Here is a 57,671-nt window from a genome sequence, read left to right on the forward strand (position 1 = left end):
CTCCCAAACATCTTTATTCAGGCTAAAAAAGCTTAATTTCTTCTTTAAATTGCTTTATAATCCTATCTTGAAGGCTACCTCCTGCTCTAAAACTCTTAAATTTTAGCCTATTTTCATTCTCACTAACAAAAATTTTTGGATTTCTACTTTTTTAGCTTACCATTAAAAGGAAATTTACATTTTTTCTTTTTAAAATTGATGCAATGATGGAGTTTTTTAGGGTAAATCAGGTTGGACTATTTAAGGGGAGCAATTTTACAAAGTATAGGGCCACATAAGAAGTAGTTTGAAAGCCTATTATTTATTAATGATTAAGCTACTGTTAAGCCAATTAATAAGGCAAAAGAAAATTTGTTAAGGTCTCCTCTCCCATGCTTTTGGTCAACTCCTCATGCAATCGCTTGCTCTATAAATACATCTTCTTGAGTAAAGAGACATCTTTCCAAGGGCTGGATAGATAAACTTAGTCTCTTTAACGTAATTTTAAAGCTAAAGGTAAAAATTTAGAAAAAATTTTACTCCAGCTGGATGCTCTGAAAGCAAGAAAGCTTAAAAAAGATTTAAGGAGAGGGTCTTCTACCTTAGCGATCCCTTATGAGAATTAGCCTGAGACTACAATAGCTTTAGGGGCTGTAGGCTGCGCTTGTACATGTTCAGAAAGTGCTTGATCTGCCTGCTGTGTTTCTTGAGATCTTACTAGATCATTGAACTGGCGACCTAATGAGCGACAAGCTACAAACCAAAAGATAATCACTACCAATAAAATAGAAGCTACATAGGGAGCACTCATGACTAAATTTCCAAAAAACATTAAAAGGCCCTGATGAATTAAGGATCCTCCTGATTTTCCAAGGCGAGAGCCCACCCCGTCAATAGCTGCTTTTCCTTTCAACTTACATTCATGGCTAAGTGGAATAAAAGCCATTTCTTTTGTCGTGTCAAAAAAAGAGTATTTAGCAGCTTTACTTAGACAATTTTGGGCCGATCCAAAAAATACAGCAATAGCTAAAGGAGTAGTCCCTGTTAACATGATTACCGTATCGGAAAGATGATTTTGAAAAAACATAAAACAGAAAAAGCCAGCTGAAGTCACTAACATAGTTAACGGCGTCACTAAAGCTGTACAGGTCCATCCAAAACGGCTGATAAACTTAGCCATAAATAACGCGGCAAAGGTTGAGACTACGCCCTGAATAGAAGTTAAATTATTTATATAAGTATTGTAATCTTTTGGGCTGGAATAAAGATACCTAAGCTGGTCTTTCCATACTACCTCAACGAGGTTGATCACTAGGTTATAAGAGACGACTAGAATAGCAATGCAAATCAGATATTTGGAATTAGATAAATAAGAAAAGCTTTCGCGAAGGGTTAAGCGTCCTTTTTTCTTAATTTCACGTTTATTCATATGAAAATCATCGAAGCTAGGATCTACCAGCACATAACGGTTTATCCACCTAAAAGTGCACATGGTAATAATGCCTGAAATGATCACTATGGTGGTTAGCATCATGACTGACTTTTCCCAAGCATTACCTATAAATTCCATATGCTGAGAACAATAGATGCCTAACTGACCAGCAGCTATTGCAGCGAAATTAGAAGCTATACCAAATGTTCCATAAAAGCGCCGGGCTTCATGAATACGCGTCACCTCGTTGGCAAATCCCCAAAATAATACACTCATTATAGCAGTGCTCCAAAGTTCTGCTCCCACATAAAAGGTAGTTAAAAGCCAATGCCGATACATTGCTATCATTCCTTTAAAACCCGTAGGAAGAACGCTTTGAAGATAATCTGCGCTGTGTTTAAATTCTATAACTTCTCGCAAAGGATAAAGAAGAAAAGCAAATAGTGCATAAAAGATTAAGAAAGCCGAGATCATGATATAAAATACACGTTCTTGACTGAAAATGTTGGAGATTTTAGTAAAAACAAGAGTAACCACCACTGCCATGGGTAAAAGAGCCCATACCTTAATAAATGGCAGGATCTCTGCCCCAGCGGCAGTAATCACCACCGCATCTTTCATGTTACGCAAGATTGTATAATTAAAACATATTAAGAACAGCATGAGAAGCATCGGCAGCATCTTTTTAAGCTCATGCCGGTGAATAGGCCAAACCAAAGAACGAAGGGCGCCAAACTCGGGGTTAACTAATTGAGTCATTACAACCTTTTGTAAATAAAAAATTTTAGCAAACTGATGATATACCTTTCAATAAGTAAAATTAAAATTAGAAAAACGTTAAAAATTCATTTCTTTCTTAAAAAAAGAAAAAGATAGCAACTTAACATCATCAATCAAGTCGCTATCTGAATTTAGAGAACAACAAAATAGCATATCGTCTATTTTTTTAGCAGCTACATTCTAGCCGGCTTTCTGTTCCTGCAACTTTCCCCTATTTGCCAAGGATAGGGCTTCCGATAAAGTCTCTTTTCTTTCCGGCTTTTTTAAAGTCATTTCATTAAATGCTCCTCCTAGGATACGGGTGGCCCCCATCCATACAGCTATAACCGCAAACAGAACAAGAGCAACATAAGGCGCACTTGCAGTGAAAGTAGAGAAAAGCAAAAGCAAGGTTTGATGTACAACAGAACCACTCGACTTCCCAAGCCTGGAGCAGACTCCATCGATAGCTGCCTTTCCTTTTAATTTCCACTCGGCTGATAGAGGAATAAAAGCCATTTCTTTGGTAGCATCATATACAGAATATTTAGCAGCACGGCTAAGAATATTTTGTACAGAACCAGCAAAGACTACTAGCATAAGAGGAGTCATTCCAGTTAGCGCCATGACAACCTCTGCCAAATGTCCTTTCATAAAGAAGAAAAGGAAAAACCCTAAGCTTGTAAAGAAGAGGATCATGGGAGTAAGCATAGCTGTAAAGGTCCATCCCAATACACGCATGCTATTACCTGAAACGAACAGGGCACAAAAAGTAGCAATGACTCCAATAATCGTAGAGATTTGATTGGTATAAAGGCTGTAGTCACTCGGGTTAGGATATAACTCTCGAACTTCGTGTTTCCAAATAACTTCGGTAAGATTAATTACTAAATTATAAGAAAGAACAATGATAGCAATGCAGGTAAGATATTTTGATTTGGAAAGATAGGCAAAAGTCTGCCTTAATGATAGCTTTTTATCCTTAAGGTTTTTATCTTCTGTAGCCGCAGCAGCATCATAGTAGAGAGGATCACTCAGTATACAGCTATTTAGCCATCGAAATAAAAAGATAGCTCCCAATCCTGCTAAAAGGACAAGAGAGACTAACATCAACAACGATTGATCCCATGCATCTTTCCCATAAGGAATATTAGGATTATAAGTATGACGGCTGATAAAGACAGACACTTGTCCTGCCACCACCCCTGAAAAATTAGCTCCAATGCCAAAGAGGCCATAGAACCTTTTGGCTTCACTCACACGTGTCACTTGGTTAGCAAACCCCCAAAAAAGCACGGATAAAATGGCACTACTCCAAAGTTCAGACATTACATAAAAGATTGTGAAAGTCCAATTACGAAACATAGCAATCAATCCTTTACAACCCAAAGGAAGAATTTGTTGCATTCTATCAGCTAAAGCATGAGGATGCAAAGAGTCACGAGCGGGATGAAGGATAAGAATAAATATAACAAAGTAGCTTAAAAAGCCACCAATCATTATATAAAACACATTTTCGCGAGAGAAACAACTAGAAAGACGGGTAAATAGGATAGTCATCAATACAGCACTAGGAAACATGACCCACACTTTAATAAAGGGGATCACTTCTGCCCCTGAAGACTTAGCGGTTACAACAACAGTATCTTTTAAGGTTCTTAAAATATTATAGTCAAAAGTAATTAAAAAGAAAATTAACAACATCGGAACGAGCTTTCTTAGCTCGTAATTATGAACGGGCCATAAATAGCTCCGCCATCTACTAAACTCTGGTTCATCTACCGCCTTGGACCCTGACATGCAAAACCTTTATTATATTGAAGATATAGCTAATTTTTACGAGCGGAGGGGATGCTAAAAGAAAAATGTGACTCAAAAAAGGATTTTCGAGGATCGGGAGAGCAAAGATCGGAGGGAGAATACTTATCATATTCCTCAAGTTATATTATCTAATGGCTTTCCCTGTTTTAGGGATTATTATATAAAGCTTACAAAAGTAAATTTTATATACATAGCATAGGCTATTCTTTTTTATTATTCAAGAGGATTTTCCCTCTAGCCATGGAAAGCAAAAACGTAAGGCTTTAATAATTAGTAACTAAAATCAAGATAGCTTTTTTGCAAGCCTGTATGCATTAGAGAGGGCTTCTATGCCGGGCAGGGTACCTGATTCAAGGAATTTTAAAGAGGCTCCTCCTCCTGTAGAGATATAAGTGATTTTTTCCATCAACCCGGCCTTTTGAAGAGCTGTAATAGAGTCTCCTCCTCCTACTACAGTAGTTGCCGCTGAATGAGCCACCTTTTCTGCTATAGCTAGCGTACCATTGGCAAACTCAATAGCTTCAATGATACCTAAAGGGCCATTCCAGAAAATAGTAGCGGCTTTTTGAATAAATTCAGAAAATTGTTGAATGGTTCGGGGGCCAATATCAAATCCTTGATAACCTTCAGGAATTCCTGTTTCGCTCAAGATGATTGACACATTAGCTGGACTTTCCAATCGCTGAGCAACAATATGATCGACTGGTAAAACTACTTGCACTCCCTTTATCTGGCTTTCATTTAAGATATCTTTTGCCATAGACAGAAATTCTGGCTCATATAAAGAATCTCCGATAGCATACCCTTGGGCTTTCATAAAAGTGAAAGCCATCGCTCCTCCAATTAAAAGAACATCTACTTTCTTTAACAGCGTTTTTAAAAGCCCTATTTTGGTAGATATTTTGGCTCCGCCTATAATTGCACAAAAAGGTTTTTTAGAATTCCTTATAAATTTTTCTAAAAATAGAATTTCTTTTTCCATAAGAAAGCCCATAGCTGCTTCTTGCGGAAAAAGCTTAGGAAGGTAATAAGTAGAAGTATGCTTACGATGAGCTGTGCCAAAAGCATCATCTACGTAGGCATCCCCTAACTTTGACAGCTGCTGGGCAAAAGAAAAATTATGCTCAGGATCTTCTTCGGCCTGATGAAAGCGAAGATTTTCTAGGAGCATTATCTGGCAAGCCCCCAATCTTTGTACTTGCTCTTCAACGTTTTTACCTACACAGTCAAGGGCCATATGTACCGGGCGCTCGATTAGCATAGACAAATGTTTAGCACACGGCAATAAAGAGAAATTAGGAATTTTTTGGCCCTTGGGCCGTCCTAGATGACTCATTAAGATAATAGTGCCGCCTTGCTTAAGAATATATTCAATCGATGGCAAAGAAGCTTGGATGCGTGTATCATCCTTAATCTGGCCTAAGGGGTCTAGAGGAACATTAAAATCCACTCGCATTAAAATCTTCTTGCCAGCCACGTGAAGATTTCTAAGAGAAAGCTTTGTTAACATGCAATTTTCCTAATATAAATGCCATCGCGTTAAATTTTTCTAAAGAATTTAACAGGATGCTCATAATACAATTAAGGAAAAAAGTGTCAATATTTAAAGCTTAAAAGGAAAATTTAATGGATTTGGAAAAGTTAGGAGCAGAGTACGCAAAAAAGGTTTTAAAACGCGAGGATCTGCAGGCTGATCCTGTAAAACAATTTCAAGCTTGGCTGGAGGAAGCTTATGCTTTACAAATTTTAGAACCTAATGCCATGGCCCTTGCTACCTGCTCAAAAGCTGGTCTTCCTTCTATACGTACAGTCTTACTTAAAAATTTGGATGAAAGAGGTTTAACTTTCTTCACTAACTATGAAAGTCGTAAAGCTCAAGAAATCAATGCAAATCCCCAAGTATCCGTTATCTTTTTGTGGAAAGAATTGGAAAGGCAAGTAGTTATTCAAGGATTAGCAGAAAAAACTTCGCGAGAAGTCTCGACAAGTTATTTCGATAAACGTCCGCGTCAAAGCCAATTAGGCGCTGTAGCCTCCCATCAAGGAAGAATTCTTTCGTCTCGTAAGATTTTGGAAGAAGAATATGAACGTTTAAGCGTAATATATGAAGGCCTTAAAATACCCTGTCCTGAAAAATGGGGCGGTTTTATTATCAAGCCTTATTACTATGAGTTTTGGCAAGGTAGAACTAATCGATTGCATGATCGTTTTAGCTATCACCTTGCAGAACAAATATGGCATATTCAACGTTTATCCCCTTAAAATATTTTGTAATTAATAATTTCCTTTTTTGCCTCCCCTACCACATCCGCAAATCCTCCGCCCTACTTAAAATCAAAATAAGCGGAAATTTGTAAGCTAGAATTTACGGCGATTTTCTTGTAAGCCTGGTTTTTCATCTGCTTGGATACTCAAAAATTCTTTAGCTACTACGTTTGCTTTTTTAATGCCTGGGGATAGCTCTTTTAGAAGAAAGCACAAAAGCTATATGGCTTAACGCTAGTCATGAATAAAGCCGAAAAAAATGGGCATAGGCTAATATCCATGCATTTAAAAAAGCTGATGTAGCTTAAATTTTTAATTATCCTCTCTATGAAATTAAAATTTTTTGAAAAAGTAAAGATTTATATTAACAAAAATTCAAAAATTAAGATATAGACCTATTTTCTTGCTAGCCTCTAGCAAAATTTAAAAAATTCTATCAAAGAAAAACAAAAATTTATACTGAGGATCTTGCTGATGATAAATGCTCCTTCTTTTTTATCGCTCTTCTTTACCTACGCTCAGAAAAAGTTACTGACGTTTTTCTGTATTTTATTAGGGTTTTCTTTAGGCTTTCCTCTTGAAGCTACCTATATTCTGCGTTATACTACAACCGATAATGGGGGAATCACTTTCACAGGAAATACATTGGGTCTTTCTAAGTATCCACAAGAAAACAATCCTGGCATAGATGATTCTATTGGCGCCTTTATCACTACAGATCCTACCAAGCAAGTAGGAACCCCCCCTCATGGTCCTTATCCCCTAGGAATTAATCCACCCGCCGGCACAACTTTGAATTATCTTGAAAACAGCTCTTCAGCGGTCCTGGATCTACTTCCAGGTAGTACTGTTCTCTATGCAGAATTGGTCTGGGGAGGAAGTTATGGTTTTCCTTCCTCTGGGGCCCCTCCTTTACCTCCATCACCTAATGTGGCTATCACCCTAACTACTCCCCAACAAATCAGTTACACGATTACAGCCGATCCAGCCACTAGCCAAGAAGCTATCACACCTGGTTACACGCAATCAGGAAATTATGTAAGAAGTGCCGATGTAACCTCCATTGTTCAAGATGCAGGCCCAGGCACATATATAGCAGGTGGAATATATGGAACCATAGTTGCTACAGATGACACTCATAATAGTGCAGGGTGGACGTTGGCTGTCGTCTATGCCAATCCTTTAATGCTGACCCATAACATGACCCTTTTTGTAGGCTGTGAGCAAGCCTCGAGAACCATTAATCCTGTAGAGGTGTCGGGGTTTTGTGCTCCACCTTCCGGGGTACTCTCTGGAAGGCTTTTTATTAGCGCAATTGAAGGGGAGGCTAATAAAACAGGTGATTGCCTGCTCTTTGGTAAAAGTTTACCACTTACCATCGCAGCCAATTCTCTTTCAGGTGTTAATAACCCCATCAACAATTTTTTCGCCTCTCAAATCAACACTCTACTTCCTCTGGAGCTAGATCCTATTCATAATAAATATGTAGCCGTAGGCTCTTCTCAATTGGATGAAAGAGGTAGCTATGGAAACTTGAACGCTGATCCCTTTAATAACCTTAATAAATCGGGTGGTAGACAGGGATATGATATAACAAGCATAGATGTTTCTCATGCTATTACCTATAATCAAACAAAGGCCTATGCTTTAGGTACGACTACATCGGATGATTATACAGTCAACGCCCTGGGCTTACAGATTCAAGTAGGAGCACCCATTATAAACTCGAAAAAGACTGTTAACGCCGTGCAGTCCATAACTTCTTCTCTTGGCGAGAAAGTCACTTTTTCTATCCGACTTGAAAATACAGGAACAAGTGATGCCTTGTCTGTAAATTTTAAGGATGCGTTGCCCGCCGGCCTTAACTATGTTGCGGGTAGTTTAAAATTGAATAGCATACCCATTAGTCCTGATCCTGACCTTACTCAAGGATTTTTTATTGGAGATATGCTTGTCGGCCAATTAAACACGATCGAATTTGAAGCCCACATTGCTAGCTATCCTTCTAACGGCAATACCTATTACAATAAATCTTTAGTTGATTATCAATTTGCAACCTGTGCGGGTAATAATTTTGGCCTGTCTGCTCAATCGAATGAAGTCTCTATCTATCTACCAGAACCCCCGGTGCCTGCTGCTACCGCCTCCTTAAGCAAGTGTAAATACTTAAATCGAACTGAATATCCGCTAGAGATAAGATGGATGTCGCCTTCGCCCTATGTAGTTTTATATCGTGTTTATCAAAAGGGAGCTCTTATTGCCCAAATTCCAGCTAACGCTCCTTTAGTGTATAAAAAATGTTGCAAATCTAAAAAATCGGCTGAAGGCTATACCCTTGTTGCAGTATATGAAGGCAATAAAGAAAGCATTCCAACCAAAATAAGGATCACTCATGAATAAAATTTATATAGGAATCGTATGCCTTTTTCTTATCAGCATAGGAGAGCTACATGCCTGGATAGAAGAGCAGCCAATGACTTTAGAAATGCGCTCAGGCGCGTTTATTCATGCTAATAAACGCTTTAAAAAACTTTATGGGAAAATAGGCACAAGCTATCAAATAGAAGCTTCTCTTTCTCTCCCTCCTTTTAAATATCTAAGGGGCTGGAGCAATTTTGACTATTTCTCTAAGCATAGTAGAACCCACAGAGATAGATGTTGTGGAAAAAGTAAAGTAGAAATCCCGCAGGTTAGCTTTGGAATAAAATATATCTATCCGTTTGGGGAGTTTCTCGACGGATATGTTGGAATAGGGCCTAGTTTTTCAAGGATTAATGTGACTAATAAATCCTGTTGCCTACATGAGAAGGTTTCAAAATTTGCCGTGGGAGGCATCTTGAAATCAGGTATTTATTATTCAATGAGCGAACGCCTGTTTATGGATGTATTTATTGACTATCTCTACCAACCGGTACATTTTAAAAAATATCGCAATGTAGGAGGGCTAAAAGTAGGCGCAGGATTCGGCTATAAGTTTTAATTTATACCGGTTAAAGAAACTATAGCTGTATATTTTAAAATTAAATTAAATTTATAAAAGCTGGTTCTCTCTCCTTAAAGACAGATTTTTATTAAGTATGTAATCCCCCTAAAGAGCTGCTCAAATCCATATTATACGCTTTTAAACTATCCTTAGGCAATCCCATGTCGTATGAAACCCCTCTCGTTAATTAGATAAGCAGCCTTTAGAGGATTGTGTATGCAGGCTTAGTTTTTAAAGCATATCCTTGAATCTATCTAGATAGATAAAAAGGCATCTGCATAAAAAATCCTTTCCACATTGAAGATTAAAGTATTTAACGCGAATTATCCGATAAGGAAATAAAAGAGGAAAAACCTCTACCGGTTACCTTTATAGATTCAAGCTACATTTAATTATTAATGATAAAGGATAAATTTTTGCTTATATGTTAACGTCAGGAAATGTGGATGACCCAAGTCCCTATCTCTGATCTGTCTAAAAGGATTTTTGGCAAAATGTTTGCCGATGAAGGATATATCTCTCATCAAATGTTTATCAAGCTTTACGGCAAGGGCTTAGAAATTATTACTAGGGTTAGAAAGAATATGAAAAACAAGCTAATATCCCAGGTAGGTAAGATTTTATTAAGAAAGTGAGAGGATTGAAAGTGTTAACAATAAATTGAAAAACTCTTATCAAATCGAATATCCTCAACATCGCAGCGCTTGAAATTTTTTTGCCAATCTAATCAGCGGAATAGTGGCCTATGCTTACGAGCTCTGTAAGCCTTCATGCAATTTACTCGCACGCAAAAACAAAAGTTAATGAGTTGGCTTACAGTTTGGGTATAATTGAAGCAGCCCTAGAGGGTGTTCTTAGCCGATAACTTACCTTATTTAAGTAATCTTTTAAAAATTCTATCTCTTATTTTTTGCACTTTTGTTCTAGAAAATGGTTTATAGCCAGCCATTTCCTAGAAGAAAAGCCTTACCACGTAAAAAAACTTAACTCACAAACATTTTTTATCTTTAATCCACCTTCCTCACTATTCTTTATAACGACCTAAGTATGAAGAAATTATAAAACTTAAATTTAAGAGTTAAATTTTATAAGCATTTAGCAATCAGCAACTTAAATTTCAGGTGAGGAATGTGGGCTTTAAATTATTATTTTTAAGCAAACGAATGAAGAGGTAAATACTTTTGATTTTTGACAAAATAACCCACATTCCGCAGGTTATAACGATTTCAAGATATTATTTTTTTTTAGTAATATGAATAGAATTTAAATTAAAGAATTAATTTTTTTAACGACTTAGCAATCAAGGGATTAAATTCAAAGAGAGGAACGTCGGCCTCCAGCTTTTTTTAGAAAAAACTATTCATGTTCCTCTATAAGCAAAGAAAGCGAAAACATGAAAGATGAAAAAGTATTGTAGCAAGGACTTTAATCCCTTAGGATTGTTTCTACACTATGCAAGAAAATTGAGATAAGGGAATATGATAAATTAATTAATCCATCATAATCCCCAAGCTATTATGACTACAGGAGGATTAATTAACTATTTGATGAGTAGGATTTTATGTTTTAACTCAACCCTCATTCAGAAATTATAGGCCAATGGAAATTAACCTGCGGAATGTGGGAAATAAGATAAGTACTTGGTGGATGGAAAGGTTTCATTACCCCTTCACTTCAACCTTAGGAAATCTTTAATTTTTTTTCAAACAATGAAGAATGATTGAAATAAATAAATTCTCTTTGATAATTTTAAAAATAATAGAAAAGAGTTACATGTATTTTAACCACTTTTGAGTCCTGGCATTCTTCTGGTGATGCTGGAAAAAACTCTTTTTTATCAAGTTCATTAAAAAAGATAACTCTTTAAAATTATTGAAGAAAGGAGGAAAGAATGAAAACTAAAGGCACATGCACTACCTGCGGCAAAACCTATAGTCCCAGCAAGGGAGGTGCTCATTTACTTGGTTGCACTTTAAAATCTTTGCAGCCTTCTCAATCGAACCCAGAGGGATATTTACTTCGCATCTCATGGGCGGAAGAGCCCGGTCTTTATTGGATGTTTGTCGCTATTCCTCAAAGCACTTCCTTAGGATCTCTAGATGCGTTTTTAAGGACTACATGGTTAGAATGCTGTGGACACCTCAGCCAGTTTACTATTGGCAGACGACATTACATGTCTCATACTGAATCTGGCAGACTTAGCCCCTCTATGAATCATCCAGTCAGCAAAATTCTATCTCCAGGCTTAGAGTTTACATACATTTATGATATGGGATCTTCTACTGAACTCGATATACAAGTCACGGAAAAACTTGCCGCCTGCCCTCAAAAAGGAATTTCAATTCTTATGCGAAATGATCCCCCTGCTTTTCTATGCGAAGCATGTAATCAAGCGGCTGATATTATTTGCTCTTTATGCGGTTCAAAGGTGTGTTCCAAATGCAGTACAAGCCACCCCTGTGCTATCGATGAAAAAGATACTTACATGCTTATGCCTCTGGTTAATTCCCCACGGGCAGGCGTATGTGGTTATACAGGAGAATAAAAGGCCACTAGAGGTTAAATTTATCGGGTAATTTCATAGCTAATGACTTTTTATCAGAGAGATAAAATATTTATGAATAGCCGTACTCTGGGTCAGTTCAGGATGAAAAGTCGCTCCCAGATGCATTCCTTGCTTTACCAGCACAGCTTCTCCTTGATAAGTCGATAAAACCTCTACCTCCTTACCATACCGATGAATGCGTGGGGCTCTAATAAAGGCTGCAGCCACATCCTCAGCTTGAGAAGAACTCAAGTTAGCTTTTAGATTAGCAATGAAGGACTCATACTGACGGCCAAAGGCATTACGCTCTACAGAAACATTTACAATACCTAAGGGTTGCATAGGGTCGGCAATTATTTCTTGGGACATCAAGATAAGCCCTGCGCATGTACCAAAAAGAGGCCTTAGCTGGGCAAACTGCTTTAAAGGATAAGACATTTGAATGAAATCCATTTGACGTTTTATAGTGGTGGATTCTCCTCCTGGAATGATCAATCCATGGCATCTACCCAAATCTTCAGGCTTGCGCACTGCGATAGCTTTCACATTTAAAGAATGCACCATCTCTATATGCTTAGAAAAAGCGCCTTGTAGCGCCAAAACACCAATAGTGGTCATTTACCATCCTCTTTGTGCCAGCAAATCTTCTTTTCTTATCTGTTGAATATCAAGTCCTTTCATAGCACTTAGCAGACCCATAGAAATTTTTGCTAGCATCTCGGGGTCATTGTAGAAAGTAGCTGCGCCTACAATTGCTTTTGCTCTTTGGGAAGGATCTTCTGATTTAAAAATACCCGAACCTACGAATACGCTCTCAGCCCCCAGCTGCATCATTAGAGCCGCATCAGCTGGATTAGCTATCCCACCGGCAGCAAAATTAGGGACTGGCAGTTTACCTTTTTCAGCCACTTGTTTAACGAGATGGTAAGGAGCTCCCAAGCGTTTAGCTTCAGCCATCAGCTCGCTATTATCCATGGTGGTCAACACGCGCATCTCCCGGTTAAGGGTGCGCAAATGTCGGACAGCCTCCACAATATTTCCTGTGCCGGCTTCACCTTTAGTACGTATCATAGCAGCGCCTTCTCCTATGCGGCGGAGAGCTTCTCCTAAATGACGGCAACCGCAGACAAAAGGAATCCGAAACGCATGTTTATCAATATGATTTTCTTCATCAGCAGGCGTTAATACCTCACTCTCATCGATGAAATCCACAAATAGAGCTTCAAGAATTTGAGCTTCTACAAAATGCCCAATACGGCACTTAGCCATGACGGGAATAGAAACCGCTTCTTGAATTTTATGGATAAGCTCAGGTCCTGACATTCTAGCTACACCGCCTTGCGCCCGGATATCTGCTGGGATACGCTCTAAGGCCATCACAGCAACTGCCCCAGCATCCTCTGCAATTTTTGCTTGCTCTGGCGTGGTAACGTCCATAATAACGCCCCCTTTTAACATCTCTGCCAGCCCTACCTTGACTGCAAAAGAACCAGTTTCTGGATGAGCATTGCCATTTTTCAACATACAAGTGAACTCCATAGTAAAATTTCGAGTGACTTTTGAGAAGCTTTAAGCCAAATTTTATCTGTTTGCCTGCATTTAAGCAAATAAGGAAATAGACTTTTCAACAAATCTTTAGTGTTTTTCAGAAAAAAGAACCCTTAAAGCTGGTAAAATTTAAATGCCCACCCTTTCTTCATCCTTTTAATTTTATAGTTCGCTAAAAGGATTGGCGGCCTGACCAAAAGTATTTCCTTTCTTACGGCGTTTAATTTCAGAGCGGATAGAAAACAGCAAATCTTGATCAAAATCTTTATTAGCTGCCCACAAAAGAAATTGAAGTGGCACTTCGGTAATAGGCCTTCCTTTATGTTTACCTAAGGGCATAATCTTCATTGCAACAGGACGAGAGAGAAGGTCGAAAACCTGCTCAACCGTTTTATAGGGTTTTACCAAATATTTAAATACATCCATATTTACAATCACATCGTTCATGGCACGATGGGCCCCTTCTTCTTGAATATTAAAATGTTTACGCAGCTGTTCAAGAGAGTTAATGGGACTTTCACCATAGTGACGCGCTAAACGCAGAGTGTCAATATAGCGATTGTGTTGAAGATGACAAGGAATGTTAGCCCGAGCTGCAGAAGCAGCAATCACTTCCATATCAAACTTAACTCCATGCCCTACTAGAATATCATTGCTAACAAATCTGAGGAATTCCGGCAGGTACTCATCAATTTTAGGCTTTCCTTGTACCATCTGCGGTACAATATGATGAATAGCAATAGAGGTTTCAGGAATTTCACATTCAGGGTCAATTAAAGATTCACACTGCGCTAAGACTTGCTCTACCGTAAATCGTACAGCCGCTACTTCAATAATACGATCTCTTTGAGGATCTAATCCAGTAGTTTCACAGTCTAAGCAAACAAACGTTTGCGTATGTAATGGCTTCATGCTAGTTCATCCTCTATTGCTTCTGTCAGCATTTTTTTTAATTCTTTGCGGCCCACATTTTTAGTTGCTGAATAAAAAAGATGATGGATATTATCAACGCCAAAAGCTTTTAAAATTTTATCAGCATTAGCTTTTTTTTCATTGGTTGAAATTTTATCTACTTTAGTAAAAACAAGGATCATAGCTTTTTGATAATGAATTACCCATTCCAAAAAGCGCCGATCATCCTCATTAGGCATGCGACGAATATCAAAAAGAAAAAGAATTAATTTAAGTGATTCTCTTTCCTTAAGATAACGCTCTACCATCGGCCCCCATAATTTCCTTGTAGAAAGAGGAACTTGAGCATATCCATAGCCGGGCAAATCTACAAATACCAATTTTTCATCAATTACAAAGAAATTTAGCGCTTGAGTTTTACCCGGTACAGAGGAAGTTTTTACTAAACCCTTGCTACCAAATAAATGGTTAAGCAAGCTAGATTTACCTACGTTAGAGCGCCCAGCCACCGCTACTTCAGGAAGTAAATTTCCTCCATCATCTTTAAGGATGGGATAATCTTTAGATCCCATAGCTGTTTTTATAAAACGTGCCTTAGCAAATGCATAAGCATTCATGAATCTATCCTTATGATACGCGTGCTTTCGCTCTCATGCAATAATGTAATTTTGAGACAGGAAGGAGGTAACAAAGGGGCTATTTTCTCTGACCACTCAATACAGCATATTCCCCCCGCAAAAAGCATATCCTCAAATCCCATGCTTAAAAATTCATCAGCATCGCGCAGGCGATAAAGATCGAAATGATAAACAGTTCGATGGCCTTTATAGATATTTAGATAAACAAACGTGGGGCTATTAACTTGCTGAGGAGTTATGCCAGCGGCTCCTGCTGCCAATCCTTTGACAAAAGTGGTTTTGCCAGCTCCTAATTCTCCAAATAAACAAACAATACTGCCATTAGGCAGCTGGCTACCTAAGTCATACCCTTGATTCATCGTTTGTTCTACGGTATGACAAGTATGAAGATTCATTCCTATTCAAGCCACTGAGCTACAGAAGAAGAAAATTCTTCAAATTCAGCCAAGGCTTCAACAAAACTTGCAATTTTATCTTCAACAAGCTGACTCTGAATAAATTCTAGAAAATGCTCTTCTAATTGAAAGCGATTTTGATTTTGCACTTCCATCAAAGATAAACGTTTGAGATAATTTTGTTTAAAATCTTTGATCACAGCTTCTTTTGTATTAAACAATTTACCACTTAAGACTGATGAATAAACTACTTTGGTAATGGGTTCTTTAGGCTTAAATTTAGCAGCATAGCTTTTAATTACTTCAGGATCATCGGAAATAAAGAAACGTTTTACCCGCAAGCCGTTAACTCTTTCTGTATTTTCTGGACATTTAGAGACCCAATCATAAATAGCATCTTGTGGATTAGGATGAGTATTATCTCCAAATACTTTTCCCGTAAAAGGACAGATGTAAATCTTTTTAGTTTGCTCATTTACACTCAAATTACTAAAACCTATTTTGATTTCAGTTTCGTGCCACAATTGATGTTGTTGTTCAACATACTTGACGGCATCCTCTGCACTTTGGTAGATTATTTTGTCTTTTGGAAATAGGACAGGGCGTAGGTTAAATTTTTTTTCTACGTAAAAGAGATATGTAGTAACTAGCTCAGCAGATTGATTCTCTTTTAAAAACTGTTCTAGTTCGCTTTTTATCTCTTCTGTTATAACAGTTTGAGCCATCTGGAACCTCTGTAAAGGGAATAATTAAGTATAAATATTTTAATTTATTGCTGGGCTAAGGATAGCTATTAGAGTATTATTAATCAACTCATTTTGAAAAACCCCGGGAGGACTAGATGGTGCAAATAAAGGAAGTAAAAATTGATGGATATAAAAAAGTAATTGAGGCTACTGATCCTGGCTCTCACTTACATTGTATGATTGCTATCCATGACACTTCTCTTGGTCCTTCATTAGGAGGTACGCGTATTCATCCTTACACTTCTTCGCAAGAGGCTTTAAAAGATGTTTTATTACTTGCTAAAGCCATGACAAGGAAATCTGCTGTAGCTGAATTGGGTACTGGCGGGGGTAAAAGTGTCATCCTGGCAGATCCCTATCAGCAAAAAACAGAAAAACTTCTCTTGGCTTTTGCGGAAGTCGTGCATTCTCTTCAAGGAGATTATATAGCTGCAGAAGATGTAGGCTCAGATACAAAAGACATGGCCATTATCCGCCAAAAAACCCCTTATGTTGCCGCCTTACCTACTCATACTAGCAGCGGCGATCCCAGCCCCTTCACTGCCTGGGGAGTCTATCGTGGTATCCAAGCTGTAGCTCAAAAACTCTGGGGAACTCCTTCTGTAGCTAATAAAAAAATTCTTGTTCAAGGATTAGGACAAGTCGGTAGCAAGCTTGCCAATATTTTATTTTGGGAAGGTGCTCAGTTGATTCTTTGCGAAACCAATGAAGCCCGCCTTGAAGAGTATGCGGCTCCTATGGGAGCAAAGACCGTAGGACTCTATGACTATATTCATACTGAATGTGATATTTTCGCACCTTGTGCTATGGGAGGAATAATTACTGAAGAAATCGTCCCTCATCTACAATGTAAAGCTATCGCCGGCGCAGCAAACAATCAATTAGCCTCGCCGCTAGTAGGGGAAATGCTTTTGAAGAAAAGAATTTTATATGCCCCTGATTATGTGATTAATGCAGGAGGCTTAATTAATGCTACAGCAGAATTTAATGCGGGAGGCTACAATGCTACTGCAGCACGCGATAAGGTTAATCATATTTACTACCTTCTACTTAAACTTTTTGATAAAGCTGAAAAAGAAGATAAGCCTACAGCACTTGTTGCGGACGAAATTGCCCACTACAACCTAACAAATCTAATCGGTCAAAGAAAAAAACCTATCGACTTTAAACATTAACAATAATAATAAGTAATTTCATGTCAAAACAAATGCTCCTCGACTCTCTAAACGAAGAATTTAAAAAAGCGACTATTTCAGCTTTCCCACATTTAGCTAACACCCCAGATTTTCCTCTAGAAATTACTCAAAGTACCCAAGATAGATTTGGGCACTACCAATTCAACTCCGCTATGAAGCTCTGTAAAATCCTTCAAAAAAGCCCACACGAAGTGGCTCAAGCTATTGTGCAAAGTTTAGCTCTTTTGCCTAAAGAAAAAATTCCAGTTATCCAGCATGTTGAGATTGCGGGACCTGGCTTTATCAATATATTTATTCATCCTCTTTACCTATCTGAAAGTATTCAAGAAATCCTTGAAGATCCTATGTTAGGGGTTCCCCTACCCGTTCAGCAGCGCATTGTTATTGATTTTTCGAGTCCTAATACTGCTAAGGAGATGCATGTAGGGCATCTGCGTTCCACCATTATCGGCGATTGTATCGCTCGTGTTTTGGAATTTTTAGGACATGAAGTTATACGGCTTAATCATATTGGAGATTGGGGCACTGCTTTTGGTATGCTGATAGCTTACATTAAAGAGACCGCTCCTCATGTATTACAAGGCAATAACCCTACCGATTTATCTCAACTAGTCAGCTGGTATAAGGCTTCTAAGCAAAAATTTGATAGCGATTTAGAGTTTAAACAAAGAGCTCAAAAAGAGGTTGTAGCCCTACAAAGTGGAGATGCTCTTTCCAGAAAAGCTTGGGAGATGATTTGCTTTATTTCTGAGAAAGCTTATCAAGAGATTTATGATCTTCTCGAAGTAAAAATTCAAACGCGCGGGGAATCTTTTTATAACCCTCTTTTACCACAAATAGTCAAAGAGTTAGAAGATCAGGGGCTAGTTGAAATTTCTCAAGGCGCAAAATGCATTTTTTTGGAGGAATTTCGCAATCGTGAAGGCAATGCTATGCCTCTTATGATTCAAAAATCTGATGGAGGCTATAATTACGATACTACCGATATGGCAGCAATCAAACAAAGGATTTTCGAGGAAAAGGCAGACCGGATTATTATTGTGACTGATGCAGGCCAAAGTCTACACTTTCAAATGATTTTTAAAGTAGCTGAAAAAGCTGGATTTTTAAAGAAGAGAAAAGTGCAGCTTGATCATGTTCCATTTGGGCTAGTTTTAGGAAATGATGGAAAAAAATTTCGTACCCGTTCTGGAGACACAGAAAAATTGATTGATCTGCTCCAGGCAGGCATTAAATATGCTAAAGAGATTTTAATTAAGCGCGATCCCACCTTAGAAACACAAGAGGCTGATCATATGGCCCGCATTCTAGGAATCGGCGCCATTAAATATGCCGATTTAGCTTGCCATCGCACCAGCGATTATACATTTAGTTACGAACGTATGTTAAAATTTGAGGGCAATACTGCCGCCTACTTAATGTATTCTTATGTCAGAATAGCTAGCATCAAACGTAAAGTTAAATTTGAGCTAGAATTAATTAAAAACGTTACGACCATTCTTTTGGAGCATCCTTCAGAAATAGCTTTAGCCTTGCATTTGAAACGGTTTGGAGAAACGCTTCATGCAGTTTCGCGCGATCTTTTACCCCACCGCTTAACAGATTACCTTTATACCCTTGCAGAAAGGTTTAATGCCTTTTTCCGTGATTGCCGTGTGGAAGGAGCACCTGAACAAAATTCACGATTGCTTTTATGTGAAACGACTGCACGTATTTTGAAAAAAGGCTTAAATTTATTAGGTGTTCAAACAGTAGAAAAGATGTGATCTTCTTGAAAGCGTGATTTCTCACCACCTTTCAGAATAATAGAATTTTTGGTAAGGAGGCCCTGAGCATCTAAGGATAATTCTATGGCGTTCTTTCAGATTGGTAATTTGCAATCTTGTATGGTCAATAAAGACCATATGCAGGCTTAAGGAAACAGAAAAACACCCAGCGGATGGTTGGCTTTTGCGTAGGTTTCTTAAGTTGATTTAAGAAGTTCTCACCATTTTCTCGCAAATTTTTCTCGAATTTTATATTCGAGGGCAGAATAGACCAGAAGGCCTAGAATCATTACCATTAAAAGCGCTTCAATTCTTTCTGGCTTTTTTAGAAAGTAAAGAAGAGAGTAGGAAATCGGGGCTTTTCAAGAATCTAAATCCTCTTTCCACACTTTGCTCAAGCTTTATATTTTTTTAGCACTTCCTGAGCAGGAAAAGCGGTTACATCCATGTCATTAGTCGCTAAGATGAAAAACCCTTTGCTCCTCTCTAAATCTGCCTTGTTAAGCAAAGAGTAAGCTACTGTGCCTTTTAAAGAATAGCTAAGTATAGAAGATTCTTGCCCAGCTTTTGGCCGCCCAGATCTAGCATGCTTTTGAGTGGCTATAACTTGAGGTTCTATAATCTGTATATATTTAAGTTTTTTTGCAAACTTATCTAATTGGCGCTTAGAATCGTTTGGGCATAAAAATTCTTGCTGCATCAGCTTAATAAAGACTTTGGCTTCTTTTTCACTACCCTTAAGATAATGCTTGGCTAAAGTGGGGCATTCTCTTTGATAGGCCGCTTGGCTAAAAATAACTATCCATCTTTGTTCAACGCCTGCATAGCAAGAAGTGCTCTCAAAAGCTCGATAGCCTTCTGTCATTTCTACCATCTTTTCGTAAGGCACTTCAAATATGAACTCTTTAGCCTCTTTGATTTACACGGGCACACGCGTGGTAAATAAGCTTTGTTCTTCTTTAAAAACTTGCAAGGTAGTTGGCGTATAAAGAGCACTGTCTCCTACTATATACGGTATTACATCCTGCTAGATATCCAGAAAGAGAAATCAAAAACCAATACCATATAAGATAAGCACAACGCTTGCTTAGGCGGGGATCTGGAAAATCTGCAAAATTAGATCTTACGCTTTCTCTAAATCTCTCTAAATCAATCTCTTCTTGCAAATCAGCAAAGTTTTTATCAGCAGTTTTCCTTTTGGGCATTGTTACCTCCTTCTTTTAGAAAGAAGATAATTTTAGATTTATGTAGCATTTGTCAAATTTTTCTCATCAAAACATACTGAGTTAACTATGTCAAACCTTATACAAAAATGGAACTTCCGTTACAGGAGAAGCTTTTTTAGATTTCCTCATTGGAATACTATAGGACAAAAAATCCAAGAATAAAACAAGCTGAGAAGCATATCTCAAGATATTAGGAGAGAAGTTGATGAATTAATAAGAGAGACTTTTGCTGCTTTTATAAAAGAGATATAGCTCCTTTTCTAACTTTCAAAATAAAAATTGATTAAAAAATTAAGAAAGACTACCATCCCATAAAAAACTCAGGCTAGCCCTTAAAAAAGCAGGCTAAGTTTACTCTTGAAGAGATAATTTACCCTATAACTTTAAGGAGCTTATATGATGGCACCAACCTCTACATCTAGCATCCAGGCAAAATTTCATCCCACAATCTTAGCAAATATAGAAGACCCTGTATCAGGAGAGTTGCTGGCTCGAGCGGTTACTTTGTTCCCTTGTGGCCATACCTTTAACGAAGATACCGTCATCCAATGCTTAGCGCGCAATAAACTTTGTCCCCTAGATAGAAGGCTTATTGAAAGGCATGCACCTAACTACATAGTGAGGCAACTAGCCGAAACGGCTGAGTCCTATCCTTTAAAATCTCTCAAAGAAAGTTATATTGACCTCTTGCTCCACCTTCTAGAAAAACCTCAAATTCAAGAAGTTTTAACTTTAAAGGAAATTTTAGAGAATCAAGTAGAAGAATTGATGGGTCAGAATAATGAAGAGCTGACTAACAAAGAAAAGATAAGTTATAAATGGATGGAAAAATTATTAGGAGAAAATGAAAAGGTTAGGCAATTTGTCGTCGAAAAGCTGCGGCAAATCCACCAAAGTTCTGCACCCCTTCTCTCAGTCGCTCCTCAACCTTCTATTTCCGCCACCTCTCTTTACAAAGCGATCGTCCATGTTCATTTTCCTGATGAGTACAGGGATTTTATAGAACAAGCTCATATGTTGGATAAAATTTATAAAATTGAATCTAACCTTTCTGCTGAAGAAAAAGTGGCTCACATCTTTCAGCAAATCTTTAACTTAGCCACCTCTCTTTCCCCTTTAGAATTTGAAGAAGATTCAAAAGAAAGCAAAAATTTTACTCTCAATAATTATTCTTCCTATCTACTAAATATTAATCGCCTCCTACTTTGGCAAAAGCTACCAGGTGGAAAAAAATATTTAAGCCAACCCCAGGTTAAGGCTTTACCTTTAAAGAAAAAAAGCGATCTGCTAGCGAAATGGCTGGATAAGCATAGTGCAGATTTGTCTTGCCTAGAGTTAAATCTCTTAAAATTAACTGCTTTACCTCCAGAAATCAAGCAACTTTCTATGTTAAGCTTTCTCGACTTAAGAGACAATCAGTTAACAGCCTTGCCTGCAGCCATCGGACAACTTTCTCAACTGCGTCAGCTTTGGCTGGGTAGCAACCAGCTAACCGCTCTTCCTGCAACTATCGGGCAACTTTCTCAGCTAAAAGTACTTTGGTTAGACAACAACCAGTTAACCGCTCTTCCCGTAACAATTGGGCAACTGCCTCAGCTAAAAGTACTTTGGTTAGACAACAACCAGTTAACCGCTCTTCCTGCAACAATTGGGGGGCTTTCTAATCTAGCACAGCTTAGTTTAAACAATAACCGGCTAACAGCCCTTCCTGCAGCTATCAGAAAGCTTTCTCAGCTAAAAGTGCTTTGGTTAGACAACAACCAGCTAACCGCTCTTCCTACAACAATTGGACAGCTTTCTAATCTAGCACAGCTTAGTTTAAACAATAACCAATTAACAGCCCTTCCTGCAACAATCTGGCAGCTTTCTAATCTGCAAGATTTTTACTTAAGCAATAACCCACAACTAAGCTTCCTCTATTCATACTGCTTTCTAATCTTAAAAATCTTAAGGAAATTACTTTAGATGCATCTCTGTACAGGACAAAAAGTGAAAAATCCCGTCTAAAAATTTATACAGCTGTCTTTTACGAGCAGAAAACAGATAAAAGAAAGAGACAAGTTAAGAGAAGTTTTAAGTCAATCTTTACATTGGAATCTAGCAAGGCTTATAAACTTTTGCCCAATCATTTTAGCTCTTTATTTCTTGATCGGCACTTTTCTGTTTTATCCTCTTCCTAAATCTATCTAACGCTTGATTTAGGTTCTGCATAACATGAAAACGATCAGCCATAGCTTGGGCCCTAGGTAGCATCTCTTCTACTACGAGTCGAATAGAAGTACCCTGTAGAAGTTTTACCCCTTTTGGCTATTTTTTTAGAAACTAGGATGGGAGTAAATGCGACGGGTGTGGCATACTGCTAATAAAGGGGAATCAATGAAAGGAATGCCTGTACACTCTCCTAAACAAGCTTGTGAATAAAAAAAAGAGGAAACAAGCATGTTTTCATTAAAGTAATGAACTTATTATAGGAAAGGATGCTAGGAAAATATTTTCTCATTGAAGGAATGACTTGTCGCGTATAATAGCCTTTAAAAGTTCTATAACCAGTTTTATGAAACATAATGATAATTGTCATCGCTTTGCTTAATGATAATTTTGACCATCGATTTCTTTTATTGCTCTTTTCAATTAAAGGTTTTGGGCGGCTTTCAACCAATATTTTGCGCCATTCAGGCTCAAATTGTTTATAAAAATCCTCTACATCACAAAAAATAGAGATTAATAGATCGATATCTTTTTCAAGCATTTTAACCTTCCAGGTTTAAAGTTTTTTTGGTGAAAAATATTTTTAAACAATGTGGAGGTCTTTTTTCAACTATTTCCTTATCCGATAACTCGCGTTAATTATTTTTTTTGCTGAGGAATATAAGCTTAAAAATTTGCAGAGAAGGTTCACTATTCATAAAGAATAAAAGAAATAAGCTGGCAGCCCTGCGAAAGAAAATGGAATGGGAGGATTTTTAAAGTTTTTTTTTATCTTCCATTTTTTCTTTCTTATCTTTCAGAGCTACTCTTTAGCTTAACTGCCTCTGGTAAGGAGGCTCAACTTAAGAAATTTATCAATAGGTTAACCTATTGACTAAGGGGCATAGCTTTAACCATGATGTAAAAAACTGTATCGGCTGGCATCCCTAGAGAGTTCTATTATGCCATTCTGCCTAAGGAAAAAAGGCAAGTTTTTAATATCCAAAACTTAAGGTCTATAAATAATTATAAATTCCTTCCCCTTCGCCTTTTTTCTAGCTCTTCCTTATCTAAATAAGATAGTTATTAGTTTAAGGGCTAGAAAAGAGAAGTCTTACTGGACTCTCCTGGTACTTCTTGCACATATTTAGGGACCGCATAACCCGATAAATTAGCAGCCAGATAACGGATAAATTCACAACCTTGCTCTCGCTCTACCTCAAAATGGGCAGTCCCTTTTACCCGGTCTAGCTGATGCATATAATAAGGTAAAATCCCGTGATCTACCAATTTTTCACAGAGTAGTTTTTGAGTTTCCTTATTATCGTTAACGCCTTTTAAAAGCACGCACTGATTAAGCACAGGAATGCCTAAACATTGCACATTTTTAAGCCTTAAAAGAACTTCCTCATCTAGCTCGCGGGGATGATTGACATGCACTACAAACCAAATTTGTACACGACGGACTCTTAAGATATCTAAAAACTCTTGGTCAATCCTTTCCGGAATTCCGATAGGAAAACGAGTATGAAAGCGAACACGGCGCAGATGAGAAATCATATCTAGTTGATCTAAAAGATTGCTTAATGTTCTATTTTCCAGCGATAAAGGATCCCCTCCACTTAAGATAATTTCCTTAAGAGATAAGTCTGCTCGAATAAGCTCCAATTCGTTAGCAAAGCTAGTTTTTTTGCTATCGTACTCAAAATTTTGACGGAAGCAATATCTGCAATGCATCGCACAAGCACTTGTGCAAACTAAAAGAGCCCGGCCTTTATATTTTTGCAAAAGTTTAGTTTCCTTTCGAAATAATTGATCCTGAACGGGGTCTATTTGAAAACCTGTAGCTTCCAGCTTTTCATCTAAGGCAGGAAGAAATTGCTTAAGAATAGGATCATCTAACACCCCTTTAGTGATTTTTTGAGCAAGGCGAAGGGGTAAATTTAATTTAAATGAAGGATTTTTTAATACTCGCTCACCTTGTTCAGGGGAAAGCTTTAAAAAGTCTGCTAATTGATTCCAATTTGTGAAATTGCTGCGTTGTATTTGACGCCATAAAGCTGGAGAAGTCTGCATTTTACCTAATAAAAAAATTAGTTACCTTAAAACTAACAGTTTGTAAATATTTTTTGCAAGCCACGCTAACAAAGGGTTTATTTTCTTACAAAATCAGTAACATATTGACAAGTTTTTTTATATAAAACAAGAAAAGAAAGGTTCTTATCTTTCCTGTGAGCGTTGTTGCGTAAATGATCTAATGGCTCGCCTGTTTAAGACATAGCCTCATATTGGAGCTTATTCCCTGTGTCAGTACCCATTGTTCTTGGGGGACATTGTAAACTTCGCCATCTTATCCCTAGCCAATTATATTGCAAGGAGAGGGAGTGGCATTTTGTAGCGGCATGTGAAAAATTATCTAAAAGTTAGCTTGCATTCACGAAGGACTCATCGATAAAGAATTTATCATTTACTCAATCGACCTCTCACTTTTTAGAGCTATAATGTTCTAGTAGTTGATGCTCGAAAGCTAGATTCTCATCATGGCTGAAAGCAAGCATTTCTTTAAATCGTATGCATTCAGCTTCATTCTTGCAATAAATAAGATAGCTTTGTTTAAAAGAGTAAGGTACTTTCTTAGAAAAGATACGCGTAAGGGGCTTACAACCCAAGCGTTTTTGAGGGTGTCTTTTCCACAGGCTGTGTCTTCTTCTGCTATTTTTCTCCAGTGCCTACATACGCGCTGGGCCGTAGCAAGATTAGTGGCTGAAAGAAAAGAGAAAATGTGAACGATCAATTCCTCGGGCAACATGGCTATGGGCGTAGAATTAATTATATTGTAATGTGAAGAGTTTGGATTTATGCAAGTGAATGGATTAAATAATGACTTCATACAAAACATACAGACACCCTCTTGCTAAAATTAATTAGAAAGCTGGATTAATTACACTTTCGATACAACACACAAGCTTTCATTCTTTCTCTGCCAAACATGCCTTGCACCACACCTTATTAAGGAAAAATATACATTAAATTAGCTTATATCCATAGACTCAGCTATCTTTCTTTAAAAGCCTTTAAAAAATTAGATAGTTTGCAAAACTGGTAATTTTTTCTTTTTTAATTCTTTGATAGGTTTGGCTAAAACAGCTACACCCTCCCCTTTTGATACAGGTTCTAAAGTTTTTTCTTTTTCCGTCGTACGCGTCACATCTACCCCTAAAGAACCAAGTTTTTGAAAAAGCTCTCCATAGCCCCTATCTAAAAAATGTAATCCCGAAATTACACTCGTTCCTGTAGCTAAGATTGCAGCCATTACATAAGCAAAACCTGCTCTTAAATCAGGAACAGAAATATCTCTTGCAACAAGAGGAGTATTACCTTTAACTATAATACTATGGCAAAAACTTTGGGAAGCAAAGCGGCATTCTTTACCGCCCAAACATTGCCTAAAAAGGGTAATATCAGCTCCCATCTCCTTCAACACCTCGGTATAGCCGAAACGATTTTCATAAACAGTTTCATGCACCACTGATGACCCTGTCGCCTGTGTAAGAAGAACCACGAAAGGCTGCTGCCAATCGGTCATGAAGCCAGGATGAACGTCTGTCTCTAGATGGAGCCCACCTTGAAGAGGACCGTCATAGTAAAATTCAATTCCATTGCTCTTAATTTCAAATCCTCCACCTACCTCTCTAAGCTTATTTAAAAGAGTAATCATATTTTGATGCTGGGCACCTTCCACAAAAACACGTCCTTTGGAACTTATAGCTGCTATCCCCCAAGAAGCTGCTTCAATACGATCGGGGATCACAGTATGTTCTACCTCATAAAACCGCCGGGTGCCTTGGATATGTATCGTACGATCGACATCTAATGTAATAATAGCGCCAAGTTTTTGCAAAAAAAGAATTAATTCTACAATTTCTGGTTCAATGGCTGCATTTTTTATTGTAGTTAAGCCTCGGGCTGTGACGGCTGCTAAAATGGTATTCTCCGTAGCTCCTACCGAAGGAAAAGGCAAATGTACTAGCGTACCTTTTAGACCATTATGAGCATGAGCAAAATAAGCTCCTTCGCGCTTCATCCCTCTGTATTCAATAACAGCTCCTAACTTCTCTAGAGCAGCAATATGAAAATCTACCAAGCGCATTCCAATATTACATCCCCCCACCGTTGGAACAATAATATCTTCTTCAGTACGTCCTAATAGCGCTCCAATCATCAAAATAGGAATTCGATTAGCTCCCGAGAACCTTTGAGGGATATAAGAAGTTTTAAGTTCCTTAGTAATTACTTCCATGATTCCGTTCGCACGGTCCCACTGCACCTCCATGCCTATTTCTTTACATAAATCTACTGTAACAGCCACATCTCCAATGTTAGGCACATTATAAAAGCGACACTTTTTGTCGGAGAGAAGAGAGGCTACAAGCAATTTGGTCATCGCATTTTTAGCACCTGCTGCTTTTACATGACCTTTCAAAGGGGCTCCACCCTTAATTTTCAATATTTCCATTTTTTTAATGCAACCATATGTAAAAATTAATTTATTGTTAATTTCTCGAGAAAAAAGCTCGATTATTCGTAGTTTTTTTTGATTATCTTATTAACAAAAATAACTTTTAAATACAATGAGAATCTGAATTAAAATCAAATTTTTGGATAAATAAAAATAAAGCCTCTATTTTTAGACTTTATTTTGTCGGATTTTGTAATAATCTATCACTTCATCAATCAACGAATCGGAAAATAAAAGGGATAGATGGCCTACATTTGAAAGTGTTAGTCGCTTGGCATAAATAGTTTCATTATATAAAGCACTAGAAAGCGGAACTAATAAGTCTGTTTTACTAGCTATATGGAAAAAATGAGTCGTAGAAGGTAAATTTAAAATTCTCTTACTAAGGCTTGCTAAAAAAGCGCTTTGAGGATGCATTTCTTTAACAGCCTTCCCTATCCCACAAGCAGTCAAGAAAGCTCCCTTTAAAGGAGAGCCTAAAGTAATAATATCTGTTACTAGCAAATTACATTCAGCCAATTTAGAAGCAACGACACAAGCTACAATCCCCCCCATTGAATGGCCAATAAGGGTAATATCACTCCTTCCTGTCACTCTTTGAATTTCTAGCATTTTATTTCGGACTTTTTCCGCGTGAGTTTCAATAGATTCGAAGGGCTTTCCTAAATGCACCGTAAAAACAGACCCTAATTTTTCTTTAGAAAAGCGGTAACGATAATAAGCCCAGGAGGCACTATTACTATAAAGTCCATGGATAAGTAAAATAGGCTGCTGCCCATTTCCTTTATGAGGATCACGTTTTTCTAAATCAACAAAACGTAAAAAATTTAAAGCTATCAAAGAAAAAAATTCACAAACAATGGAATAAATATAATTGGCCAAAGAAACTAAAGATTGAGGAAGTCTAGAAGCCATCAAATTTAACATATTTCCACTTAGAAAAACTCCTAAAGCACCGGCTGAAAGTATAAATGTATACTTAGAAAGCCTAGAGAATGAGGTGCTAGAAAATAAATTGATTACTCCTGCCAAAGTAGCCAGGCTACATAAAGTAGCTAAAGCTAAAAGAGCTAAATGCTTAATTTTCCAATAAAACGCTGCTTTTTCATTTTTTTGCTTCCCTTCATTTATAAAGGAATGATTACAGGGTAATCGAGGAGGACGGTGAATATTTAGGGATGCCATTTCCTGATCCTTCTTTAAGAGTAGTCATTCTACTGAAAAATATTTTTATTTTGAATTTTTTATTTCCAATAAATTTAAAGTAGCTTTTGAACATGTACCTTTAATCCTCTTAACTAATAAGTAGGAGTAAAAAGGTTAAAGAATGCTAACTAGCCTTGTTTACTGCTTTTTCTATTTATAAACATTCCTCTACCTTTTCTTATTTAATCTTTTATAAATAGCAATCGGCCAAAAGCTCAGCTTGCCTTTCTAATTTAAGAAAAAGCAAAAAAATGTTTCATTCAAATTCTCAGATTTCTAAAATAACGCCACATCCATTAACGACTAAGAGGTAGAAATGATAGTAAGAACAGGTATAGGTCAAGATAGCCATCGTTTTTTACCGGTTGAAACCTCAAAACCTTGCATTATTGCAGGATTAATCTTTGAACATACGCCTGGATTTAATGCTAATTCTGATGGTGATATTGTTTTTCATGCCATTTGTAATGCGATAAGCTCGCTCTCTGGAGTCTTAATTTTAGGAAATATTGCCGATGAGCTTTGCTTAAAAGATGGAATTACTGATAGCGAAGTTTACCTTCTTGAAGCTATAAAAACATTAGGGGCCCAGAAAGTTACGCATGTGTCTATCACCTTAGAAGGTAAGAAGCCTAAATTTAAAGATCGCATTCAAGCGATGAGGGAAAACATTGCACGCGTCATGCAAATTGATTTGTCTCAAGTAGGAATAACAGCAACTTCAGGCGAAGGCTTGACAGACTTTGGTTGTGGCGAAGGGGTCCAATGCTTTGCCATAGTGACCACTTGCCAGCCTACACCTTTATCTCCATGATTGCCTTCATTCTACTTTTAAGTAAACTATCGCTTAAATCTACATTATTAAGCCTTTTTAAAGATCTGGAGTCGGCAATTTATAGGAATGTTAATAAATATCCCGCAGATAACGTTTCTCGTTACGCAAATGCTTAACGAGTGCTTTTGCCTCCGCTTCACCTTTCTTACCATGGACTTGGATAATTTCATGCAAGGCAGATTCTACATCTTTTGCCATACGCGCAGCATCCCCACAAACATAAATGTAAGCGCCTTCATTAATCCAACGATAAAGGTCAGCACCTTGCATTAGCATACGGTGTTGAACATAAATTTTTTCTTGCTGATCACGTGAAAAAGCAACATCTAAGCGGAGCTTACCTTGCCGCTCTAAGCTTGTCCAATAATCTGCATAAAAAAAATCAGTTGCGCGATTGCACTCCCCAAAGAAAAGCCAATTTTTACCTTGAGCTTCCTTCGCCATCCTTTCTTGCATGAATGCCCGGAAGGGGGCTACGCCAGTGCCAGGGCCAATCATAATAATAGGCGTATCGGAGTGAGAAGGAAGTGTAAAGCCATGATGAGGTTGAATATAGATGGGTACGACAGGTTGATGAAGAGGGACTGTTTCGCATAAATAATGAGTGCACACACCTACCCGCTGATATCCATTGGTATGATATTTTAATACCCCTACGGTAAGATGCACTTCTTCTCCTACTGCCGACATTGAGGAAGAAATAGAATATAGACGAGGTAGCAAGGGCATAAGCATGTTGCAGAGCTCTTGCAAAGCAAAAACCACTTCGTGGTTTTCTTCTAAAATATCCCAAAGCTCATGGGATTGTAAATAAGCTTTAAACTTTTCTTGCGCACCTTCTGCCAGAACAGCTTCTAACGCTTCTTTTTTTTTCTGGTTAGTTTGCCTTTGAGCAAGCATCGACAAAAGCTTTTTGCTTAAGTCTGTCACATTAGCTTTTGTAGTTAAAAATTCGCGCAGTGACATACTCTTTCCTGTATGCTTGCTAATTATCAATTCCAAACCTTGTGCACGCATAGCACCCAGTGTTTTATTAACAATATCCTGAGGATTGATAGGAAAAATGCCTAGGCTATCGCCCACTTTATAGGTCAGGCCCGACCCTTTAATATCCAAAACCAGATGTTGAGTATTTTTTGTAGACTCTTCTCGAGTTAAATTATAACGCTCTTTGATTGTGGCCAAAAAAGGATAATGCCTATTGTAGATTGAGGGTTCCATAAAAACAGTGTTTAGAAGTTAAAAATAAAAAAGTATAACATAATTCTTTTTCACTTTCAGCAAAATTTTATCTTATTTAAAAGCAGGTTAACCTCTCCTAATCTGATTGAAAATTAACAATTTTTACACTATAATTCTCGATATATTAAGCAAACATACTAGGTTTTTATGAGTTTAATTAACTGCGATTACAAAATCACTACAAACAATCAATCAGTGGATAAGCACAGTACTTTTTTACCCACAAGAACAAGAGACGCGACTACTTTTTTTTGGGGTGTTGCTGAGCCTCTTTGCCCACCTGCTGCTCAACTTTTGCCTCAGGCTTCTTCCCGTTCAAGCCAACATGTAAAGAACGAACCTACTCTCTTGCCTTCATTATTACCGTTGGAACCATCTGAAGACACTCCAAGGCAAGGAGAAGAAATAAAAAGGAGGAAACTACTCTCTAATAGCATCAAATATATAGGACCTTTAAAAGCAGGCCTCCCTGAAGGAATCGGTAAACTTACCTACGAAATGATCAACGAAAAAACCCACGCTATATTTTCTACCACTTACTCCGGCGAATTTCATGAGGGAAGATTAAACGGTCAAGGATTGATTGTTTACGGGAATGGAGATAAGCTAACAGGAAATTTTCAACATAACTCATTAGTAGGAATAGGGAAGCTGGTCAGACGAGATGGAAAAGCATTTTCTATCCTTCAAAATCCTAATCACAGTTATTTGATAATAGAACCGCTGGATTTAACTAAAAGCTGATTCTCTCATAAATAAGATATTTTCCATTTACGGAAATAAGCTTATTTTAATACGATATCTGTGCATCAAGCGGCCATGGCGGAATTGGTAGACGCGCTAGATTCAGGTTCTAGTAGGGGCAACCCTGTGGATGTTCGAGTCATCTTGGCCGCAATCCTTAAGCTAAATTTTATCGATTGAGTGAAGATGCATTACCCTTTATCTCCCCAAGTAGCTATTGTCGCCAATGGCGAAATTTCTTCTTATTCTCAGACCAAGCACCTTCTTTCTTCTTTTTCAAAGATTATAGCCGTAGATGGGGGCTTAAAACATTGCCAGAAAATGGGAATCACTCCTTGTTTTCTGATCGGAGATTTAGATTCTATAGAAAAAGAAATGCTTGAACAATATGCAGATCTTCCCCTTTTAAAATATCCTGAAGATAAAAATGAAAGTGATTTAGAACTAGCAATCCATAAGCTTTTAAGGGAAAAAGTAGAATCTATCGCTTTATTTGGTGTATTAGGAAAGCGCAGTGATCATCTCCTTTATACCTTGCATCTCCTGTCTCGCCATCCTTCTCAGCTTATGATAGAATCGGAAAAGGAGACCATTTTTTGTTTACAAGGACGCAACCGGATTAAGACGTTTGCGGGACAAACGATCTCTTTAATGCCTTTATCCCCTGCCTATGGCATCCAAACTCAGGGCCTTAAATGGGAGCTGCAAAATGCTGATTTTGATAAAGAATTCATGAGCTTATCGAATGTATGTAATAGCCACTCCGTAGAGATTAATATACTCTCTGGTGATTTAGTATGCTTTCTTCATAAAACCTTCTAATTTCTTTAAATAGATTAGATTTTTTCTTCCTGCATCTAATCGGTTTCAAAAAAGTTTATGCACCAAGGTAGCTTTAAATCAAATGTTGCTTGAAAACATTCATGTCATCGATTAATTTAGTTGATTGATTTCTCTTACAACCCCCATCTTGATAAATTTAGATGTAATAAATGCCAGTGATTAGGATTTTTGCATGGTTTCATACAACAGAAAAAATATTCGCAACTTTTCTATTATTGCTCATATTGACCATGGAAAGTCAACGATTGCTGATAGATTAATAGAACTTACCCATACAGTCTCAAAGCGAGAGATGCAAGAGCAGCTACTCGATGATATGGATCTTGAAAGAGAACGAGGCATTACTATTAAAGCTCACCCTGTGACCATGAATTACCAAGCTGAAAATGGCCAAATTTATCAAATCAACTTAATTGATACACCGGGGCATGTCGACTTTACCTACGAGGTTTCACGATCTTTAGCGGCTTGCGAAGGAGCTCTACTAGTGGTAGATGCAGCCCAAGGCGTCCAAGCTCAAACTCTTGCAAATGTTCATTTAGCGATTGAACGTGACTTGGAGATCGTACCTGTCCTTAATAAAATTGATCTTCCCAGTGCGGATATAGAAAGTGTAAAACAACAGATTGAAGATGTGATTGGCCTAGATGCTTCCCATGCTATCTGCTGCTCAGCCAAATCAGGAATAGGGATTGAGACCATCTTAGAACGTATCATTAGCGATGTTCCTGCTCCTAAAGAACCTGTCGATGATCTACTCCGTGCCTTGGTTTTTGACTCTCATTACGACAATTATCGAGGGGTTATGGTTTACATTCGTGTGATTAGCGGAGAAATTCGTAAAGGCTCTGCAATACGCATGATGGCTACTCATAAAGCTTGTGAAGTTTTAGAAGTAGGAAAATTTACTCCCTCTGAAAAACCTGTGGAAGCTTTAATGCCAGGAGAGGTGGGATACATGATCGCCAACATAAAAAAAACTTCCGATGTTAAAATTGGGGACACCATTACTTTGCAAAAACATCCAGCTCCCGATGCTTTGCCAGGCTTTAAGAATATCAGCCCTGTAGTATTCGCAGGCATATATCCTATTGACTCTACAGATTTTGAAGCTTTACGCGATGCTTTGGAAAAACTTCAACTTAACGATTCCTCTCTGCATATTGAACAAGAAAGCAGTATGGCTTTAGGCTTTGGCTTCCGCTGTGGTTTTCTAGGACTTTTGCATTTGGAAATTATATTTGAACGCATTCAACGTGAATTTGATTTAGATGTTATTTCTACAGCGCCTAGTGTTATTTACAAGTTCCATTTAAATGACACCTCCATTAAAGAAATCGATAATCCTGCTCACTATCCAGACCCTACTCACATCGATTATGTAGAAGAACCGTGGGTAAAATGCCATATTATGATTCCTGGGGAATACCTAGGCGCAATCATGAATTTGGGAATGGATAAAAGAGGCAATTGCCTTAAAACAGAAACTATGGATGCACGCCGGCTTCTAATTACCTATCGTTTTCCCCTTAATGAAATTATTACCGATTTCAATGATAAGCTTAAATCCATCACTAAAGGATATGGATCTTTTGACTATGAATTTGATGGTTATGAAAAAAGTGATATCATTAAATTAGAAATTCGGGTCAACGAAGAGCCTGTAGATGCATTTTCATGCTTAGTGCATCGCTCTAAAGCAGAATCGAAAGGAAAAGCTATTTGCTCTAAACTCGTTGAAGTTATCCCCATGCAGCTTTTCAAAGTACCTATTCAAGCGGCTATTGGTGGGAAAATTGTTTCGCGAGAAACTATCCGCGCCCTCACCAAAAACGTGACAGCTAAGTGCTACGGAGGCGATATCACCCGCAAGCGCAAGCTGTGGGAGAAGCAAAAAAAGGGTAAAAAACGTATGAAAGAAATAGGTAAAGTCAATATCCCCCAAAGTGCTTTTATGGAAGTTTTAAAAGCAGGAGATTAATCGATCATTAAAAAAGAGTTAATATGCCACAGGTGATTTTGATTGGTGCACAATGGGGGGATGAAGATAAAAGTAAAATTATTGATATGCTTACAGCCCAGGTTAAGCATGTTATCCGCTCTCAAGGTGGCAATAACGCAGGCCATACAGTTGTCCTTGATCAGCAAGAATACAAATTTCATTTAATCTCCTCAGCTATTCTCCATTCACATACGCATTGCTATATAGGTGCTGGCACCGTCATCGATCCTGAAGTACTCCTGCAAGAAATGGAGGATTTAGAAAGTAAGGGTGTCCAAATTAAAGGACGCCTATTAATCTCGCCTTCTGCCCATATTATTTTTCCTTATCATCAAATGCTAGATTTTCTTCTTGAGCAAAAGAAAGGCGAACGTGCTATTGGTACCACCGGTCGAGGAATTGGGCCTTGTTATGCTGATAAAGCCCAACGTTTAGGCATTCGCATGGGAGAACTTGTGCGTCCTGATATTTTCGGCAAATTGCTAAAAAGCATTCTTCAAGTAAAAAATGAAGAGCTTACTAAGCTTTTCGGCGTCGAAAAATTAAATGAGGAGGAAATTTATAAAAAATATAGTCGTTATGCGGAGCTTTTAAAACCTTTTGTGGCAGAAGTGGAAGGGCTTATTCACCAAGCTATAGATAATAAGGAAAATATTTTGTTCGAGGGAGCTCAAGGAACTTTCCTAGATACTTCTTTAGGAACTTACCCTTATGTCACATCTTCCTCTACCATCGCTGGAGGCATCTGTGCCGGCGCCGGAGTAGGCCCCACCTGCATCGATCATACCTTGGGCGTTGTTAAAGCCTACACTACACGTGTGGGCAACGGACCTTTTCCTACAGAGTTTCAAGAAAACGAAAGTTTTTTAAATCATCCTATCACGAGTGAATACAGCAATGCAGTAGGGCGTAGAAGACGGATTGGATGGTTTGATGCAGTGCTAACGCGAACGGCTGTACACATAAATGGCATTGACTCACTAGCAGTGACTCAGCTCAATAGGCTAGATTATTTAGATTCTATTAAAGTTTGCGTAGGCTATCAAATTCATGGAGTGCGCATCAATCATATTCCTTACCTTAGCGAGGATCTAGATAAGATTATCCCTATTTATGAAACTATGCCAGGCTGGAACGCCTCCACCAGCCAAATTACCACTTATAAAGAATTACCTCAAAATGCTCAAAAATACCTGTCAAAAATTGAGCAGCTTTGTAGAGCACCGATTAATATCATTTCTTTAGGGCCTCAACGAGAAAAAACCCTTATTTTAAAAGACTTATTTTCAACCAAGGAAAAGGCAGCTTGCAAGCATGCTTAAATAGAACTTATGAATATTTTCGTGAAAAACAACTATTATACTCTTGAACAAAAGGCAAGCTTAGATCCTAAGCGTATTCCTCAGCATGTAGCTTTTATTCCAGACGGTAATCGACGCTGGGCCAAGCGACAGCAAATGAGATCCATAGAAGGTCATCAAGAAGGCTCTGATAATCTGATTGAAATTGTAAAAGCAGGAAAAGAACTAGGAATAAAAAATTTTACTTTTTACCTTTTCTCTACAGAAAACTGGAGCCGTCCTCAAGAGGAGATCGATGCCTTGATGTGGCTTTTGCATACTTATTTAATCGAGCAGCAATCTTTCTTTGTGGAAGAAGGGACACGTTTATGTACCATTGGAAATACTGCTGCTTTGCCAGAGTATGTACAAAAAACTATAGAGGAAACCCGACAAGTTACGGCCCACTGCCAAGAAGCGGACCTAATTTTTGCCCTAAATTATGGAAGTCGCGATGAAATCAAACGTGCTGTACAGTCTATCGCGCAAGATATAATCCATAAAAAAATTACTCCTGAGCAAATCTCTGAAGAAATTATTTCCCAATATTTAGATACGGCGCCCTGGAGTGATCCAGACTTACTTATCCGCACGAGTGGTGAATTAAGATTAAGTAATTATTTACTATGGCAGCTCTCTTATACTGAAATATTCTCCTCAAACGTATTATGGCCAGATTTTACTCCTTATCATCTTTTAGAAGCATTATTAAACTATCAAAGGCGTGAAAGGCGCTTAGGGGGCGCATGAGCAATCTTCAACACCGCCTTCTTTTAGGCAGTATGACCACTTTTTTTGCTATTTTGCTGCTTTGGTTTTCTCCCTACCTATTTTTTCGCCCTATTTTTGCTTTAATTCTAGCTACTTTCATTACCCTTGCTGCCGCTGAGCTTTTTCACCTAGCTAAAAGTAAAAACTACCAGCCCCTTACGAAAATAGGCTTGGTAGGCTGCTTTTTGTACACCCTTTCCGTGTATGTGAGTACCCAACATGGTCAAGCTCAAATTCTCCCCTACATTGTTCTTATATTGATTGTATGGATCTGCTTTTTTTATTTTTTTAAAACGGGCGATAAGCCCTTGCTTAATATCTCCATTACCCTGCTTGCATTAATGTATGTAGCTATTCCTTTAGCATCTTGGCTCAACATTGCCTACTTTTTCCCAGAACATTCTCCTCAAGAAGGACGGTGGTGGCTGCTCTACTTATTAGCTGTTACGAAAACAACCGATATAGGCGCTTATTTTGTGGGTAGCATTCTGGGCAAGCATAAGATGGCTCCCTACTTAAGTCCCAAAAAAAGCAATGAAGGAGCAGTGGGAGGACTTTGCTGTGGGCTAGGGGCAAGCTTTACTTTCTATTGGATAAGTGCTCACATTCCTTTTCAGATCACTCTTTTTCAATCTCTGACATTAGGAATTTTATTAAGCACGATGGGACAGATAGGCGATCTTGCTGAATCTTTGCTAAAGCGTGATGCTGATATTAAAAATAGCAATCAAATCCCTGGGCTGGGTGGTATACTAGATATGCTCGATTCGCTAGTCTTTACTTCCCCTATTGTTTATATTTTTCTTGAAATTCAATCTGCATCTAGCTAAATGCAGGAGTACAGGAGGTTTTGTATGATTATTACCATTGATGGTCCCATTGCTACAGGCAAAAGTACAATTGCTAAGACATTAGCACGCGAAATTGGCTACATTTATTTCGATACAGGAGCCATGTATCGTTGTCTGACTTATGGTGTTTTAAAGAAAGATATCAACGTCGATGATCGTGAGCAACTTAATGACTTTCTCCATAACATTAAATTTGATATCAAAAGTAGACATGGAAAAAAACATTACTATGTAGGAAATGAGGACGTTACCGATGCTATTCGCCTCGATAAAGTTACTTCTCATGTATCTAGCATCTCGGCTATCCCTATGGTACGCGATAAGTTAGTGGCTATGCAAAGGGAACTTGCTATAGGAGTAAATGCGGTCTTTGAGGGAAGAGATATGGGTACGATAGTTTTTCCTAAAGCCGAGATAAAGATATATTTAACAGGGCGTCCTGAAGTACGTGCTAAAAGAAGATATGAGGAACTCAAAAGGAAGTATCCTGAAGAAACAAAAGACCTTACGATTGAAAAATCCCTTGAAGATCTTAATCGACGAGATCATCTCGATTTAACTCGCGAAATATCCCCTCTTAAACAAGCTCCTGAGGCTCTCGTGATTGATACTTCTGATTTAAGCATCCAAGAAATTATTTTCAAGATCCTAGAATTTAAAGATTTAAACATAAAAGTTTGATGATCTAAATAATGAGCAAGCAAAATTTAAATACTGTTCTTAAATTAAATACCTTACTCTCATTTCTGATTTAAGATAGCTAATGAAATAAAGGCCAAGCTTAACGTTCAAGTAGCAGAGAATAAGAGGAGTAAGAAATATTAAGATTTTTTTGGATAAAGGAGATTAAAGCTGAGAAGAGCATTTCCTTCGAGGGATTTTCTTTTGCTATATAGCTCATCTTCTTAAGGACTGCCTATTAATTTTTATAGAAAACGGATCATTTTTTATTTTTCCCACCTTTTTTCTCCAGAAATGGTTAAGATTTTTTTGCCCCAAAATCTAGAGAAGCTAAAAAGACTCCTCATAGGCTTTAAGTAAAAAAGCCTATTTTTTATTAATAATTTCAGCTTATTTTCTCACCTTTTCTTTCTAAATAGGCAACCAAAATAATAGATTGCCTTCAATTTTTTTAAGTTAAACAGCGTGGATGCTTTATCCTCCTTTTTAAAAAGCCGGTATCTAGCATGTCGCTAAGCATTAAAGTCTTTATTGCCTTAAGCTGTTAACATTTTAATTTGAGCTACAAGCAAAAGTTAAATTTTCTATAATCCTTTAATGTTTAAATCCTCTTGATAAATAGGAGGGATTTATTTAGGATGCAAACATATATATACCTTCACTATTTGTTGGCATGAAATTTTTTTATCGCTCAGTTTATCTTTGTACTAAAAAATTCTTTTTATTGTTATTCCGCCATCAAGTGTATGGAAAACACCACCTCCCTGTCGGGCCCTGCATTCTTGCTCCTAACCATGCTTCTTTTTTAGATCCTCCTCTTGTAGCTATTTCATGCGATGAGGAAGTCAACTTTCTTGCAAGAGGAACTCTTTTCAACAATGCAATTTTTAAAAAGTTGATTTCTCACCTAAATTCTTATCCTGTAGGTGGCATCTCGCAAGATATAAGCTCGCTTAAATTAATTCTTCAATTATTAAAAGATAGTAAAAAAGTAGTGATTTTTCCTGAAGGCAAGAGAACTTCTAACGGACACTTACTTCCCATAAAGCCTGGCATAGGAATGCTTGCCGGCAAGAGCCAGTGCCCAATTGTACCTGTCTATATTCATGGTACCTATGAAGCCTGGCCAAAGAAAAAGTGGATACCTAGGTTGAAAGGACAAACAGCTTGTGTTTTCGGTAAGCCTATCTATTGGGAAGTGTATAAAGATCTGCCCAAGAAAAAAGCACAAGAAGAAATTTCAAATGCTATCCAAAAATCTCTGAAAATGTTAAACTTTTGGTATTTGAATGGTGCACTAGGAGAACCGCCTTAATGTAGTACGCCTAGCATTGTTTTCTTTTGGAAAATAAATGCCTATTGCATATAAACTAACAGATGGTTTTTAAACTAACCGTAATTTAATTTTTTTTAATTTCAAAGGGGTAATTTTTATGTCTACATATTTGGTCACACCTTTTATATCAGGTGAATATCCTAATAAAGTTATCAAATGGACTACAGAGCATTTAGAAAAGGCTAGAGAATCTAAAAATAGCAAGCAAACTTTAATAGCAGCTGGCGTGTTAGCTGCTGACACAGCTGTCCATGCTATTGCCGTGCCCTTATTTGCAATTGCTAATGTGTTTAGAGTACCTGTGAAAGTAATGTTTTCAAAGAAACCTTGGGCTATTCAGCTTCTTAATAAAACTAAGCTTGCTAGCCCTAAGAATGTAGCCAAATTAGCCCTTCGTGTACTAGCAACTGCTTTTGCAACTTTGGCCACCTTGGTTATGTCTTTCATCAAACCTATCGAGGCTACACGAATTCATGAAACGCTAAAAATCCTTCCTAAGAAAAAAGCTGCCCCTTCAAAAAACACTGAAGAGACTGCAGGTAGCCAAGAAGAAGGCCATGTTGAAGGTAGCGAGGAAGAAAAACAGCCAATTTCTATGAAAGAAGAGATAGCTGCTAGAGCTTATGAGAAGCATGAACACAATGTAGAAGCGATAGAAGATCGTGAAACAGCAGAAGCTTTACACCCCGCTTCTATTATCGACAAAAAAGAACTATCGGCAAACGTGCAACAGGTAACTCATAAGACAGCTGTTGAAGACTCAGAAAAAGCTAAAGAGGAAGCAGAGCTAGCTACTCAACCGAAAGTTGGCTTTAATGAAGAGCTCATAGCTAAAGCTAAAGCCAAGCATGCTGCAGCAGTAGAGGCAGTAGCTGAATTAGAAGAAAAAAATGGAAAAGAAGAAGCTGTAGCAGAAGAAAATGCTGTGGTAACTGCAGAGGCAGTTATTCCAGAAGCCCCTCAAGCACCAACAGCCGACAAAATTGAAAGCTAAACCTTTGAATTTAATTTGGATTTATTGCTGAGATAGCACATATTAAAGGGGTTTAAAAAGGATAACCTTTCTAAACCCCTATTATTTTGCTTGCAAATATCTTTTTTTTCACTTTTCGTTAAGCGAAAAAGTTTTTCTATAACAGGTCTTTTAATCACCCCATTCCTGAAGATTACCTAAGCTTGAATCTTCAATAACCTGGGACGCAAGATTTTTGTTTACGTGAGAGTCAAAGAAGCTTTCCATTCTCTAAAATTTTCCTTGAAAGCAGCTTTGAGCTGCCCTTCTCTTCCTAAGCAGATCTACAAAGGCAGGATGAATACCCCTCTAGTTATCCAATAATACTAAAGGTCAACTAAAAAAAGATCTCTTAATCTATAAGCTTTCTGCTTCTCGACTCTACATCTTAATTTTCTCTTTTTAAATAGCGCCTGCTTTTCATAGAATCAATGCATAGGAAAGTTAAGGGATAGACTGAAATAGGTTAAAGAGAATTTTAGGCGATCATCCAAATAGTCTCCTATTTTTTTAAGATCTACGTATGATTATATATTTTAAGCGTTATAGGAAGTAGAGCTTACTTTACCGCCCGTACCTGTCCAATTCGTGTGAAAAACCTGGCCGCGCGGATGATCTAGCCGCTCATACGTATGGGCCCCAAAGTAATCACGTTGGGCCTGTAATAGATTGGCTGGTAAGTTAGAACTGCGATAACCATCATAAAAAGCAAGGGCAGTGCTAAAGCAAGGAGTGGGAATGCCGAGCTCTACAGCTTTAGCTACTACCCTTCTCCAATCGCTTTGTGCTTTAGCTAATGCATTTTTGAAGAAATCATCTAATAGAAGGTTTTTTAAGGTAGGTTTTTTCTCATAGGCATCCTTAATATTATTAAGAAACTTACTGCGAATGATGCACCCTCCTCGCCACATGAGAGCCACCCCCCCAAAGTTAATCCTCCAATGATAATCTCTAGCTGCCTGCTGAATAAGCATGAACCCTTGGGCATAGCTAATGATTTTAGAAGCATATAAAGCTTGTCTAATACTCTCAATAAATGCTTCTTGATCTCCCTCATATAAAGGGGAAGGTCCCGTCAAAATTTTACTAGCTTCAAGGCGCTCTTCTTTAATAGCCGATAAACAACGCGCAAAAACAGCTTCTCCGATTAAAGTTAGTGGCATCCCCAATTCTAAAGCATTTATGACAGTCCACTTACCCGTACCTTTTTGCCCTGCTACATCTAAAATTTTATCTATCAAAGGCTGGCCATCTTCATCGACCTGCTTGAAAATAGCACTTGTAATTTCAATTAAATAACTGTCTAATTCTGTTTTATTCCACTGAGCAAAGACTTGCGCTATCTGCTGAGGATTCAACCTTAGAGCATGCTTTAAAAGGCTATATGCTTCGCAAATCAGTTGCATATCACCATATTCAATTCCATTGTGGACCATTTTAACATAATGACCTGCACCCTCATCTCCTACCCAGTCGCAACAAGGTTCACCATTGTCAGCTTTGGCACTAATAGATTGAAAAATATTCTTTACTAAGGGCCAAGCCTCAGGATTTCCCCCTGGCATGATTGAAGGGCCATGCCGCGCGCCTTCTTCCCCCCCAGAGATTCCACTGCCTATAAAGAGAAGACCTTTCTCTTTTAAAGATTGGGTGCGTCGATTGGTATCGCTAAAAAGGCTATTTCCCCCATCAATAATGACATCACCTGGCTCTAAATAAGGAATGAGCTGCTGAATGCACGCATCCACAGGCTCACCTGCTTTTACCATCAAAATGACTTTTCTCGGACGCTTTAAAGATTGGCAAAATTCCTGGATAGTAGGAGCACCTATAATTTTTGATCCTTGGGCAGAGCCATTTAAGAAGCTGTCAATGGTGGCGCGCGTACGATTATAAACGGTAACAATGAAGCCATGATCATTCATATTAAGAGCCAAGTTTTGACCCATGACTGCTAATCCAATTAAACCAATATCCGCTTGCCCCATAGATTTTCCTCCCTTAAGTGATTTTTTCGTAGTTTAGTGCGAGAAGAAATGAATGTAAAGAGCAAGTGCAAGAAAAAGCAAAAGAGTTGTCCTCGGCGCGATTCGAACGCACGACCTGTTGCTTAGGAGGCAACCGCTCTATCCTACTGAGCTACGAGAACATGTTCTTCAGCATAGAGAATGTAAGAAATTTTGTAAAGTAAGCATTGGAAAGAGGGGGCTTTGTTACTTTATTTAAGGAAAAATGATGCATAGTTATCTTCTTTAAAAAAAAGCCCTTCTTAAGGCAAAGAAACAGCGCGCTCGTTTAGATAAGCTTCCACCCCTTTGGCAATACCCCAAGCAATCTTCTTAATATAGGCTGGCTCTTTAATCTTATTCATTTCCTTTTCATTCGTCAAAAAGCCTCCTTCAATTAGTACAGCAGGCATCTTTGTCTCTCGAATGACTGCAAAATTTCCCTCTTTTACTCCACGGGATTTAGCTTTCGTAGCTTGTATTACCTGCGTTAAAATAGAAGAAGCTAATTGACTAGATTGCGTTGAACGCTTTTTATTTATATCTGATTTATAGTAAAAAATTTCAATGCCATCGGCTTGCTTGGCCGGCGCGGAGTTATAATGCACGCTTACAAACAGATCAGCGCCTTGATCATTTGCAAAATTTGCTCGCTTCTGCAAAGAGATAAATTCATCATTTGAACGTGTCAGCCTAGTTTGATAACCCATCTTTTGCAGAAACTCATTTAAAGCTAAAGAGGTAGTGAGGTTAAGAAATTTTTCATGGTATTTGGGTTGAGATAAAGAACGGGTACCAAAGTCATCTCCGCCATGACCGGCATCTATTACAATCAATGCAGCTTTAGAAAGCCTAGGCCTTTTAATATTCTTTAGAGGTGGGTTTATGCCCCTTTTATTCTCAAAGGGAAACTGGGCTACAGGGGCGGAATGCACAGCAGGTTGGCTAGAAAGCTCTTTGGAAGGGCATCTACACCCTCCAAGGCTTAGCAACAAAAAAATCCATAGACAATTTCGAAAATTTTTTATCATAAATTTATTTTTTTATCATTTTCATCTTTATGTTTTTCCAAACATATTTGAGCAGCAATTTTTCTATCGTCAAATTCAATGGTTTTGTAGGAAAAAATTTGATAGGCTTCATGGCCTTTACCGGCAATAAGAATCACATCCGCTGGCTTAGCCATGTAGATTGCTTTTTTAATAGCCTCGTATCGATCCACTTCTACTTCCCAATTCTTTTGATTAAACCCTCGAGCAATCTCCTGGCAAATAGTTTGAGGATTCTCAAAGCGTGGATTATCGGAAGTCACAATACAATAATCGGAAAATTTCTCAGCCACTTGTGCCATTTTTGGGCGTTTAGAAGCATCCCTATTTCCTCCGCATCCAAATACAGTAATAATTCGGCCCTGCTTAAATTCTTGCAAACATTCTAAAACGTTTGTAAGAGCATCATCCGTATGAGCAAAATCAACAAATATATTTAACCCTAATTCATTAAAGACCGCTTGCATGCGACCTGGAACGGCTGGAAAAGAGGCTATAATCTCTACCAATTTTTTCAAAGGCTCTTTTCTTACGAGGCCTACGCAGATAGCGGCCAAGCAATTATAGATATTGAAACGCCCTACTAAAGGACAGTGGCAGGCGACTTCCTCCCCAGCATAGCCGATAGTAAAGTCTGTACCAAAAGAGGTTAGGACTATGTTTTTAGCTTGTACATCTGCAGCAGCGCTTAGCCCGTAAGTCAGAATTTTAGCTCTACAGCCTTTTACCATCATTTGATGCCAAGGGCTATCGATATTAATCACTGCCGTGCAAGGAAAGTTATTCCCTGTCTTATTTTTCTCAGGGTTTAAAGTTTGAAATAGTTTTTGCTTAGCTTGGCAATAGTTATCCATCGATTGATGATAATCTAAGTGATCAAGTGTCAAATTAGTAAAAATGGCCACATCATATTCAATATTTACTGCCCGGCCTTGATCTAAAGCATGTGAAGTTACTTCCATGACCGCAGCTTTACAATTTTGCAAAACCATCTCTCTTAGCAACTTATGGTTACTAATAACATCGGGCGTTGTGCGAGTGGCTTGGTAACGATGCTTACCTATAATATACTCAATCGTCCCTATAAGCCCACAGGGTACCTTTAAATGTTCTAGTAAATGCTTAACAAGAAAAGAAGTGGTAGTTTTTCCATTAGTACCGGTGATACCTACCATGAATAGCTCTTGACTAGGAAACTGATAATAATGAGCTGCTAAAAGAGGCTCTACTACAGGCACCTGAGGATGAATAACTTGAGTGATAAAGCGCAAGGAGGGATCGAAGATGTCGGTCAAGATAGCACTAGCTCCTGCCTCAATAGCTTCATGAATGTAGTGAGCGCCATCATTCATACGGCCTTTTTTAGCAACAAATAAATTGCCAGGAGCTACAACCTTAGAATTGGCACAAATTCCGGTTATAAAAACTTCTTTAGAGCCTTTAACTGCTTGCACGGAAATATTTTTTAATAGTTTTTTTAGTTTCATTCTCAACTCGCACTTCTCCTCGCAGCCATTTAAATCACCTAAGTTTTTCCAGGCTCTTTGTTATTCCACTTTTCATACATTTCTTTCAACTCTCTAATTTCATGCGCCCAGTTTGCTTTTTCTTGGCAACGTCTAGGATCCCCTATTGGATAACCGTAGGGATCATCCGGAGCTATACCTAAATAGGCTAAAGACCTCTTAGCTATTTCGCAAAACACTGGGGCAGCACAAGTTCCCCCATGGTGCCATGACCCTACTCCTGGTGTGTAACCATATTGAGGCTCATCTAGGGTAACAAGGAGAATAAAAGCCGGCTTATCAGCAGGAGTAAAACCGATGAAACTTGGACAATAAAGTTCATCGGAATAAGCACCGTTGACTATTTTTTTTGCGGTGCTAGTCTTGCCTGCTTCAGAATATCCTGGCACATCTGCACGTCTAGCCGTACCTCCCACCTTAGTCGTGTATTTTAAGCTTTTTACTATTTCACTACAGCATTCTTTCTCTAATACCTGAGGAAATTGCTGAATCCTGCCTATATCAGTATGATCTACAAAAATGGTTTGAGTGCCTTCTTCAGGATTACTAGCAATTTTGCGGATAAGGGTAGGTTGTACAAGATATCCTCCATTAACAAAAACAGCGAAAGCTCTAAGCAGCTGAATGCTATTTACTTGAATGTTATGGCCAAACGCTAAGGAATAGGGGGTAGAAATAGACCATTCATCTTTGCCATTAGGATGTTTTTTGCCCGGTAAAGGAACCACTCCTGCACTCTCAGCAGGAAGCTCAATTTGAGTTTTAGCACCAAAGCCAAATGTTTCGGTTAAATGATTGCGGATAAAGGAAGCCCCTAGCCGTTCAACCACTTTTTCCATTAATCTTGCTGGATAAATATTAGAGGATTTCTGAATAGCCATATACATATTTAGATAAGGGTGCATATGAGTATCTATCAAAGGCTTACCACGTCCTTTAAAAAAAGTATTGGAAGTAGGCATCATCGCGTGAGGATCGAACAGCTCACTTTCCCCTTTTTTACGCAATTCTATATTTGCTTTCAAAGCAATTGCTAGAATGATAGGCTTAAAAGTAGAGCCAGGTTCAAGTGTATCGGTCAAAGCTTTTACTTTAGTATGCTCAATCATTTGGGGATCATTGAAATAATCTTGATAATGGGGAGGATAAAAATAAGGATACTGGGCCAACGCCAATATTTCGCCACTAAAAGGATTCATCATCACTGCCCACCCCCCTTTAGCTTTAGCATTTTTTACTCCTTTTTCAAGCTCTTCTTCTGCTATAGCTTGTAAACAATGGTTAATGGTTAAATAAACATCGGCTCCATTCTGAGGCTTGGCAATAACTTCGCCCATTTCAAACGCATTTCTAGGAGAACGCATTAATCGCCGTTTTCCCATCCTTCCTTTAAGAAAATGATCAAAACACAGCTCTAAGCCACCTGTAGGGATTGCTTGCTTTGTAACCTCATCTCTTTGATTTTGCACTGTATGTAAAAGTTGGCCAAGTAATTTTCCAAAAGGATACGACCGTTGATAATCACTGGCAAAAAAAAGAGCATTGCGGGCAATTTTATTTCGTTTAGCATAGGGCATCCACCAGTCTAAAATTGCATCACGGGTTTCTTTTTCTAGCCACATCTTTAACTTTCTATTGCGGCTTCTATATCCAAATTGTTCACATAGATGAGAATGTTCTTCAGCAGGAAGATCAAGGATTTGGATAAGCTTTTGTGCAATTTCAGCATGATGCTGAGAAGGAATAGATTCAACGTCTACATGCAAATGAAATTTAAGAATATCGACGACAAAAGCTTGTTCAATTTCAGGATGGGCTCTCTGTATACTTGTATTAGAGATAAATCTTCCACGCAAGAAAGGTTCATTAACAACAAAATAATGCTGCCGATTAGCTAGGTGCGTCCATTTTTCTCCTTCGGCGATTTGCAGCATATAAAACTTAGCCACAAGTAAAGAAAATAAAAAAATGATAAAAAAGGCAACAAACAATAGCCTTCTTCGATCACTGGCCTGAGGAGGAAGTGGAGGTCGTACAGGCATTAAGGCCAATTCTCCTCTTGCAAATCAGCGAAGTCTTTGCCTGGAACTGGCGAGGTTAAAGGTAAAACAATGACTTGCGAATTATAAGCAAATTTTAAAGCACTAAATTCGGGCATCCGCATCAGCTCCATAAGATGAATGGGACTTTCAAATTGATCAATCTCATATTTTAAACGGTTATTTTCTTCATGAATTGTGCGCACTTCTTTAGCTAATGAAGGAATTGCCATACGCAATTCTGTTAATTCATTTTGCTTAAAAATATAAGTATAAAGAACTAGACCGGCAAGCACTACACATATAAAAAGCTTTATAATCAACCCTTGAAAATTACTTTCGCATCTTTTCATATTTTTTCAATCACTCTTAATTTTGCACTACGGCTTCGAGGATTCAGGTTTATCTCTTCTTCGCTAGCTACTAAAGGCCTTCGGGTAAGAATATGTGCTTCAGGAGCCTTATCCAAAAACATACCGCCCACCCCTGATGTTTCATATTTATCGCTTGCTGCAAATCTAAAGAAATTTTTTACTAAGCGATCTTCTAGACTATGAAAAGTTATCACCGCTAGCCTTCCGCCAGGAGTTAAAAGTGAAAGTGCATCGGGTAAAATTTTTTCCAAGACCTCTAACTCTCGATTAACGGCAATACGTAAAGCTTGGAAAATAAGAGTAAGCGGGTGGATACCTTTTTTAGCCCGATAACGTAAAGCTGGTAGAAGAGCCTTCACTAAATCTTGGGTAGTTTTTAAAGGTTTTTCCTGGCGCACTTTTACCAGAATGCGTGCGGCTGTATGCCACTGCTTTTCTTCCCCCCACTCGCGAAATATTTTTCCTAATTCTTGTTCGGACCAAGTATTTACAATCTCTTCAGCAGTCAAATTATGTGAAGGATCCATTCGCATATCTAAAGGCCCTTCCTTAGAAAAGCTAAAACCTTTAGAGGCGGTATCAAGCTGCATGGAGGAGACACCCAAATCTAAAAGAATGCCATCTATGGGGACAGAATAAGCAGAGAGGCTAGATCTCATGTGAACAAAGTTAAGCTTAATAAAATCAATTTTCGATTCCCAAGTTATCAATCGGCTTTGGGCTATAGCTAAAGCTACCGGATCTTGATCGAGCCCAATCAGCCGCTTAATTTCTGGATGAGCTTGCAAAAGAGCAGCCGAATGGCCGCCAGCACCCAAGGTGGCATCAATAAAACCGTGAATTGTTTTATCTGCAAAAAAACTTAAGAATTCAGGTAACAGAACGGAAAAATGAGGAGAAGACGACATGAAAAAACATCCTTAAAGTTTTTTTATAGAATGCAGGCAAAAGATTAGGGGAAAATATTAATCTACACAGGGCAATATTTTTAAACAATTAGCATACGATTAAAAAGCATTTATATAAAGCATTTATACTCCATTAGCTATTCATCCAATTGTCAAGTTTTGCTAAATAATTTTAAACATGCTAGAATAGTATTTGGGGCTTAAAATAGGATGAATTATCTGCTTGTAGGCTCTTACGCTGCAAGGCTATCATATAAAAAAGAGTGAGTTTCTATGGCAACGATTGATAAGTTAGACATTAGTGTCTATAATCTCTATGCGATTCGCACGCGAATGATCGAGCAGATTAACCAACAATTTCAGCTAGATCAAGCAGCCAGTATACCTGCACAATTGCAAGTTTTAGATATTTATCCTAAACCTACTGAACTGGATGTGCTGCTAGGCATTGCTCCCCTTTACACGCCCTGGGCTTATTTCTTTCCTCCTCCCCGTTTTCGCTTTATGCGCCGCTCTCCCTTCTCGTATCGTGTGATTCCCAGTTTTGGTTCATTTGATGAACAAGCCCTGCAAGAGCAAAAGCTAGAAGAAATTTTGTGTCGTACTCCTGAAGAGAAGCAAGAAAAAGAGACCTTAAAAAACTGTTTTCGCGAAATTGAAAAATTAAACAATTGGCTAAACTTTATTGTAGGTAGAGTAGGCCAGTTTTTACAAGGATAATTATGCACAAACTTAATTGGCGAGAATCTTTAGGCTGGTCGGAAGAAATTTTAGAAGAAATGCGTTCTGCCGGATATGCCTATATTCGCCAAGGCAAGTATGAGATTGCCCTGCCTTTTTTTGAAGCTTTATGTGTATTAGACCCGGAAAGTGCTTACGATGCTCAGACGTTAGGAGCTTTGTATTTGCAAAGCAATAACGCAGCTAAAGCACTTAAATGCTTTGATAAAGCTTTAAAAATTGAAGGTGACCATTCACCTACTTTATTAAATCTGGCTAAGGCTCTGTTTATGCTAGGTAAAAAGGAAGAAGGCTTAAAAGTTGCTAATATCCTTAAGAATGAAGCTAATGCCGCGATTTCTAATGTGGCAAAAGCACTTATCTTAGCACATAGCTAATTAAAAATGCTATTTACTACTCGCCTTGTAAGACTTTTTTAAGCGTATTGACCACTCTTTCAACTTCTTCTACTTGAAGATCATAGTAAAAAGGCAAAGAAAGAGCTTGAGAATAATAAGCCTCCATTTTAGGAAAATAGTCCGAAATATCTCCGCAAAGATTTATAAAGTAAGGATGCTTATAGATAGGAATATAATGAACTTGCGTTCCAATCATTCTTTCACGCAATCTATTCATCACCTGTGTGCGGGTAGTTTTATAAGCATTAAAATTAATTTGAACCACGCATAAATGATAAGCGCTGTAGGCATCGAAATTTTCTGCAAATAAATGAAGATAAGGAATTTCTTTTAGTAAGGCACGGTAAGCTTTCATCAATTGTCGCCGCTTTTCCACAAAGCTATCCAAGCGTGCCATTTGGCTCAATCCTAGGGCAGCCTGCAATTCTGTAAAGTTATAGTTACCGCTAAGATGTTGCACTTCGTAATACCAGGGTGCTGCCTCTCCTTGTAAATAAGGCGCCTCGCGTTCAATTCCATTATTCCTAAATAACTTAAGACGACGATAAAAATCTTCGCTATTTGTCGTAACCATCCCTCCTTCCCCTGTCGTAATTGTTTTGGCCGCATGAAAACTAAAGATAGTCATATCGCTCCATCGGCAAGAGCCTACTTTTTCTCCCGTAAAATAAGTAGATCCTAAAGCATGGGCGGCATCTTCAATCACTACAGTCTCAGGATTTTGAATAGATTGATCTATTTTTTGCATATCCACAGGTATGCCAGCAAAATGGACAGGCGCAACACAAATGCGACCGCGTGAAGAAGGACGGGCAAGATTATATTCTAGCTGCTGTAAATCTAAATTTCCGCTAGAGCAATCAATATCTAAAAAGACAGGGGTAGTTCCTCGTTGTACTGCTGCTCCGGCGGTGGCTACGAACGAATTAGGTGTGGTGAGTAGAGAGTCTTGCTGACGCAAGTTTGCTGCAAAATAAGCACCCATTAAAGCGGAGGTTCCGCTATTGAAAGCAACGGCGTATTTGACCTGGCAATAATGAGCCACGGCACTTTCAAAAGCTTCCACCAGAGGGCCGCGTGTTAGATGATCGCTATTTAAAGCTTTAGTTACTTCATGAATATCAATCTGATTGATGGATGGTTTGGTATAGGGCAAAAAATTTTCTTTAGTCATAACTTTTAACAAAACCTACTAAACAGTGTTTGACAAATTGTCATCAGACAATGAAGGATATTTTTAGAGGTGTCAAGCTACAATTAAACCTTTTTAACATTTTTGCTCCTTCTTTTTTTCTTTACTGCCAGACAACCATATAATTTAATTTCTTGAAATCATAAACAAAATAAGCATGTTAACCTCTTGTTTAAGAAACGAGAAAGATCTATTCTCGAAATGTAGGGCTCTACGGATTATAAACGAGCAGGAGTCAGCTTATCTCTTTTCCTCAAAAGGCTCATGGATTTAGACTTTTTTTGAATGTTACACAAGTAATGCCGCTAGATAAACAATCCTTCTTAAATGTGATAGCAAAAATCCACACTTTAAAAATTTATATTTTAAAATAAAATTTATTAAAGTTTAATTATTAGAATATGAAAGTATTTCAAATTATTTAAAAAAATAATTACAAACCATTTACTATTTTAATGATATTATTTATCCTTTATTTCTATCGAATGTCTAGGCTACCCCTAATAAAACCAGCTCAATACCCTATCCGCAAAAGATTTATTGTTGCAAGCTGCTAGAAACCATCGCTTAAGAACATAGATCCTTTCAGCTTTTTTTCACAAATTGCTAATTAAGAGAAGGTTATAAAAACAAATTTTTTGCAACTTGGGAAGGAAATATTTTTTATTGCCGCGGTATCTGATTTTCAGCGATTTAATGCTAAATACCCCAAAAGCAGATGATAATTTTCTTGCAGGCAATGCAGCCACATGGTAGCTTTTTCCAACGAAATACCTCCAGAACATCCTGTGGAAACGTTGTTTATAACTTAAATGCAGTTTTTACAGGACTTATATTATTGTCCTTTTGTAGAATAAGAGCTTTAAAATAGCTGCTTGGCTCCCGTTAAGGGATTTTTATTTATTCCCAACGCTTGCCCCTTTGAACTGTAATTTTTGATTAAGGATCCAAACTATGTTAGTTCTTGAGACAGAAGATATTTGGACTCAATTTCTAGAATGTGTAAAAACAAAATGTTCCGCCACAGCTTTTGGCAATTGGCTCTCTCCTATTCGCGTAATAGAAAATGCCAGTGACAAAATAATTCTTGAGATCCCTAACATTTTTGTAAAAGAATACCTTTTTTCCAATTTCCATAGCGAACTTTGTGCTTTTTTGCCTGTGAATGCCAACGGCGAGCCTTCTATTCAATTTAAATTGGCAACGCCAGCTAAGAAAACCTCCTCTACCCTTCCTAGCGTGCCCGCAAGCTATGCCCCGCCAGTAGAAGAGCAAACTTATGAAGTGAAGCTAAACCCTAACTACCGCTTTGAAACATTTATTGAAGGGCCTGCTAACCAGTTTGTTAAATCTGCTGCCATAGGGATTGCTGCTCGCCCAGGCCAATCTTACAATCCTCTCTTCATTCATGGAGGTGTGGGCCTAGGTAAAACGCATATTCTTCATAGTATTGGGCACTACATTCGCCAAAATAATAAGAAATTACGGGTTCAATGCATTACTACGGAAGCCTTTATTAACGACCTCGTCGATAACTTACGCAACAAATCTGTCGATCGTATGAAAAGGTTTTATCGCTCGGATGTCGATGTTTTATTAGTGGATGATATCCAGTTTCTACAAAACCGTCTGAATTTCGAGGAAGAATTTTGTAATACTTTTGAAACCCTCATTAATCAAAATAAACAGATTGTCATTACTAGTGATAAGCCTCCTTCCCAACTAAAACTCTCTGAGCGTATGATCGCTCGTATGGAATGGGGGTTAGTCGCCCATATTGGCGTACCGGAGCTTGAAACGCGGGTAGCCATTCTCCAACATAAAGCCCAGCAAAAAGGTTTAGAAATTCCTAATGCAGTTGCCTTCTTTATTGCTGAGCATATTTATAATAATGTCCGGCAACTAGAGGGAGCCCTTAATCGTTTAAGCGCCCATAGTCGACTGTTGAATCTTCATATTACAGAAGAATTTGTGGAAAAAACTTTACGCGAAATGCTTCAGCATGCGCCCCGTCATAAAATTACCGTCGATCAGATTTTAAAAAGTGTAGCCGCTATCTTTCAAGTACGGGTGAGTGATCTTAAAGGTTCTATGCGTACCAAAGAAGTCGCGCTCCCTCGCCAAGTAGCCATGTATCTGGCCTGTAAAATGATTAATGAATCTCTGCAAATGTTAGGGGCTGCTTTTAATAAAACTCACTCTACCCTTCTCCATGCTTGCAAAAACATTGAAAAAAAGCTCACCGCTGATGAAACTCTAAGGCGGCAAATTAGCATGGTTGAGCGCAACATTCATGCTTAGAATAAAAGCTCGCTATGAATAAACCTTGGCTCCAAGGAATTACCTAACAAAAAAGCTTAGTTAAGCTCTTTTACAAATAAAATTTTGTAAATGATGGATCATCAAACAGCTTTAACCTATATAGAAAGGTTTTCATAGTGCCCATTTCATTGCCTTAAAATCTTAACAAGTTTTTAAAGACTTACAACTTTTAAGATTAGCTACTTTCCTCTAAAAATTTAAAGCAGCTGGGTTAGGACAGGTTTTACCGACACCCAGCTAAAGTTCATCTAATAATAAATCGATCAAAAAATGGCTCCAGCTCGCGTGGATTGCCATTTGATATATTTAATCTTTTAAAAACTTTATTCCTTAAATCCAATTTTTTCACTCCTTAAAGAACCTTAAAAAGGCTGCTTTTTAGATAGGCAATCATAAAGGGAAAAAATTTTGCTTAGCGATTAACCCTTTAACTTTAAAAGACTTATCGTAAAAATTTATGATTTTTTACCCTTTTTTTGTTTTTAAAGACCCATAGGTTTTCTCCACTTTAAAAGGCATTTTATTTTTAAAAAGATTAATTTGCAAAACATCTAAATGGTGTTGCACTTCTTTAGAAAGGTGTTCTTTATGTACGATCTCTATAAAGCTTGCTTCATTCCAACTCTCTGCAATTAATAGCTGATCACGCGTTACTTTAAATTCGAGATACTCTTTGATCATAACCTGGTTATCCGAAAGAATAGCTTTTTTAGCGTCTAACAATTTTACATTATAGATTCCTTTAGCACGCAAAATGATTTTTTCCTCCTCAAAACGAATTTCATATTTTTTTGTAGGCTTGGTAGGCGAGGAGCTTCTAAAAGAACTTAGCAGCTTTTGACCCATTAACCTTTCGTGCAGATAATTTAAAGTAGAGGGCCCATAAGCGTAAGCACTAGCCTGATGCACAAATTTTAAGACAGCTAACAAGCTAGCAAATTCTTCTCGAGGATAGACGACCTCTTGGCACATCTTAGAAAATTGTTCACATCCTTTTATAATAGCGCCTTGCATGATTCCTGAATCATTTCCATCGATAGCGAAATATTCGAGAAGGGCTTCTATCTCATGCGGCTCATATCCTAGCTGTTGCGTAAGTTTTTTAATAAAATCGGCAAAAAAGTTTTTTACTTCCGCTAAGGTTTTCAAGCTACCGTAAATCAAAAGATCTTGACGACCTGCAATAAGTTTTAATGTCTTAGATTCTAGTACATAGAGCCATTCGGTAGCTTTACCAGCCTGAGTCATTCTTGCGGAGGTAATATATTTTCCCACGCTGCCTAAATTTTCATTGAATCTAAAAGCCGCTAAAGCATTTTTATCCGCTTGCAAATATTCATCTTTTTCTTTAAGACATTTACTTTCTCTTTCTTCTAGAAAATAGACAGGAAACTTTTTGCTGATCCACAGTTCATACCTAATACGTTCATCAATATTAGTGGCAATATTTTTTAAAGAGTTGATGATCTGCTCATACCTTAATCTAACATAATTAATGATTCCTTCATCCGTCCCCTTTTCACCCCAAGCAGCCACAGTATCCCCAAAAGCCCGTCTGAGTCCTAGATTAATTTCATTCAAGAGAGAAGCGATTTGGATAGAAGTGTCCAAATCTTTTGCCATTTTTTTAAGAGAATCTGCTTTACGATCCTCCCATTTAAAAATAATATTGCGAAGCTTGCCTGAAAAAGCAAAGTCTCTCTTCTCATTTTCAATTAAAGCCACTAATTTTTGCATCGCTTGTTGATACAAATAGAGATTAAGGATAGGAGATCGACTCACTTGAGCAGCATCGATCCATTTTAATAGATTTTTCGCATTGGTAGAGGATTTTTTGCCCTCTACCGGAATCTTTCGATTTTTTCCTAAATCCATAAGAAAGCCTGCTAAAAGATCGACGATGATGTTATGCTCTTCAGAAGGCTTTACTTCAGCATTGAATAAAACTTCTCTGAAATCTAAGGGAGTAAGCCCAATGGAGCCTCGCTTACGAGCAGATGTAAAGGAAAAATCCTTTAAATTTCTTTCTATCATTGCCTCAGCAAGAAGTATCATTTCGCTAAGAGCTTCTTTAATAAGCTCATTTTTAGACATATCCCTATAATTTTCTTTAATAAATTGAAGATTTTCTTCTAGGCTTTTTATTCTTTCAATCCCTGCTATTTCGAGGGTAGGAAGGCTTTGGCGTTTTGTTTCCTTGCTAGCCTTATTCTCAATGCGAGGATGCCTCATTAAGCTATCGCTAGAGGAAGGAGAGGGAAGACTTTTACGGATTGAACGGCTATTGAAAAAAGGTTCACCTTCTTCTAAAGAAGAATTTAAAATTTTATACTTTCCAGGCAAAGAGGTTGAAGATATAGCAAGGCAAGCAGCTTTTTCTGAGTCTGCCAGCTCTGATCGATTTTTTGCAGGGAGGCTTGTTAGCTTAATCCGAGCTTCTTCATTAACATAATACTTGTCTAGAGGATATTCAAATTGGATGCGCTCAGTTATATTTGCCTGAATGGCTTTTAAAGAATAGATAATTTCATGATAACGCATGATAAAATAATTATTGCGCTCTTCTTCTTTTATTCTATATGCTGCTTTATCTAAGCTGTTTAGCTCCCCATCTGTGCCTCTGTCAGCTTCATCTTCAAAGGTGCGATTTACACCACGGCTAAGATCATATAATATCGTGGCAAGTTGCGGCGTTGTATGCAACGTCTTTATCATTTGAATGACTGCCTGGCTTTTCACACCATCTATCCTAAAATCTGTCCGAATGGTACGGTGAGTGGCAATAAAAGCTTTTTCCTCTTCTAATAATTCTATTAATGCTCCCATAGCATTTTGATAAGCAATAAGGTTTTTTACTACAGAAGGACTTATTTCTTTTAAAGCTATCCATTTAACTAAATTGGCCTCATTGGTAGAATTTTTATAATCATATCCTTCTTGTACAGGAACTTGATGATTTTTTTTCAGGATAAGAAGGCACTCTCTAAGCGTCCTAGCAATGGCATCATGGCCCTTTGAGGGTTGAACTTTTAGGTTGAACAAAAATTGGCTAAAATCACCTAGGGTCACTCCAATCGATACTACTTTCCTTGGAGAATAAAATAGATTACCATCCGAACATAATTCGTTATAAAGCATTTGAGAAAGAGATTTTATTTCTACTAAAAAGAATCTTAATTCTCCTCTACTTTCATCGCCAAACTTGTTAACGACCAACCGAATTTTTTTTTCTAAATCCATTAAATAGCAGTTAGTATCTGTCTTAATAGAGGATGTAGAAGGTAAAAAATCTTCATGCTCTCCTTCTTTTCTTAAAATAGTATTTTGTACAGACTTAAAAGCTTCCGATACACTAGCTTTACCAGATAGGACTCGAGAAAAACTAGCGCTACGCGCTTTTTCGGTGGGGGAATTCTTTAGCTGCTCAAAAGTTACTTTTAAGTCTTGAGAATTTTTTTTATTAACTACCTTTTCTTTCGAGTACAGTTGCTGATTGGGATTACCATTAAGAATGGATTTTTCTATCCCCGGGTAAGGCGTCATGCTAGCACTCCTAAATATTAAGATTAAATAGGCGCCTTTTAGTATATTATAATCAATTATTTAAGAACAATTCTTATGAACTCTTTTGAAGCAAGAGAATGATCTAATCTCTCTATCCTATTAGATTACCTGGCATTTCTTTAGATGTTAATCTACCCTGATACTAAAAGTTATATTGTGCTTTGATTTTAAATAAGCCTACTTCTTTCTTTGCAAGATTAAAGGTTAAAGGTATACTTGTAGCATTTTCTTATATCTTTTACTTACTCCCTATAGAACTTAGCACTAAAAAGGCTAAAAATATGCATAAATCTTAAAGAGGTCGTAAAATTGAATCCTAGCTCTTCTATCACCCTTGAGCAATTGCCTAATGAAATATTAGTCTCCATTTTAAAGTATTGTACCTCTCCAGCCCTGTCTAGCGTTTGTACAAGATGGCATCATCTGTTGGCTACCGAAGTTATGCCTTCTCTTTATAAGCAAATAGGTAAAGTACATGTCCCTCAAGGAGATGCTAGCAAGCAGGCTCTCATTTTAGACAAAATTTATAGGTTAGAAAATGGGCTTTCTATAATTGCTAAAGTAAATGCAATCTTTAAGCAAACCTTTGCTCTAGCTAGCTCTCTTTCACCTTTAGAATTAGAATTTAAATGGGTAACTGAAGAAAAAAAATATTTTACTCTGGCTAATTACTCCTCTCATCTGCTGAATATCAATCGCCTGTTAATATGGAAAGCACTACCTGGTGGAAAGGAGTACTTAGATCAAGAGAAAATCAAATATTTGCCTTTAGAAAAAAAAGGGGAACTTTTTAAAAAGTGGATAGAAAGTTTTGGCAAAGATATTACTAGCCTAGGGATAACAAGAAGTGGCCTGACATTTTTACCTCCAGAAATACAGCACTTATCCAAGCTAAAACATCTTAACCTAGAAAATAATAAGCTAACATTTCTTCCAAAAGAAATAGGACAGCTATCCCAACTGCAACAACTTACCTTAAACAGCAACCAGTTAACAACCCTTCCCGCTGAGATAGGCCAGCTATCCCAGCTGATTGAGCTTAACATAAACGATAACTATTTAACCTCCCTTCCTTCGGAGATAAAACAGATAGCTTATCTGCAAGACTTGGACTTAAGCAGCAACCAGTTTGCTGTTTTTCCCTTAGAGATAATTCATCTAGTTCAGCTTAAGTGGCTTTTTTTGCAAAGTAACCAACTTACCTCCCTTCCTGCAGAAATAAAGCAGCTTTCTCAGCTAGAAATAATTAGCTTAGACCACAACCAGCTTGCCTCTCTTCCTACTGAGATAGGGCAACTCTCTCAGCTGGAAATAATTAACGTAGACCACAACCAGCTTTCCTCTCTTCCTGCAGAGCTAGAACAGCTTTCTTATCTAGAAGATCTTAGCGTAATCAGCAACCAAATTAATACCCTTCCTGTAGAGCTAGGACAGTTACCTGAAGGAGTAAATTTCAATTTAAAGAAAAATCCACTGCAATCCATTTCAAATGAAATAAAGCAGCGCTTTAATCTTTAAGCAAAAATTTTGTATCTTTATTACCTAATGAGCTAAAAGAGTGATTACTATGAGCAGAGAGCTGTAAAGATATAGAAAATTTTCCAACCTATCAATAGACATTATCTTCTAGAGTTTTTATTTGCTAAAAGAGAGAAAAAATTTTCTACCACCATTCTATATTCCCCTATCTCCAAGCTTAAAGGCTAAGGAGTTTCTTTCTAATATTTTCTTGTACATTGTATGTTTTCCTTTTATATTGCTCAAAAAAACAA

49 protein-coding genes, 2 tRNA genes and 1 pseudogene are annotated in these 57,671 nt (G+C 37.8%); 25 read left to right on the plus strand and 27 right to left on the minus strand.

The genetic code is table 11. The features are described from left to right. Nucleotides 1-601 precede the first annotated feature (601 nt). The 3 genes from NEOC65_RS10075 to NEOC65_RS10085 form a co-directional block, all read right to left on the minus strand. Nucleotides 602-2,170 carry an Npt1/Npt2 family nucleotide transporter gene (locus tag NEOC65_RS10075; protein ID WP_166156114.1) on the minus strand — a complete coding sequence of 523 codons (1,569 nt, stop codon included), beginning with the start codon at nucleotides 2,168-2,170 and terminating at the stop codon, nucleotides 602-604. 201 nt (nucleotides 2,171-2,371) lie between these two features. After that, complete coding sequence (locus NEOC65_RS10080) at nucleotides 2,372-3,970, minus strand: Npt1/Npt2 family nucleotide transporter (RefSeq protein WP_166156111.1); 1,599 nt, start codon at nucleotides 3,968-3,970, stop codon at nucleotides 2,372-2,374. A gap of 304 nt (nucleotides 3,971-4,274) precedes the next feature. Further along, nucleotides 4,275-5,501, minus strand: a complete 1,227-nt coding sequence (locus NEOC65_RS10085; protein ID WP_166156108.1) for a phosphoglycerate kinase — start codon at nucleotides 5,499-5,501, stop codon at nucleotides 4,275-4,277. A gap of 116 nt (nucleotides 5,502-5,617) precedes the next feature. Here NEOC65_RS10085 and pdxH point away from each other — a divergent pair, with 116 nt between their 5' ends. From pdxH to NEOC65_RS09040, 6 genes and pseudogenes are all read left to right on the plus strand, one after another. Continuing rightward, on the plus strand, nucleotides 5,618-6,253 hold the full coding sequence (pdxH, locus tag NEOC65_RS10090; protein WP_213156310.1) for a pyridoxamine 5'-phosphate oxidase: 636 nt from the start codon (nucleotides 5,618-5,620) through the stop codon (nucleotides 6,251-6,253). 477 nt (nucleotides 6,254-6,730) lie between these two features. Beyond that, nucleotides 6,731-8,656 carry a DUF11 domain-containing protein gene (locus NEOC65_RS10095; RefSeq protein ID WP_213156311.1) on the plus strand — a complete coding sequence of 642 codons (1,926 nt, stop codon included), beginning with the start codon at nucleotides 6,731-6,733 and terminating at the stop codon, nucleotides 8,654-8,656. Next, entirely contained in the window at nucleotides 8,649-9,236 is a 588-nt protein-coding gene (locus tag NEOC65_RS10100) for a porin family protein (RefSeq protein ID WP_166156099.1), read from the plus strand. The genes NEOC65_RS10095 and NEOC65_RS10100 overlap by 8 nt, the downstream gene beginning before the upstream one ends. A gap of 349 nt (nucleotides 9,237-9,585) precedes the next feature. Beyond that, nucleotides 9,586-9,651: pseudogene (locus NEOC65_RS10105) on the plus strand (transposase); the annotation flags it as partial. Between the two features lie 34 nt (nucleotides 9,652-9,685). Further along, the gene (locus tag NEOC65_RS09035) at nucleotides 9,686-9,874 is read left to right on the plus strand and encodes a transposase (RefSeq protein ID WP_166156096.1); all 189 of its coding nucleotides are present in this window, start codon (nucleotides 9,686-9,688) and stop codon (nucleotides 9,872-9,874) included. 1,256 nt (nucleotides 9,875-11,130) lie between these two features. Next, the gene (locus tag NEOC65_RS09040; RefSeq protein ID WP_166156093.1) at nucleotides 11,131-11,784 is read left to right on the plus strand and encodes an IS1096 element passenger TnpR family protein; all 654 of its coding nucleotides are present in this window, start codon (nucleotides 11,131-11,133) and stop codon (nucleotides 11,782-11,784) included. A gap of 39 nt (nucleotides 11,785-11,823) precedes the next feature. On the opposite strand, the gene pdxT is transcribed toward NEOC65_RS09040, so the two are convergent. From pdxT to NEOC65_RS09070, 6 genes are all read right to left on the minus strand, one after another. Continuing rightward, nucleotides 11,824-12,402 carry a pyridoxal 5'-phosphate synthase glutaminase subunit PdxT gene (gene pdxT, locus NEOC65_RS09045; protein WP_166156090.1) on the minus strand — a complete coding sequence of 193 codons (579 nt, stop codon included), beginning with the start codon at nucleotides 12,400-12,402 and terminating at the stop codon, nucleotides 11,824-11,826. Further along, nucleotides 12,403-13,308 carry a pyridoxal 5'-phosphate synthase lyase subunit PdxS gene (gene pdxS / locus NEOC65_RS09050; RefSeq protein WP_166156087.1) on the minus strand — a complete coding sequence of 302 codons (906 nt, stop codon included), beginning with the start codon at nucleotides 13,306-13,308 and terminating at the stop codon, nucleotides 12,403-12,405. It lies immediately after the preceding gene. 186 nt (nucleotides 13,309-13,494) lie between these two features. Next, nucleotides 13,495-14,244, minus strand: a complete 750-nt coding sequence (locus tag NEOC65_RS09055) for a putative quorum-sensing-regulated virulence factor (RefSeq protein ID WP_213156312.1) — start codon at nucleotides 14,242-14,244, stop codon at nucleotides 13,495-13,497. Then, complete coding sequence (gene yihA / locus NEOC65_RS09060; protein WP_166156081.1) at nucleotides 14,241-14,861, minus strand: ribosome biogenesis GTP-binding protein YihA/YsxC; 621 nt, start codon at nucleotides 14,859-14,861, stop codon at nucleotides 14,241-14,243. Before yihA ends, NEOC65_RS09055 begins: the two co-directional genes overlap by 4 nt. Next, nucleotides 14,858-15,277: a tRNA (adenosine(37)-N6)-threonylcarbamoyltransferase complex ATPase subunit type 1 TsaE gene (gene tsaE, locus NEOC65_RS09065; protein WP_166156078.1), complete on the minus strand. Its 420-nt coding sequence runs from the start codon at nucleotides 15,275-15,277 to the stop codon at nucleotides 14,858-14,860. Before tsaE ends, yihA begins: the two co-directional genes overlap by 4 nt. A 2-nt stretch (nucleotides 15,278-15,279) precedes the next feature. Beyond that, nucleotides 15,280-16,002, minus strand: a complete 723-nt coding sequence (locus tag NEOC65_RS09070; protein ID WP_166156075.1) for a DUF2709 domain-containing protein — start codon at nucleotides 16,000-16,002, stop codon at nucleotides 15,280-15,282. A 116-nt stretch (nucleotides 16,003-16,118) separates the two neighbouring features. Between NEOC65_RS09070 and NEOC65_RS09075 the strand changes: the two genes are divergently transcribed. Together NEOC65_RS09075 and argS are read left to right on the plus strand one after the other, a co-directional pair. Further along, nucleotides 16,119-17,198, plus strand: a complete 1,080-nt coding sequence (locus tag NEOC65_RS09075) for a Glu/Leu/Phe/Val dehydrogenase family protein (RefSeq protein WP_166156071.1) — start codon at nucleotides 16,119-16,121, stop codon at nucleotides 17,196-17,198. Between the two features lie 20 nt (nucleotides 17,199-17,218). Further along, on the plus strand, nucleotides 17,219-18,985 hold the full coding sequence (gene argS / locus NEOC65_RS09080) for an arginine--tRNA ligase (RefSeq protein ID WP_242678202.1): 1,767 nt from the start codon (nucleotides 17,219-17,221) through the stop codon (nucleotides 18,983-18,985). A 394-nt stretch (nucleotides 18,986-19,379) separates the two neighbouring features. On the opposite strand, the gene NEOC65_RS09085 is transcribed toward argS, so the two are convergent. Both NEOC65_RS09085 and NEOC65_RS09090 read right to left on the minus strand, forming a co-directional pair. Continuing rightward, nucleotides 19,380-19,874 (minus strand): hypothetical protein, encoded by a 495-nt coding sequence (locus tag NEOC65_RS09085; protein ID WP_213156313.1) that lies wholly within the window; start codon nucleotides 19,872-19,874, stop codon nucleotides 19,380-19,382. 70 nt (nucleotides 19,875-19,944) lie between these two features. After that, nucleotides 19,945-20,190: a hypothetical protein gene (locus NEOC65_RS09090; RefSeq protein ID WP_166156065.1), complete on the minus strand. Its 246-nt coding sequence runs from the start codon at nucleotides 20,188-20,190 to the stop codon at nucleotides 19,945-19,947. Nucleotides 20,191-20,607: 417 nt separating this feature from the next. On the opposite strand from NEOC65_RS09090, the gene NEOC65_RS09095 reads away from it, so the two are divergent. Continuing rightward, nucleotides 20,608-22,176 (plus strand): leucine-rich repeat domain-containing protein, encoded by a 1,569-nt coding sequence (locus tag NEOC65_RS09095; protein WP_213156314.1) that lies wholly within the window; start codon nucleotides 20,608-20,610, stop codon nucleotides 22,174-22,176. Nucleotides 22,177-22,341: 165 nt separating this feature from the next. Here the strand turns inward: NEOC65_RS09095 and NEOC65_RS09835 are convergent, their stop codons facing one another. The 3 genes from NEOC65_RS09835 to NEOC65_RS09110 all read right to left on the minus strand — a co-directional run bounded on the left by NEOC65_RS09835 (nucleotide 22,342) and on the right by NEOC65_RS09110 (nucleotide 24,474). Beyond that, nucleotides 22,342-22,485, minus strand: coding sequence for a transposase (locus tag NEOC65_RS09835; RefSeq protein WP_347566651.1), 144 nt, complete (start codon nucleotides 22,483-22,485; stop codon nucleotides 22,342-22,344). A 127-nt stretch (nucleotides 22,486-22,612) separates the two neighbouring features. Continuing rightward, the gene (locus tag NEOC65_RS09105; RefSeq protein ID WP_213156315.1) at nucleotides 22,613-22,960 is read right to left on the minus strand and encodes a hypothetical protein; all 348 of its coding nucleotides are present in this window, start codon (nucleotides 22,958-22,960) and stop codon (nucleotides 22,613-22,615) included. Nucleotides 22,961-23,496: 536 nt separating this feature from the next. After that, a complete protein-coding gene (locus tag NEOC65_RS09110) occupies nucleotides 23,497-24,474 on the minus strand; it encodes a KamA family radical SAM protein (protein WP_213156316.1) in 978 nt (325 codons plus the stop codon). A 228-nt stretch (nucleotides 24,475-24,702) separates the two neighbouring features. Here NEOC65_RS09110 and NEOC65_RS09745 point away from each other — a divergent pair, with 228 nt between their 5' ends. Further along, nucleotides 24,703-24,825 carry a hypothetical protein gene (locus tag NEOC65_RS09745; protein WP_283248287.1) on the plus strand — a complete coding sequence of 41 codons (123 nt, stop codon included), beginning with the start codon at nucleotides 24,703-24,705 and terminating at the stop codon, nucleotides 24,823-24,825. A 100-nt stretch (nucleotides 24,826-24,925) separates the two neighbouring features. On the opposite strand, the gene NEOC65_RS09115 is transcribed toward NEOC65_RS09745, so the two are convergent. The 3 genes from NEOC65_RS09115 to NEOC65_RS09125 form a co-directional block, all read right to left on the minus strand. Next, nucleotides 24,926-25,288, minus strand: coding sequence for an F-box protein (locus NEOC65_RS09115; protein WP_213156317.1), 363 nt, complete (start codon nucleotides 25,286-25,288; stop codon nucleotides 24,926-24,928). A gap of 192 nt (nucleotides 25,289-25,480) precedes the next feature. Beyond that, nucleotides 25,481-26,914 carry a UDP-N-acetylglucosamine 1-carboxyvinyltransferase gene (murA, locus tag NEOC65_RS09120; RefSeq protein WP_166156048.1) on the minus strand — a complete coding sequence of 478 codons (1,434 nt, stop codon included), beginning with the start codon at nucleotides 26,912-26,914 and terminating at the stop codon, nucleotides 25,481-25,483. 171 nt (nucleotides 26,915-27,085) lie between these two features. Next, nucleotides 27,086-28,102, minus strand: a complete 1,017-nt coding sequence (locus NEOC65_RS09125) for an esterase/lipase family protein (RefSeq protein WP_213156318.1) — start codon at nucleotides 28,100-28,102, stop codon at nucleotides 27,086-27,088. A 337-nt stretch (nucleotides 28,103-28,439) separates the two neighbouring features. Between NEOC65_RS09125 and ispF the strand changes: the two genes are divergently transcribed. Continuing rightward, the gene (ispF, locus tag NEOC65_RS09130; RefSeq protein WP_213156319.1) at nucleotides 28,440-28,937 is read left to right on the plus strand and encodes a 2-C-methyl-D-erythritol 2,4-cyclodiphosphate synthase; all 498 of its coding nucleotides are present in this window, start codon (nucleotides 28,440-28,442) and stop codon (nucleotides 28,935-28,937) included. 90 nt (nucleotides 28,938-29,027) lie between these two features. Here the strand turns inward: ispF and NEOC65_RS09135 are convergent, their stop codons facing one another. Beyond that, nucleotides 29,028-30,179 carry a diflavin oxidoreductase gene (locus NEOC65_RS09135; protein WP_213156320.1) on the minus strand — a complete coding sequence of 384 codons (1,152 nt, stop codon included), beginning with the start codon at nucleotides 30,177-30,179 and terminating at the stop codon, nucleotides 29,028-29,030. Nucleotides 30,180-30,347: 168 nt separating this feature from the next. On the opposite strand from NEOC65_RS09135, the gene NEOC65_RS09140 reads away from it, so the two are divergent. From NEOC65_RS09140 to NEOC65_RS09185, 10 genes are all read left to right on the plus strand, one after another. Continuing rightward, nucleotides 30,348-30,944: an MORN repeat-containing protein gene (locus NEOC65_RS09140; RefSeq protein ID WP_166156036.1), complete on the plus strand. Its 597-nt coding sequence runs from the start codon at nucleotides 30,348-30,350 to the stop codon at nucleotides 30,942-30,944. Between the two features lie 69 nt (nucleotides 30,945-31,013). Beyond that, nucleotides 31,014-31,097: transfer RNA gene (locus NEOC65_RS09145), tRNA-Leu, on the plus strand. Nucleotides 31,098-31,130: 33 nt separating this feature from the next. Further along, complete coding sequence (locus NEOC65_RS09150; protein ID WP_213156321.1) at nucleotides 31,131-31,766, plus strand: thiamine diphosphokinase; 636 nt, start codon at nucleotides 31,131-31,133, stop codon at nucleotides 31,764-31,766. A 193-nt stretch (nucleotides 31,767-31,959) separates the two neighbouring features. Next, complete coding sequence (lepA, locus tag NEOC65_RS09155) at nucleotides 31,960-33,768, plus strand: translation elongation factor 4 (protein WP_213156322.1); 1,809 nt, start codon at nucleotides 31,960-31,962, stop codon at nucleotides 33,766-33,768. A 23-nt stretch (nucleotides 33,769-33,791) separates the two neighbouring features. Further along, complete coding sequence (locus NEOC65_RS09160; RefSeq protein WP_166156027.1) at nucleotides 33,792-35,111, plus strand: adenylosuccinate synthase; 1,320 nt, start codon at nucleotides 33,792-33,794, stop codon at nucleotides 35,109-35,111. A 9-nt stretch (nucleotides 35,112-35,120) separates the two neighbouring features. Continuing rightward, nucleotides 35,121-35,879, plus strand: coding sequence for a polyprenyl diphosphate synthase (gene uppS / locus NEOC65_RS09165; RefSeq protein WP_213156323.1), 759 nt, complete (start codon nucleotides 35,121-35,123; stop codon nucleotides 35,877-35,879). After that, nucleotides 35,876-36,730 carry a phosphatidate cytidylyltransferase gene (locus NEOC65_RS09170; RefSeq protein ID WP_213156324.1) on the plus strand — a complete coding sequence of 285 codons (855 nt, stop codon included), beginning with the start codon at nucleotides 35,876-35,878 and terminating at the stop codon, nucleotides 36,728-36,730. The genes uppS and NEOC65_RS09170 overlap by 4 nt, the downstream gene beginning before the upstream one ends. A gap of 24 nt (nucleotides 36,731-36,754) precedes the next feature. Further along, the gene (cmk, locus tag NEOC65_RS09175; RefSeq protein ID WP_213156325.1) at nucleotides 36,755-37,432 is read left to right on the plus strand and encodes a (d)CMP kinase; all 678 of its coding nucleotides are present in this window, start codon (nucleotides 36,755-36,757) and stop codon (nucleotides 37,430-37,432) included. 673 nt (nucleotides 37,433-38,105) lie between these two features. Continuing rightward, complete coding sequence (locus tag NEOC65_RS09180; protein WP_213151106.1) at nucleotides 38,106-38,747, plus strand: lysophospholipid acyltransferase family protein; 642 nt, start codon at nucleotides 38,106-38,108, stop codon at nucleotides 38,745-38,747. Between the two features lie 118 nt (nucleotides 38,748-38,865). Continuing rightward, complete coding sequence (locus tag NEOC65_RS09185) at nucleotides 38,866-39,762, plus strand: hypothetical protein (RefSeq protein ID WP_213151107.1); 897 nt, start codon at nucleotides 38,866-38,868, stop codon at nucleotides 39,760-39,762. 554 nt (nucleotides 39,763-40,316) lie between these two features. Here NEOC65_RS09185 and gnd read toward each other — a convergent pair. From gnd to rsmH, 7 genes are all read right to left on the minus strand, one after another. Next, a complete protein-coding gene (gene gnd, locus NEOC65_RS09190; protein ID WP_166156014.1) occupies nucleotides 40,317-41,768 on the minus strand; it encodes a decarboxylating NADP(+)-dependent phosphogluconate dehydrogenase in 1,452 nt (483 codons plus the stop codon). An 87-nt stretch (nucleotides 41,769-41,855) separates the two neighbouring features. After that, a tRNA-Arg gene (locus NEOC65_RS09195) sits at nucleotides 41,856-41,929 on the minus strand. Between the two features lie 120 nt (nucleotides 41,930-42,049). Next, on the minus strand, nucleotides 42,050-42,781 hold the full coding sequence (locus NEOC65_RS09200; protein WP_242678200.1) for an N-acetylmuramoyl-L-alanine amidase family protein: 732 nt from the start codon (nucleotides 42,779-42,781) through the stop codon (nucleotides 42,050-42,052). A gap of 32 nt (nucleotides 42,782-42,813) precedes the next feature. Then, nucleotides 42,814-44,322, minus strand: a complete 1,509-nt coding sequence (locus NEOC65_RS09205) for a UDP-N-acetylmuramoyl-L-alanyl-D-glutamate--2,6-diaminopimelate ligase (protein WP_166156010.1) — start codon at nucleotides 44,320-44,322, stop codon at nucleotides 42,814-42,816. Between the two features lie 38 nt (nucleotides 44,323-44,360). After that, complete coding sequence (locus tag NEOC65_RS09210; RefSeq protein WP_166156008.1) at nucleotides 44,361-46,403, minus strand: peptidoglycan D,D-transpeptidase FtsI family protein; 2,043 nt, start codon at nucleotides 46,401-46,403, stop codon at nucleotides 44,361-44,363. Beyond that, nucleotides 46,403-46,753, minus strand: a complete 351-nt coding sequence (locus NEOC65_RS09215; RefSeq protein WP_166156006.1) for a hypothetical protein — start codon at nucleotides 46,751-46,753, stop codon at nucleotides 46,403-46,405. Before NEOC65_RS09215 ends, NEOC65_RS09210 begins: the two co-directional genes overlap by 1 nt. Next, a complete protein-coding gene (gene rsmH, locus NEOC65_RS09220; protein WP_166156004.1) occupies nucleotides 46,750-47,682 on the minus strand; it encodes a 16S rRNA (cytosine(1402)-N(4))-methyltransferase RsmH in 933 nt (310 codons plus the stop codon). The genes NEOC65_RS09215 and rsmH overlap by 4 nt, the downstream gene beginning before the upstream one ends. 273 nt (nucleotides 47,683-47,955) lie before the next feature. Here rsmH and NEOC65_RS09225 point away from each other — a divergent pair, with 273 nt between their 5' ends. Then, nucleotides 47,956-48,402 (plus strand): DUF5399 domain-containing protein, encoded by a 447-nt coding sequence (locus tag NEOC65_RS09225; RefSeq protein WP_166156002.1) that lies wholly within the window; start codon nucleotides 47,956-47,958, stop codon nucleotides 48,400-48,402. A 2-nt stretch (nucleotides 48,403-48,404) separates the two neighbouring features. Beyond that, nucleotides 48,405-48,800, plus strand: a complete 396-nt coding sequence (locus NEOC65_RS09230) for a tetratricopeptide repeat protein (RefSeq protein ID WP_039383251.1) — start codon at nucleotides 48,405-48,407, stop codon at nucleotides 48,798-48,800. A gap of 16 nt (nucleotides 48,801-48,816) precedes the next feature. Here the strand turns inward: NEOC65_RS09230 and pseC are convergent, their stop codons facing one another. Further along, nucleotides 48,817-49,995 (minus strand): UDP-4-amino-4,6-dideoxy-N-acetyl-beta-L-altrosamine transaminase, encoded by a 1,179-nt coding sequence (pseC, locus tag NEOC65_RS09235; protein WP_213151110.1) that lies wholly within the window; start codon nucleotides 49,993-49,995, stop codon nucleotides 48,817-48,819. A 972-nt stretch (nucleotides 49,996-50,967) separates the two neighbouring features. On the opposite strand from pseC, the gene dnaA reads away from it, so the two are divergent. Then, complete coding sequence (gene dnaA / locus NEOC65_RS09240) at nucleotides 50,968-52,314, plus strand: chromosomal replication initiator protein DnaA (protein WP_213151112.1); 1,347 nt, start codon at nucleotides 50,968-50,970, stop codon at nucleotides 52,312-52,314. 486 nt (nucleotides 52,315-52,800) lie between these two features. Here the strand turns inward: dnaA and NEOC65_RS09245 are convergent, their stop codons facing one another. After that, nucleotides 52,801-55,878 carry a hypothetical protein gene (locus NEOC65_RS09245; RefSeq protein WP_213151113.1) on the minus strand — a complete coding sequence of 1,026 codons (3,078 nt, stop codon included), beginning with the start codon at nucleotides 55,876-55,878 and terminating at the stop codon, nucleotides 52,801-52,803. A 330-nt stretch (nucleotides 55,879-56,208) separates the two neighbouring features. Here NEOC65_RS09245 and NEOC65_RS09250 point away from each other — a divergent pair, with 330 nt between their 5' ends. After that, on the plus strand, nucleotides 56,209-57,417 hold the full coding sequence (locus tag NEOC65_RS09250; protein ID WP_213151114.1) for an F-box/LRR-repeat protein: 1,209 nt from the start codon (nucleotides 56,209-56,211) through the stop codon (nucleotides 57,415-57,417). Nucleotides 57,418-57,671: the final 254 nt, after the last annotated feature.

The organism is Neochlamydia sp. AcF65 (assembly GCF_018342435.1).
In the GTDB taxonomy this organism is placed as follows: domain Bacteria; phylum Chlamydiota; class Chlamydiia; order Chlamydiales; family Parachlamydiaceae; genus Neochlamydia.

Coding starts and splice junctions, on each gene's coding strand:
- NEOC65_RS09205 (WP_166156010.1), bottom strand. CDS start 44,322: ATGAAACTAAAAAAACTATTAAAAAATATTTCCGTGCAAGCAGTTAAA.
- NEOC65_RS09095 (WP_213156314.1), top strand. CDS start 20,608: ATGATGGCACCAACCTCTACATCTAGCATCCAGGCAAAATTTCATCCC.
- dnaA (WP_213151112.1), top strand. CDS start 50,968: ATGTTAGTTCTTGAGACAGAAGATATTTGGACTCAATTTCTAGAATGT.
- NEOC65_RS09110 (WP_213156316.1), bottom strand. CDS start 24,474: ATGCAGACTTCTCCAGCTTTATGGCGTCAAATACAACGCAGCAATTTC.
- uppS (WP_213156323.1), top strand. CDS start 35,121: ATGAATATTTTCGTGAAAAACAACTATTATACTCTTGAACAAAAGGCA.
- murA (WP_166156048.1), bottom strand. CDS start 26,914: ATGGAAATATTGAAAATTAAGGGTGGAGCCCCTTTGAAAGGTCATGTA.
- pdxT (WP_166156090.1), bottom strand. CDS start 12,402: ATGACCACTATTGGTGTTTTGGCGCTACAAGGCGCTTTTTCTAAGCAT.
- NEOC65_RS09180 (WP_213151106.1), top strand. CDS start 38,106: ATGAAATTTTTTTATCGCTCAGTTTATCTTTGTACTAAAAAATTCTTT.
- lepA (WP_213156322.1), top strand. CDS start 31,960: ATGGTTTCATACAACAGAAAAAATATTCGCAACTTTTCTATTATTGCT.
- cmk (WP_213156325.1), top strand. CDS start 36,755: ATGATTATTACCATTGATGGTCCCATTGCTACAGGCAAAAGTACAATT.
- tsaE (WP_166156078.1), bottom strand. CDS start 15,277: ATGAATCTTCATACTTGTCATACCGTAGAACAAACGATGAATCAAGGG.
- NEOC65_RS10080 (WP_166156111.1), bottom strand. CDS start 3,970: ATGTCAGGGTCCAAGGCGGTAGATGAACCAGAGTTTAGTAGATGGCGG.
- NEOC65_RS09150 (WP_213156321.1), top strand. CDS start 31,131: ATGCATTACCCTTTATCTCCCCAAGTAGCTATTGTCGCCAATGGCGAA.
- NEOC65_RS09105 (WP_213156315.1), bottom strand. CDS start 22,960: ATGCTTGAAAAAGATATCGATCTATTAATCTCTATTTTTTGTGATGTA.
- pdxH (WP_213156310.1), top strand. CDS start 5,618: ATGGATTTGGAAAAGTTAGGAGCAGAGTACGCAAAAAAGGTTTTAAAA.
- NEOC65_RS09090 (WP_166156065.1), bottom strand. CDS start 20,190: ATGCCCAAAAGGAAAACTGCTGATAAAAACTTTGCTGATTTGCAAGAA.
- NEOC65_RS09055 (WP_213156312.1), bottom strand. CDS start 14,244: ATGAAGCCATTACATACGCAAACGTTTGTTTGCTTAGACTGTGAAACT.
- rsmH (WP_166156004.1), bottom strand. CDS start 47,682: ATGTCGTCTTCTCCTCATTTTTCCGTTCTGTTACCTGAATTCTTAAGT.
- NEOC65_RS09230 (WP_039383251.1), top strand. CDS start 48,405: ATGCACAAACTTAATTGGCGAGAATCTTTAGGCTGGTCGGAAGAAATT.
- NEOC65_RS09040 (WP_166156093.1), top strand. CDS start 11,131: ATGAAAACTAAAGGCACATGCACTACCTGCGGCAAAACCTATAGTCCC.
- NEOC65_RS09245 (WP_213151113.1), bottom strand. CDS start 55,878: ATGACGCCTTACCCGGGGATAGAAAAATCCATTCTTAATGGTAATCCC.
- gnd (WP_166156014.1), bottom strand. CDS start 41,768: ATGGGGCAAGCGGATATTGGTTTAATTGGATTAGCAGTCATGGGTCAA.
- NEOC65_RS09125 (WP_213156318.1), bottom strand. CDS start 28,102: ATGGCATCCCTAAATATTCACCGTCCTCCTCGATTACCCTGTAATCAT.
- ispF (WP_213156319.1), top strand. CDS start 28,440: ATGATAGTAAGAACAGGTATAGGTCAAGATAGCCATCGTTTTTTACCG.
- NEOC65_RS09070 (WP_166156075.1), bottom strand. CDS start 16,002: ATGGCTCAAACTGTTATAACAGAAGAGATAAAAAGCGAACTAGAACAG.
- pdxS (WP_166156087.1), bottom strand. CDS start 13,308: ATGTTGAAAAATGGCAATGCTCATCCAGAAACTGGTTCTTTTGCAGTC.
- NEOC65_RS10100 (WP_166156099.1), top strand. CDS start 8,649: ATGAATAAAATTTATATAGGAATCGTATGCCTTTTTCTTATCAGCATA.
- NEOC65_RS10085 (WP_166156108.1), bottom strand. CDS start 5,501: ATGTTAACAAAGCTTTCTCTTAGAAATCTTCACGTGGCTGGCAAGAAG.
- NEOC65_RS09210 (WP_166156008.1), bottom strand. CDS start 46,403: ATGCCTGTACGACCTCCACTTCCTCCTCAGGCCAGTGATCGAAGAAGG.
- NEOC65_RS09075 (WP_166156071.1), top strand. CDS start 16,119: ATGGTGCAAATAAAGGAAGTAAAAATTGATGGATATAAAAAAGTAATT.
- NEOC65_RS09170 (WP_213156324.1), top strand. CDS start 35,876: ATGAGCAATCTTCAACACCGCCTTCTTTTAGGCAGTATGACCACTTTT.
- NEOC65_RS09140 (WP_166156036.1), top strand. CDS start 30,348: ATGAGTTTAATTAACTGCGATTACAAAATCACTACAAACAATCAATCA.
- NEOC65_RS09185 (WP_213151107.1), top strand. CDS start 38,866: ATGTCTACATATTTGGTCACACCTTTTATATCAGGTGAATATCCTAAT.
- NEOC65_RS09115 (WP_213156317.1), bottom strand. CDS start 25,288: ATGAAGTCATTATTTAATCCATTCACTTGCATAAATCCAAACTCTTCA.
- NEOC65_RS09215 (WP_166156006.1), bottom strand. CDS start 46,753: ATGAAAAGATGCGAAAGTAATTTTCAAGGGTTGATTATAAAGCTTTTT.
- yihA (WP_166156081.1), bottom strand. CDS start 14,861: ATGAATGCTTATGCATTTGCTAAGGCACGTTTTATAAAAACAGCTATG.
- NEOC65_RS10095 (WP_213156311.1), top strand. CDS start 6,731: ATGATAAATGCTCCTTCTTTTTTATCGCTCTTCTTTACCTACGCTCAG.
- pseC (WP_213151110.1), bottom strand. CDS start 49,995: ATGACTAAAGAAAATTTTTTGCCCTATACCAAACCATCCATCAATCAG.
- NEOC65_RS09135 (WP_213156320.1), bottom strand. CDS start 30,179: ATGGAACCCTCAATCTACAATAGGCATTATCCTTTTTTGGCCACAATC.
- NEOC65_RS09225 (WP_166156002.1), top strand. CDS start 47,956: ATGGCAACGATTGATAAGTTAGACATTAGTGTCTATAATCTCTATGCG.
- argS (WP_242678202.1), top strand. CDS start 17,219: ATGTCAAAACAAATGCTCCTCGACTCTCTAAACGAAGAATTTAAAAAA.
- NEOC65_RS10075 (WP_166156114.1), bottom strand. CDS start 2,170: ATGACTCAATTAGTTAACCCCGAGTTTGGCGCCCTTCGTTCTTTGGTT.
- NEOC65_RS09035 (WP_166156096.1), top strand. CDS start 9,686: ATGACCCAAGTCCCTATCTCTGATCTGTCTAAAAGGATTTTTGGCAAA.
- NEOC65_RS09160 (WP_166156027.1), top strand. CDS start 33,792: ATGCCACAGGTGATTTTGATTGGTGCACAATGGGGGGATGAAGATAAA.